57 protein-coding genes and 1 tRNA gene (1 of these 58 cut by a window edge) are annotated in these 54,340 nt (G+C 73.1%); 34 read left to right on the top strand and 24 right to left on the bottom strand.

Annotated elements, in window-relative coordinates; translation table 11 throughout:
- The 8 genes in view from ACFVGS_RS14215 to ACFVGS_RS14180 are tightly spaced (at most 13 nt apart) and all read left to right on the top strand, a layout consistent with a single transcriptional unit that may run on beyond the window.
- Positions 1–219: the 3' portion of an SCO3242 family prenyltransferase gene (locus tag ACFVGS_RS14215; RefSeq protein ID WP_385692656.1), read on the top strand. It extends 714 nt beyond the left edge of the window; only the last 219 of its 933 coding nucleotides appear in the window; its start codon lies off the left edge, out of view; it ends in the stop codon at positions 217–219.
- Positions 216–368, top strand: a complete 153-nt coding sequence (locus ACFVGS_RS14210) for a hypothetical protein (RefSeq protein ID WP_384412296.1) — start codon at positions 216–218, stop codon at positions 366–368. The genes ACFVGS_RS14215 and ACFVGS_RS14210 overlap by 4 nt, the downstream gene beginning before the upstream one ends.
- The gene (locus ACFVGS_RS14205) at positions 365–1,249 is read left to right on the top strand and encodes a sugar phosphate isomerase/epimerase family protein (protein ID WP_384412298.1); all 885 of its coding nucleotides are present in this window, start codon (positions 365–367) and stop codon (positions 1,247–1,249) included. Before ACFVGS_RS14210 ends, ACFVGS_RS14205 begins: the two co-directional genes overlap by 4 nt.
- Complete coding sequence (locus ACFVGS_RS14200; protein WP_384412301.1) at positions 1,243–1,833, top strand: EboA domain-containing protein; 591 nt, start codon at positions 1,243–1,245, stop codon at positions 1,831–1,833. Before ACFVGS_RS14205 ends, ACFVGS_RS14200 begins: the two co-directional genes overlap by 7 nt.
- Positions 1,833–2,729 carry a TatD family hydrolase gene (locus ACFVGS_RS14195; protein ID WP_384412304.1) on the top strand — a complete coding sequence of 299 codons (897 nt, stop codon included), beginning with the start codon at positions 1,833–1,835 and terminating at the stop codon, positions 2,727–2,729. Before ACFVGS_RS14200 ends, ACFVGS_RS14195 begins: the two co-directional genes overlap by 1 nt.
- Before the next feature lie 13 nt (positions 2,730–2,742).
- A complete protein-coding gene (gene eboE / locus ACFVGS_RS14190) occupies positions 2,743–3,912 on the top strand; it encodes a metabolite traffic protein EboE (protein WP_385692595.1) in 1,170 nt (389 codons plus the stop codon).
- Positions 3,909–5,477, top strand: coding sequence for an alkaline phosphatase family protein (locus ACFVGS_RS14185; RefSeq protein WP_385692594.1), 1,569 nt, complete (start codon positions 3,909–3,911; stop codon positions 5,475–5,477). Before eboE ends, ACFVGS_RS14185 begins: the two co-directional genes overlap by 4 nt.
- Positions 5,474–6,589, top strand: coding sequence for a sugar phosphate isomerase/epimerase family protein (locus ACFVGS_RS14180; RefSeq protein ID WP_385692593.1), 1,116 nt, complete (start codon positions 5,474–5,476; stop codon positions 6,587–6,589). Before ACFVGS_RS14185 ends, ACFVGS_RS14180 begins: the two co-directional genes overlap by 4 nt.
- Before the next feature lie 79 nt (positions 6,590–6,668).
- Here ACFVGS_RS14180 and ACFVGS_RS14175 read toward each other — a convergent pair whose 3' ends face one another.
- Positions 6,669–7,946, bottom strand: a complete 1,278-nt coding sequence (locus ACFVGS_RS14175; RefSeq protein WP_384412451.1) for a DUF2254 domain-containing protein — start codon at positions 7,944–7,946, stop codon at positions 6,669–6,671.
- A gap of 302 nt (positions 7,947–8,248) precedes the next feature.
- Between ACFVGS_RS14175 and ACFVGS_RS14170 the strand changes: the two genes are divergently transcribed.
- Positions 8,249–8,333 (top strand) — tRNA-Leu (locus ACFVGS_RS14170).
- A gap of 99 nt (positions 8,334–8,432) precedes the next feature.
- On the opposite strand, the gene ACFVGS_RS14165 is transcribed toward ACFVGS_RS14170, so the two are convergent.
- From ACFVGS_RS14165 to ACFVGS_RS14155, 3 genes are read right to left on the bottom strand one after another with little or no spacing between them, the layout of a single operon-like run.
- Positions 8,433–9,176: a class I SAM-dependent methyltransferase gene (locus tag ACFVGS_RS14165; RefSeq protein WP_384412316.1), complete on the bottom strand. Its 744-nt coding sequence runs from the start codon at positions 9,174–9,176 to the stop codon at positions 8,433–8,435.
- Positions 9,177–9,207: 31 nt separating this feature from the next.
- Positions 9,208–9,663, bottom strand: a complete 456-nt coding sequence (locus ACFVGS_RS14160; RefSeq protein WP_384412454.1) for a hypothetical protein — start codon at positions 9,661–9,663, stop codon at positions 9,208–9,210.
- Positions 9,664–9,668: 5 nt separating this feature from the next.
- A complete protein-coding gene (locus tag ACFVGS_RS14155; RefSeq protein WP_384412457.1) occupies positions 9,669–10,097 on the bottom strand; it encodes an ATP-binding protein in 429 nt (142 codons plus the stop codon).
- A gap of 257 nt (positions 10,098–10,354) precedes the next feature.
- Between ACFVGS_RS14155 and ACFVGS_RS14150 the strand changes: the two genes are divergently transcribed.
- From ACFVGS_RS14150 to ACFVGS_RS14140, 3 genes are all read left to right on the top strand, one after another.
- On the top strand, positions 10,355–11,230 hold the full coding sequence (locus ACFVGS_RS14150; protein ID WP_384412319.1) for a helix-turn-helix domain-containing protein: 876 nt from the start codon (positions 10,355–10,357) through the stop codon (positions 11,228–11,230).
- Positions 11,231–11,467 carry a DUF397 domain-containing protein gene (locus tag ACFVGS_RS14145; RefSeq protein WP_015037566.1) on the top strand — a complete coding sequence of 79 codons (237 nt, stop codon included), beginning with the start codon at positions 11,231–11,233 and terminating at the stop codon, positions 11,465–11,467.
- 75 nt (positions 11,468–11,542) lie between these two features.
- A complete protein-coding gene (locus ACFVGS_RS14140; RefSeq protein WP_385692592.1) occupies positions 11,543–12,367 on the top strand; it encodes an SAM-dependent methyltransferase in 825 nt (274 codons plus the stop codon).
- A 69-nt stretch (positions 12,368–12,436) separates the two neighbouring features.
- Here the strand turns inward: ACFVGS_RS14140 and ACFVGS_RS14135 are convergent, their stop codons facing one another.
- Positions 12,437–14,335 carry a M64 family metallopeptidase gene (locus ACFVGS_RS14135; RefSeq protein WP_385692591.1) on the bottom strand — a complete coding sequence of 633 codons (1,899 nt, stop codon included), beginning with the start codon at positions 14,333–14,335 and terminating at the stop codon, positions 12,437–12,439.
- A gap of 58 nt (positions 14,336–14,393) precedes the next feature.
- The gene (locus ACFVGS_RS14130; protein WP_385692590.1) at positions 14,394–15,737 is read right to left on the bottom strand and encodes a 6-phospho-beta-glucosidase; all 1,344 of its coding nucleotides are present in this window, start codon (positions 15,735–15,737) and stop codon (positions 14,394–14,396) included.
- A 17-nt stretch (positions 15,738–15,754) separates the two neighbouring features.
- On the opposite strand from ACFVGS_RS14130, the gene ACFVGS_RS14125 reads away from it, so the two are divergent.
- From ACFVGS_RS14125 to ACFVGS_RS14115, 3 genes are all read left to right on the top strand, one after another.
- Entirely contained in the window at positions 15,755–16,141 is a 387-nt protein-coding gene (locus tag ACFVGS_RS14125) for a VOC family protein (RefSeq protein ID WP_385692589.1), read from the top strand.
- A gap of 87 nt (positions 16,142–16,228) precedes the next feature.
- Complete coding sequence (locus ACFVGS_RS14120) at positions 16,229–16,822, top strand: GNAT family N-acetyltransferase (protein ID WP_385692588.1); 594 nt, start codon at positions 16,229–16,231, stop codon at positions 16,820–16,822.
- A 128-nt stretch (positions 16,823–16,950) separates the two neighbouring features.
- The gene (locus tag ACFVGS_RS14115) at positions 16,951–17,475 is read left to right on the top strand and encodes a YchJ family protein (protein ID WP_384412337.1); all 525 of its coding nucleotides are present in this window, start codon (positions 16,951–16,953) and stop codon (positions 17,473–17,475) included.
- 82 nt (positions 17,476–17,557) lie between these two features.
- On the opposite strand, the gene ACFVGS_RS14110 is transcribed toward ACFVGS_RS14115, so the two are convergent.
- The 3 genes from ACFVGS_RS14110 to ACFVGS_RS14100 form a co-directional block, all read right to left on the bottom strand.
- Complete coding sequence (locus ACFVGS_RS14110; protein WP_384412340.1) at positions 17,558–19,651, bottom strand: MDR family MFS transporter; 2,094 nt, start codon at positions 19,649–19,651, stop codon at positions 17,558–17,560.
- 158 nt (positions 19,652–19,809) lie between these two features.
- Positions 19,810–20,064 (bottom strand): hypothetical protein, encoded by a 255-nt coding sequence (locus ACFVGS_RS14105; RefSeq protein ID WP_384412459.1) that lies wholly within the window; start codon positions 20,062–20,064, stop codon positions 19,810–19,812.
- A 342-nt stretch (positions 20,065–20,406) separates the two neighbouring features.
- The gene (locus ACFVGS_RS14100; protein WP_385692587.1) at positions 20,407–21,465 is read right to left on the bottom strand and encodes an ATP-dependent DNA ligase; all 1,059 of its coding nucleotides are present in this window, start codon (positions 21,463–21,465) and stop codon (positions 20,407–20,409) included.
- A gap of 74 nt (positions 21,466–21,539) precedes the next feature.
- Here ACFVGS_RS14100 and ligD point away from each other — a divergent pair, with 74 nt between their 5' ends.
- Both ligD and ACFVGS_RS14090 read left to right on the top strand, forming a co-directional pair.
- The gene (ligD, locus tag ACFVGS_RS14095; protein WP_385692586.1) at positions 21,540–22,556 is read left to right on the top strand and encodes a non-homologous end-joining DNA ligase; all 1,017 of its coding nucleotides are present in this window, start codon (positions 21,540–21,542) and stop codon (positions 22,554–22,556) included.
- Between the two features lie 151 nt (positions 22,557–22,707).
- Positions 22,708–23,580 carry an alpha/beta hydrolase gene (locus tag ACFVGS_RS14090; RefSeq protein ID WP_385692585.1) on the top strand — a complete coding sequence of 291 codons (873 nt, stop codon included), beginning with the start codon at positions 22,708–22,710 and terminating at the stop codon, positions 23,578–23,580.
- Positions 23,581–23,627: 47 nt separating this feature from the next.
- Here ACFVGS_RS14090 and ACFVGS_RS14085 read toward each other — a convergent pair whose 3' ends face one another.
- Complete coding sequence (locus ACFVGS_RS14085; protein ID WP_384412350.1) at positions 23,628–24,302, bottom strand: TetR/AcrR family transcriptional regulator; 675 nt, start codon at positions 24,300–24,302, stop codon at positions 23,628–23,630.
- 62 nt (positions 24,303–24,364) lie between these two features.
- Complete coding sequence (locus tag ACFVGS_RS14080) at positions 24,365–25,132, bottom strand: IclR family transcriptional regulator (protein WP_385692584.1); 768 nt, start codon at positions 25,130–25,132, stop codon at positions 24,365–24,367.
- 271 nt (positions 25,133–25,403) lie between these two features.
- On the opposite strand from ACFVGS_RS14080, the gene ACFVGS_RS14075 reads away from it, so the two are divergent.
- The gene (locus tag ACFVGS_RS14075; RefSeq protein ID WP_384412355.1) at positions 25,404–25,670 is read left to right on the top strand and encodes a WhiB family transcriptional regulator; all 267 of its coding nucleotides are present in this window, start codon (positions 25,404–25,406) and stop codon (positions 25,668–25,670) included.
- Positions 25,671–25,805: 135 nt separating this feature from the next.
- On the opposite strand, the gene ACFVGS_RS14070 is transcribed toward ACFVGS_RS14075, so the two are convergent.
- From ACFVGS_RS14070 to ACFVGS_RS14060, 3 genes are all read right to left on the bottom strand, one after another.
- A complete protein-coding gene (locus ACFVGS_RS14070; protein WP_384412358.1) occupies positions 25,806–26,780 on the bottom strand; it encodes an acyl-ACP desaturase in 975 nt (324 codons plus the stop codon).
- 229 nt (positions 26,781–27,009) lie between these two features.
- Entirely contained in the window at positions 27,010–27,228 is a 219-nt protein-coding gene (locus tag ACFVGS_RS14065; RefSeq protein WP_384412361.1) for a hypothetical protein, read from the bottom strand.
- An 11-nt stretch (positions 27,229–27,239) separates the two neighbouring features.
- Positions 27,240–28,091 carry a helix-turn-helix domain-containing protein gene (locus ACFVGS_RS14060; protein WP_384412364.1) on the bottom strand — a complete coding sequence of 284 codons (852 nt, stop codon included), beginning with the start codon at positions 28,089–28,091 and terminating at the stop codon, positions 27,240–27,242.
- 191 nt (positions 28,092–28,282) lie between these two features.
- On the opposite strand from ACFVGS_RS14060, the gene ACFVGS_RS14055 reads away from it, so the two are divergent.
- Complete coding sequence (locus tag ACFVGS_RS14055; protein WP_384412367.1) at positions 28,283–28,747, top strand: ATP-binding protein; 465 nt, start codon at positions 28,283–28,285, stop codon at positions 28,745–28,747.
- Here ACFVGS_RS14055 and ACFVGS_RS14050 read toward each other — a convergent pair.
- The 3 genes from ACFVGS_RS14050 to ACFVGS_RS14040 form a co-directional block, all read right to left on the bottom strand.
- A complete protein-coding gene (locus ACFVGS_RS14050; protein WP_385692583.1) occupies positions 28,744–30,471 on the bottom strand; it encodes an ABC-F family ATP-binding cassette domain-containing protein in 1,728 nt (575 codons plus the stop codon). The genes ACFVGS_RS14055 and ACFVGS_RS14050 overlap by 4 nt on opposite strands.
- Before the next feature lie 278 nt (positions 30,472–30,749).
- Positions 30,750–31,166: an SsgA family sporulation/cell division regulator gene (locus ACFVGS_RS14045; RefSeq protein ID WP_384412373.1), complete on the bottom strand. Its 417-nt coding sequence runs from the start codon at positions 31,164–31,166 to the stop codon at positions 30,750–30,752.
- Between the two features lie 138 nt (positions 31,167–31,304).
- The gene (locus tag ACFVGS_RS14040) at positions 31,305–31,769 is read right to left on the bottom strand and encodes a (4Fe-4S)-binding protein (RefSeq protein WP_384412376.1); all 465 of its coding nucleotides are present in this window, start codon (positions 31,767–31,769) and stop codon (positions 31,305–31,307) included.
- 83 nt (positions 31,770–31,852) lie between these two features.
- On the opposite strand from ACFVGS_RS14040, the gene ACFVGS_RS14035 reads away from it, so the two are divergent.
- Positions 31,853–33,019, top strand: coding sequence for a WD40/YVTN/BNR-like repeat-containing protein (locus ACFVGS_RS14035; RefSeq protein ID WP_384412379.1), 1,167 nt, complete (start codon positions 31,853–31,855; stop codon positions 33,017–33,019).
- Positions 33,020–33,070: 51 nt separating this feature from the next.
- On the opposite strand, the gene ACFVGS_RS14030 is transcribed toward ACFVGS_RS14035, so the two are convergent.
- Positions 33,071–33,370, bottom strand: coding sequence for a YciI family protein (locus ACFVGS_RS14030; RefSeq protein WP_385692582.1), 300 nt, complete (start codon positions 33,368–33,370; stop codon positions 33,071–33,073).
- Positions 33,371–33,423: 53 nt separating this feature from the next.
- Here ACFVGS_RS14030 and ACFVGS_RS14025 point away from each other — a divergent pair, with 53 nt between their 5' ends.
- Entirely contained in the window at positions 33,424–34,125 is a 702-nt protein-coding gene (locus tag ACFVGS_RS14025) for an endonuclease V (protein WP_385692581.1), read from the top strand.
- Between the two features lie 65 nt (positions 34,126–34,190).
- Positions 34,191–34,604 carry a VOC family protein gene (locus tag ACFVGS_RS14020; RefSeq protein WP_384412387.1) on the top strand — a complete coding sequence of 138 codons (414 nt, stop codon included), beginning with the start codon at positions 34,191–34,193 and terminating at the stop codon, positions 34,602–34,604.
- 13 nt (positions 34,605–34,617) lie between these two features.
- Here the strand turns inward: ACFVGS_RS14020 and ACFVGS_RS14015 are convergent, their stop codons facing one another.
- On the bottom strand, positions 34,618–35,805 hold the full coding sequence (locus ACFVGS_RS14015) for a saccharopine dehydrogenase family protein (protein ID WP_384412389.1): 1,188 nt from the start codon (positions 35,803–35,805) through the stop codon (positions 34,618–34,620).
- 328 nt (positions 35,806–36,133) lie between these two features.
- Here ACFVGS_RS14015 and ACFVGS_RS14010 point away from each other — a divergent pair, with 328 nt between their 5' ends.
- The 4 genes from ACFVGS_RS14010 to ACFVGS_RS13995 all read left to right on the top strand — a co-directional run bounded on the left by ACFVGS_RS14010 (position 36,134) and on the right by ACFVGS_RS13995 (position 41,991).
- The gene (locus tag ACFVGS_RS14010) at positions 36,134–37,300 is read left to right on the top strand and encodes a CaiB/BaiF CoA transferase family protein (RefSeq protein WP_385692580.1); all 1,167 of its coding nucleotides are present in this window, start codon (positions 36,134–36,136) and stop codon (positions 37,298–37,300) included.
- A complete protein-coding gene (locus tag ACFVGS_RS14005) occupies positions 37,297–38,448 on the top strand; it encodes an acyl-CoA dehydrogenase family protein (RefSeq protein ID WP_385692579.1) in 1,152 nt (383 codons plus the stop codon). The genes ACFVGS_RS14010 and ACFVGS_RS14005 overlap by 4 nt, the downstream gene beginning before the upstream one ends.
- 106 nt (positions 38,449–38,554) lie before the next feature.
- Positions 38,555–39,778, top strand: a complete 1,224-nt coding sequence (locus ACFVGS_RS14000; protein ID WP_385692578.1) for an acetyl-CoA C-acetyltransferase — start codon at positions 38,555–38,557, stop codon at positions 39,776–39,778.
- Between the two features lie 38 nt (positions 39,779–39,816).
- Entirely contained in the window at positions 39,817–41,991 is a 2,175-nt protein-coding gene (locus ACFVGS_RS13995; protein ID WP_385692577.1) for a 3-hydroxyacyl-CoA dehydrogenase NAD-binding domain-containing protein, read from the top strand.
- A gap of 149 nt (positions 41,992–42,140) precedes the next feature.
- Here ACFVGS_RS13995 and ACFVGS_RS13990 read toward each other — a convergent pair whose 3' ends face one another.
- A complete protein-coding gene (locus tag ACFVGS_RS13990; protein WP_384412404.1) occupies positions 42,141–42,881 on the bottom strand; it encodes a MerR family transcriptional regulator in 741 nt (246 codons plus the stop codon).
- A gap of 77 nt (positions 42,882–42,958) precedes the next feature.
- Between ACFVGS_RS13990 and ACFVGS_RS13985 the strand changes: the two genes are divergently transcribed.
- Positions 42,959–43,441 carry a macro domain-containing protein gene (locus ACFVGS_RS13985; protein ID WP_384412406.1) on the top strand — a complete coding sequence of 161 codons (483 nt, stop codon included), beginning with the start codon at positions 42,959–42,961 and terminating at the stop codon, positions 43,439–43,441.
- Between the two features lie 172 nt (positions 43,442–43,613).
- A complete protein-coding gene (locus ACFVGS_RS13980; RefSeq protein ID WP_384412409.1) occupies positions 43,614–44,081 on the top strand; it encodes a hypothetical protein in 468 nt (155 codons plus the stop codon).
- Positions 44,082–44,238: 157 nt separating this feature from the next.
- Here ACFVGS_RS13980 and sph read toward each other — a convergent pair whose 3' ends face one another.
- Positions 44,239–45,216: a sphingomyelin phosphodiesterase gene (gene sph / locus ACFVGS_RS13975; RefSeq protein ID WP_385692655.1), complete on the bottom strand. Its 978-nt coding sequence runs from the start codon at positions 45,214–45,216 to the stop codon at positions 44,239–44,241.
- Positions 45,217–45,423: 207 nt separating this feature from the next.
- On the opposite strand from sph, the gene ACFVGS_RS13970 reads away from it, so the two are divergent.
- Both ACFVGS_RS13970 and ACFVGS_RS13965 read left to right on the top strand, forming a co-directional pair.
- Positions 45,424–45,912 (top strand): hypothetical protein, encoded by a 489-nt coding sequence (locus ACFVGS_RS13970; protein ID WP_384412411.1) that lies wholly within the window; start codon positions 45,424–45,426, stop codon positions 45,910–45,912.
- Between the two features lie 495 nt (positions 45,913–46,407).
- Positions 46,408–47,304 carry an oxygenase MpaB family protein gene (locus ACFVGS_RS13965; RefSeq protein ID WP_385692576.1) on the top strand — a complete coding sequence of 299 codons (897 nt, stop codon included), beginning with the start codon at positions 46,408–46,410 and terminating at the stop codon, positions 47,302–47,304.
- Here the strand turns inward: ACFVGS_RS13965 and ACFVGS_RS13960 are convergent.
- The gene (locus ACFVGS_RS13960; RefSeq protein ID WP_385692575.1) at positions 47,301–48,332 is read right to left on the bottom strand and encodes a GlxA family transcriptional regulator; all 1,032 of its coding nucleotides are present in this window, start codon (positions 48,330–48,332) and stop codon (positions 47,301–47,303) included. The genes ACFVGS_RS13965 and ACFVGS_RS13960 overlap by 4 nt on opposite strands.
- Positions 48,333–48,541: 209 nt before the next feature.
- On the opposite strand from ACFVGS_RS13960, the gene ACFVGS_RS13955 reads away from it, so the two are divergent.
- Positions 48,542–49,351, top strand: coding sequence for a dienelactone hydrolase family protein (locus ACFVGS_RS13955; protein ID WP_385692574.1), 810 nt, complete (start codon positions 48,542–48,544; stop codon positions 49,349–49,351).
- A 7-nt stretch (positions 49,352–49,358) separates the two neighbouring features.
- Here ACFVGS_RS13955 and ACFVGS_RS13950 read toward each other — a convergent pair whose 3' ends face one another.
- Positions 49,359–49,958, bottom strand: a complete 600-nt coding sequence (locus ACFVGS_RS13950) for a TetR/AcrR family transcriptional regulator (protein WP_384412422.1) — start codon at positions 49,956–49,958, stop codon at positions 49,359–49,361.
- A gap of 47 nt (positions 49,959–50,005) precedes the next feature.
- Here ACFVGS_RS13950 and ACFVGS_RS13945 point away from each other — a divergent pair, with 47 nt between their 5' ends.
- On the top strand, positions 50,006–50,557 hold the full coding sequence (locus ACFVGS_RS13945; RefSeq protein ID WP_384412425.1) for a GNAT family N-acetyltransferase: 552 nt from the start codon (positions 50,006–50,008) through the stop codon (positions 50,555–50,557).
- A 201-nt stretch (positions 50,558–50,758) separates the two neighbouring features.
- Here the strand turns inward: ACFVGS_RS13945 and ACFVGS_RS13940 are convergent, their stop codons facing one another.
- Positions 50,759–52,297 carry a M1 family metallopeptidase gene (locus tag ACFVGS_RS13940; RefSeq protein WP_385692573.1) on the bottom strand — a complete coding sequence of 513 codons (1,539 nt, stop codon included), beginning with the start codon at positions 52,295–52,297 and terminating at the stop codon, positions 50,759–50,761.
- Positions 52,298–52,500: 203 nt separating this feature from the next.
- On the opposite strand from ACFVGS_RS13940, the gene ACFVGS_RS13935 reads away from it, so the two are divergent.
- Both ACFVGS_RS13935 and ACFVGS_RS13930 read left to right on the top strand, forming a co-directional pair.
- On the top strand, positions 52,501–53,814 hold the full coding sequence (locus ACFVGS_RS13935) for a M14 family metallocarboxypeptidase (protein WP_385692572.1): 1,314 nt from the start codon (positions 52,501–52,503) through the stop codon (positions 53,812–53,814).
- Positions 53,815–53,930: 116 nt separating this feature from the next.
- Entirely contained in the window at positions 53,931–54,239 is a 309-nt protein-coding gene (locus tag ACFVGS_RS13930) for a hypothetical protein (protein ID WP_384412434.1), read from the top strand.
- The last annotated feature ends 101 nt before the right edge of the window (positions 54,240–54,340 follow it).

The following is a 54,340-nucleotide window of genomic DNA, read 5'->3' as shown; positions in this document are numbered from 1 at the left end:
GCGGCCGACTACGCCCGGACACCCGCCACGCCCCTGCTGCACGCCGCGCTCAACCCCTCGCCGCCCCTCACCCAACGCGCCGTCGGCGCGGGCATCCGCGCCCTCGTCCCCCTCCAGGCCACCCTCGCGGCCCGCTTCGGTGCCCCCGCCACCGCGCTCGCCGTCCTCACCCTCGCGCCGCTCGCCCGCACCCTCGCCCGAAAGGTGAGCCCCACATGACCCGGACCGCCCCCGGCGGCAGCCGTCCCTGCCGCGGCCTCGGCACCGGCGGCGTCGCCGGCGCCCGCGTCGACGTAGACCTCGCCCCGCTCTCCCGAGCCCTCGCCCCGCTCTGCCGAACCCTCGCCCAAAAGGTGAGCCCCACATGACCCCGGCCCCCGGCGGCAGCCGTCTGCGCCTCGGATACGGGACCAACGGCCTTGCCGACCTCCGGCTCGACGACGCCCTCGGCCTGCTCGCCGACCTCGGATACGACGGCGTCGGGCTGACCCTCGACCACATGCACCTCGACCCGCTCGCCCCCGACCTGCCCGCCCGCACCGCGCGCCTCGCCCGCAGACTGGACGCGCTCGGGCTGACCGTGACCGTCGAGACCGGCGCCCGATACGTCCTCGACCCGCGCCGCAAACACGGACCCTCCCTCCTCGACCCCGACCCCGGCGCACGCGCCACCCGCGCCGGACTGCTGCGCACCGCCCTCCGGATCGCCGAGGAACTCGGTGCCCACGCCGTCCACTGCTTCAGCGGCACCCCGCCCGCCGGCACGCCCGCCCCCGTCGCCTGGCAGCGCCTCGCCGCCGTACTCGCCCCGCTCCTCGACACGGCCGCCACCGCCCGCGTACCGCTCGCCGTCGAACCCGAACCCGGCCACCTCCTCGCCACCCTCGACGACTTCCACCACCTCCGCACCCTCCTCGGCGCACCCGACCCGGCAGTCCTCGGCCTCACCCTGGACCTCGGCCACTGCCACTGCCTCGAACCCCTGCCACCCGCCGACTGCCTGCGCGCCGCGGCACCCTGGATCCACCACGTCCAGATCGAGGACATGCGCCGCGGCGTCCACGAACACCTCCCGTTCGGCGACGGCGAGATCGACTTCCCTCCGCTGCTCGCCGCCCTCACCGAACTCACCGCCGCCGGATACCCGGGCCTCACCGTCGTCGAGCTGCCCCGCCACTCCCACGCGGGCCCCGAACTCGCCCGCACCTCCCTCTCCTTCCTGCGTTCCCGGGAGGCCGCCCCGTGCTGACCGAACCCGCCCGCGCCTGGCTCGACAACGCCCTCGCAGAGGCCACCGCACGACTCCCCGCCTGGGAGTCACGCTTCACCGCCGCAGGACGCCACTGCGGCCAGGACCACGCCGACACCGCCCGGCTACGGCTCCTCACCGCCGCCCGCGCCGACCCCGCCACCCTCACCCGCCTCTACCGGCACGGCAGTTCCGCCGAACGCCGGGCCGTCCTCCTCGCCCTCCCGTCCCTCGTCACCGGACCCGACGCCCTCCCGCTCGTCGAGGACGCCCTGCGCACCCACGACACCACCCTGCTCGCCGCCGCCCTCGGCCCCTACGCCGCCACCCACCTCCCCGCCCACCTCTGGCGGCACGCCGTCCTCAAATGCCTCTTCACCGCCGTCCCCGTCGACGCCGTCGCCGCCCTCGACCGCCGCGCCTCGGGCGACCCCGAACTCGCCCGGATGCTCCACGACTACGCCGCCGAACGCACCGCCGCGGGCCGGCCCGTCCCCGCCGACCTCCACCGGGTCCTCGCCCTCGCCCTGGGGCCCGTGCGGCCCTGGCCCGGCGGACAGTCCCCGACCGAGCAGGAGACCTGATGCGCATCCTCGACCCGCACATCCACATGACCTCCCGCACCACGGACGACTACCGCGCCATGTACGCGGCCGGAATCCGCGCCGTCGTCGAACCCTCCTTCTGGCTCGGACAGCCCCGCACCTCACCCGCCTCCTTCCTCGACTACTTCGACTCCCTCCTCGGCTGGGAGCCCTACCGCGCCGCCCAGTACGGCATCGCCCACCACTGCGCCCTCGCCCTCAACCCCAAGGAGGCCAACGACCCCCGCTGCCTCCCCGTCCTCGACGCGCTGCCCCGCTACCTCGACAAGGACCACGTCGTCGCCGTCGGCGAGATCGGCTACGACTCCATGACCCCGGCCGAGGACCACGCCCTCGCCGCCCAGCTCCAGCTCGCCGCCGACCACGGACTGCCCGCCCTGGTCCACACCCCGCACCGCGACAAGCTCGCCGGACTGCGCCGCACCCTCGACGTCGTCAAGGAGTCCGCCCTCGACCCCGGCCGGGTCCTCCTCGACCACCTCAACGAGACCACCGTCAAGGAGGCCGCCGACAGCGGAGCCTGGCTCGGCTTCTCCGTGTACCCCGACACCAAGATGGACGAGACCCGCATGGTCGCCGTCCTCAGAACCCACGGACTGCAACGGGTCCTCGTCAACTCCGCCGCCGACTGGGGCCACAGCGACCCGCTCAAGACCCGTAAGGTCGCCGACGCCATGCTCGCCGCCGGATTCACCGACGACGACGTCGACCGCGTCCTGTGGCGCAACCCCCTCGCCTTCTACGGCCTCAGCGGCCGCCTCACCCCCGAACCGCCCGCCACGGCCGGAGCCGACTTGGGTGGAGCCGACCGGGCCGGCCCCGACCCGTACGGAGCCCTCCACGAGGGCAACTCCGTCAGGCGCGGCGGCGAGTGACAGGAGGCCGGACATGCGCTTCCGCCACCCCGACGGCTCCACCGTGCACCTCGCCTACTGCACCAACGTCCACCCCGCCGAAACCCTCGACGGCGTCCTCGCCCAGCTCCGCGACCACTGCGAACCCGTCCGCCGCCGGCTCGGCCGCGACCGCCTCGGCATCGGCCTCTGGCTCGCCCGCGACGCCGCCCGCTCCCTCGTCGCCGACCCGGCCGCCCTGCGCGCCCTGCGCGCCGAACTCGACCGCCGCGGCCTCGAGGTCGTCACTCTCAACGGCTTCCCTTACGAGGGCTTCGGCGCCGACGAGGTCAAGTACCGCGTCTACCAGCCGGACTGGACCCGCCCCGAACGCCTCGCCCACACCACCGACCTCGCCCGGCTCCTGACCGCCCTCCTCCCCGATGACATCACCGAAGGCAGCGTCTCCACCCTGCCGATCGCCTGGCGCACCCCCTACGGTCCGCGCGCCGCCGACACCGCCCGCGACGCGCTCACCGCCCTCGCCGAACGCCTCGACGCCCTCGAAGAGCTCACCGGCCGCTCTGTCCGCGTCGGCCTCGAACCCGAACCCGGCTGCACCGTCGAAACCGTCGCCGACGCCCTCGCCCCGCTCGCCGCCGTCGCCAGCCCCCGCATCGGCGTCTGCCTGGACACCTGCCACCTCGCCACCTCCTTCGAAGACCCGCACACCGCCCTCGCGGCCCTCGGCACCGCCGGCATCCCCATCCCCAAGGCCCAGCTCTCCGCCGCCCTGCACGCCGAACACCCGCACCTCCCCGAAGTCCGCGAAGCGCTCGCCTCCTTCGCCGAACCCCGCTTCCTGCACCAGACCCGCACCCTGACCGCCGCCGGCCTGCGCGGCACCGACGACCTCCCCGAGGCCCTGACCGGCGACGCCCTGCCCGACTCCACACCCTGGCGCGCCCACTTCCACGTCCCGCTGCACGCCCCGCCCGAGCCCCCGCTCACCTCCACGCTCCCCGTCCTCCAGGAAAGCCTCGCCCTCCTGGTCGGCGGCCCCCACCCGCGCACCCGCCATCTGGAGGTCGAGACCTACACCTGGCAGGCCCTCCCGCCCGAACGCCGGCCACGCACCCGCGCCCGGCTCGCCGACGGCATCGCCGCCGAACTCACCCTGGCCCGCGATCTGCTGACCGACCTCGGCCTCAAGGAACTCCCATGACCCCGCCCCCGCCCCCCTCCCCACCTCCCTGCCCGCCCCCGCTCCCACCCGAGCCCTCGTCCCCGCCCCTCGCCTCTGCCTCAGCCCCGTCCCCGCCCCTCGCCTCTGCCTCAGCCCCGTGCCCGCCCTCAGCTCCAGGCCCCACCCCGCTCCTCGTCCTCGACGTCGTCGGGCTCACCCCGCGGCTGCTGCCTCACATGCCCCATCTGCGGGCCCTCGCCCGGGACGGCTCGCAGGCCGCGCTCTCGACCGTCCTGCCCGCCGTGACGTGCACCGCCCAGTCCACCTTCCTCACCGGCACCCTCCCCTCCGAGCACGGGATCGTCGGCAACGGCTGGTACTTCCGTGAACTCGGCGACGTCCTGCTGTGGCGCCAGCACAACGGCCTCGTGCACGGCGACCGGCTCTGGGACGCCGCCCGCCGAGCCCACCCCGGCTACACCGTCGCCAACATCTGCTGGTGGTACGCCATGGGCGCCGACACCGACATCACCGTCACACCCCGCCCCGTCTACTACGCCGACGGCCGCAAGGAACCCGACTGCTACACCCGGCCACCCGCCCTCCACGACGAACTCACCGACACACTCGGCACCTTCCCTCTCTTCCGCTTCTGGGGACCCGGCGCCGACCTCGTCTCCAGCCGCTGGATCATCGACGCCACCCGGCACGTCCTGCGCACCCGCCGTCCCGACCTCGCCCTCGCCTACGTCCCCCATCTCGACTACGACCTCCAGCGCCACGGCCCCGACGACCCGCGCGCCCACCGCGCCGCCGCCGAACTCGACGCCGCGCTCGCCCCGCTGCTCGCCGACGCCCGCGACGAGGGCCGTACCGTCGTCGCCCTGTCCGAGTACGGCATCACCCGCGCCGACCGCCCCGTCGACATCAACCGTGCCCTGCGCCGCGCGGGACTCCTGGAGGTCCACACCCAGGACGGCATGGAGTACCTCGACCCCATGGCCTCGCGCGCCTTCGCCGTCGCCGACCACCAGATCGCCCACGTGTACGTCCGGCGGCCCGCCGACCTCGAAGCCACCCGGGCGGCCCTCGAAGGACTCCCCGGCCTCGACCGGCTCCTCGACGACGCCGGCAAGAAGGAGCACGGACTCGACCACCCGCGCTCCGGCGAACTCGTCGCCCTCGCCGAGCCCGACGCCTGGTTCACGTACTACTACTGGCTCGACGACACACGGGCCCCCGACTTCGCCCAGCTCGTCGAGATCCACCGCAAGCCCGGCTACGACCCCGCCGAACTCCTCATGGACCCGCTCGACCCGTACGTACGGCTCAAGGCGGCCAGCGCGGTCGCCCGCAAGAAACTCGGCATGCGCTACCGCATGGCGGTCGTGCCGCTCGATCCCTCACCTATTCGCGGCAGCCACGGCCGCCTCCCCGCGAGCGAGGACGAAGGTCCGCTCATCCTGTGCTCCACCCCCCGCGCCCTTCCCGGCCGCGTCGCGGCCACCGATGTGAAAGCCCTGCTGCTCCAGCTGGCCGGTCTCTCCCGGACTGCTTTCAGTGAAGCAGGCGAATCCGACGACGAAGGAGTTATCCACAGATGAGCCGCACCTCCCGACACACCTCCCCACTCACCCCCCGACCGACATCCCCGCTCACCTCCCGCCGGGGCTCCGCCGACCCCGAGCTCACCCACCGCCTCAGCAGACGGAACATGCTCGGCGTCGCCGCCGGCGCGACCGCCGCCGCCCTCCTCGGCGCGGCCGCCGCCCCCGCCCAGGCCGCCGACACCGACAACGCCGCCGACCCCGCCGCCCAGGGCCGGGGCCACGGCCGCCCCGTGCTGCCTCCGGGCCGCCTCGGCATCCAGCTCTACTCCCTGCGCGACAAGGTCGCGACCCTCGGCTTCGCCGCCGTCTTCGCCGAGCTGGAGAAGTACGGCTACGACGAGGTCGAGTTCGCCGGATACACCCAGGGCTCCGCCGGCCCGATCAGCCTCGCCGAACTCAAGGCCCTCACCGCCGACCACGGACTGCGCGGCATCGGCAGCCACGTCGGCTACTACTCCTCCGACCCCGCCGCGTACACCTTCGCCCAGAACCTCGACCGGGTCCTCGACGACGCCGCCGCCCTCGGCCTGCCGCACATCGGCACCGCCTCGGGCCCCTGGCGCTACGGCTCCACCGTCGACGGCTGGAAGCGCTGCGCCGAGGAGTTCAACCGTTTCGGCGCCGCCGCCAAGGCGCGCGGCATGAAGTTCTACCAGCACAACCACTCCGAGGAGTTCTCCTTCGCGAGCGACCGTCCCGACGTGCGCCTCTACGACGTCCTGCTCGCCGAGACCGACCCCGACCTGGTGCACCTGGAGATGGACGTCTTCTGGGCCTACGTCGGCCAGCACCGCTACTCCCGCCGCCCCGACGGCACCCCCGCACCCTTCGACCCGCTCGACTACGTCCTCGCCCAGCCCCACCGCTACCCGCTGTTCCACGTCAAGGACGGCGAGCGCGACGACACCGCCGCCCCCTACGGCTACCGCATGACGGACGTCGGCGACGGCGACATCGACTACCGGCGCTTCATCTCCGAGGTCACCCGCGGCCACCAGGGCCGCCCCGGCCACCACTGGCAGGCCGAGCGCGACAACCCCGTCGACTCGCTCTCCTTCGCCCGCCGCTCCAGCGCCCACCTCCACTCGCTGAGGGAGAAGGGCTGACCGTCCCTCCACTCCCTCCGCTCCCTGAGGAGGAAGGGCTGACCGGCCCTCCCCTCCCTGAGGGACGAGCGCTGACCGGCTAACCGATGCCCTGGCGGTCCGCCTCCAGGGCGAAGGCCCGGTCCGCGGCCGCCGGCACCGCGCGCTCCACCAGCTCGACCAGGAGCGCGCGGTGCCGCAGCAGCGGCTCACGGCGCTCGTCGGGCACCATCGACAGGAGGTCGTCGAGCCCCGCCAGCATCCGCCGCGACACCTGGGGACTCGTCCCGGCGGCGCCCCGGATCTCGGCGAAGCCCAGATCGACCAGGTCCGTCCACTCCGGCACGTCCTGCACCAGCCGGACCGGCCCGCGGCCGTCCCGCCCCTCGCGGTACTCCACCGCGCCCAGCGGCCGGTGGGCGAGCGCCGCCAGGAACTGCACGATCCGGTCCAGGCACTGCACGGCGGTCGTCGGGTCGTTGACGGCCGGTGACAGTGCCCGCAGCCCGATGTCCGAGAGCTGTCGCAGTCCGAAGCCGAGATCCTGGTGGAAGGTCCGCTCGATTCCCACCGACACGGAGATCCCGAGCCCCTTCGGCACCGCCCCGCCGTGCACCGCGAGGACCGGGGTTCCCGGGACCACGAAGTCCCCGGTCCGCGGCAGCAGCCGCAGCACGAGACCGTGCCGCCGCGCGACCCGCACGAACCGCACCACGTTCACGTCCCGCAGCACCCCGGCCCGACCCCGGTGCACCACGTGTCCGGTCACCGGCCCGAGGTCGCCGCCCCCGCCCTCGTACCAGGGCATCTTCGCCAGCACCCGGAACGACTCCTGGGTGATCCGGTCCACCACGTGGCCCACCCGCATCAGGCGCAGCGTCGAGTTCACGTACGCCACGAAGAGCAGCAGGCTGAGCCCGACGAGCGCCAGCGTCACGATCGACTGCACCAGCGGCACGCTGGTCACGTACCGCGGGTCGGTCTCGCTCTCGTACGAGGTGAGCACGAGCAGCGACAGCACGAAGGTGGCGAGGAAGACCGAGAAGGTCGCCTTGGTGATCCGGCTGCGGATGAAGATCCGCACCACCCGGGGGCTGAACTGTCCGCTGGCCATCTGCACCGCGACCAGCGAGATGGAGAAGACGACACCGATGAAGGTCATCATCGCCGAGCTGACGGTGGTCACCACGGTCTTCGCGTCCTCGGCGATCCCGACGAGGTCGCCCAGTGCCTCGTACTCGCCCTCCTCCCGGAGCGCGTCGACGATCGCCCGGTCGGTCCCGTCGCAGAGCCACCACACCAGGACGACCAGGGCCATGGTGGCGACGGGGGCGAACCAGAAGGTGTCCCGGAGGTGCTCCCGCAGCGGGGAGAGCATCCGCGGCCGGGGATAGCGGGCGGTGCGGGGCGGAAGCGGCGGAGGCGGAGGAAGCTGGCTCACCTCGCGCAGGCTAGTCCTCCGCCGTCTCCACTCCGTGTACGCGGACGGCGACACCCTGTACGCCCGCCCGGACGACGGGACCGGGTCCCGCCCGGCATCGCGGACCGTTCGGGGGCGGGCCAGGGCGGGAGGGCGGCCGCGCCGCACTGACCACGGGAAACGCTGGTGAAAGCCACCTCGAACCCCTGGTAGAGTTATCCATGTCGCCGCGGGGAACACCCGGGGCGGCGAGACACCTGGTCCGGGTGGCGGAATGGCAGACGCGCTAGCTTGAGGTGCTAGTGCCCTTTATCGGGCGTGGGGGTTCAAGTCCCCCCTCGGACACAAGACGGAAGGACCCCGACGGATGTCGGGGTCCTTCCGCGTTTCACGCCTCGTCGTCGCGGTACGGGTCGCCTCGGCGCGATCGCGGGACGGGCCGCCTCAGCGGGTGCCGGTCACCACACCGTCGTGTTCCAGGCCTTTGCGGGCCACCACCAGCCGGCACCGCGGGCTGCCGTCGTCCCGTACGCCGAGGGACCGGACCGGCAGCAGTTCCACCGTGAAGCCGGCGCCCTCCAGACGGTCGCGGACGTCGGCGAGCCGGAACGTCCGGTAGTACATGACGAAGGGCGGTCGCCACAGAGCGTTGCGCACCCGCATCACCGCGTCGAAGCCCCACAGCATCCAGTACGGGGCGGAGCCCACGGGCGGTGGCGCCGGGAGCGGGAAGGCGAAGGTGCCGCCGGGCCGCAGGGCGGCGTGGACCTGGGCGAAGAGGGTGCGCTGCTCCGCGGGCAGGAAGTGCCCGAAGGCGCCGAAGCTGACGGCCAGGTCGAAGGCGGGGGCGAAGGGCAGGGCCAGGGCGTCGGCCCGGACGAGGGTCGCGGTGGGGTGGGCGCGGCGGGCCTCGGCGAGCATCCCGTCGCTGAAGTCGACCCCGGCGGTCCGGCCCGCGCACACCGAACGCAGCACCGAGAGCCCCGCGCCGGTGCCGCAGCAGACGTCCAGACCCGACTCGAAGGGGCCGAGCGGCTCCAGCGTGTCCGCGACCGCCGTCAGGAGGCGGTCCGGGGTGCGGAACGGTGTGGCGTCGAACTTCGCGGCGAGCAGGTCGTAGCCGTGCTCGACGGAGGACAGCGCCTGACGGGTCAGTTCGCGGAGCGTGGGGCCCTCGGGGGAGAACATGCCCCCGACCCTACGGCTCGCGCGCGCCCGCTCACAGCGCGCTGCTCACCTGCGGCGGCACGCTCCACGCCGGGGCGGTGCCGGTCAGCTGGCAGATCAGCAGGTAGAGGGGGATGGGCGGGGTGTAGGGGGAGCCGCCGTCGGGATGGTGGATCAGCCGTGGCCGGCGGTCCGGGATCACCGCGCCGGGCGCGTAGCAGGCGGGGAGCGGCCAGGTGAGGTCGAGGTCGGAGCCGGCCGGCACCAGCCACCACCACCAGTCGGCGTCGGCGTAGACGCAGCCCTTGGCGGGCAGCCGGGACAGGATGCGGAAGCCGTAGCGGGCGGGGACGCCGACGGCGTCGCAGCCCAGGGTGGCCGGGAGGTCGACGGGCACGGGGAGCCGGGTCACGCCGACGGGAGAGGAGGAGAGGGAGGAGGGGTTTCCGGAGGGTGCGGAGGCGTTCGCGCGGCTCTTGCGGGCGCGCGGGACGAGCAGCGTCGCCATCGACCTCAGCACGGCTCTCCCATGCCGTGCGCGAGTTCCGCCCAGACGATCTGCGCCGTTCCGTGGCCGGTGCGGTCCGCGCCCCAGGCGGCGCACAGGGCGTCGACCAGGATCAGTCCGCGGCCGCGCTCCTCCTCGCCGCAGTCGCGGATGTGCGGTCCCGCGGGGCCGCCCTCGTCGCGCACGGCTATCCGCAGGCGCTCCTCGCCCTCGCGCAGTTCGCAGACGACGCGTCCGCTGGCGGTGTGCACGACGGCGTTGGTGACCAGTTCGGAGACGACGAGGGCGACGGTGTCGCGTATCTCGGGGTCGCAGCCCCAGAGGATGAGGCGTTCCTCGGCGAGTCTGCGGGCCCGGGCGACGGACGCGGTGCGCGCGGGCAGTTCGAAGGCGAAGCGGCGGAACTCGGCGTGCGGCCGTGGGCGCTGGGTCATGACGCGGGCGCTCATGAGACCTGAGGAGTGCGCGTTACCAGAAGCCACGACCGGATCCTCACAACTGTGGGCAGGAGTGCCGTACGCATACCGGCGCGGCGAAGCGCACGACGGCATGCGTACTGGTTCACCGGAATACTGTGCTCCCGACGCGGACACTTGGCAAGTGGCACTCTGAAAATTGCAGAGTGCGGTGTTCTCTCTGGACGGGCCTCGTGGCACACTCGTCGAAACAGCGCGTCGGGGAGGTCTGAAGAGTGAGCGAGCCGCGGTCCGCCCCCACGGTGGGACAGGTCGTCCTCGGCAGACGTCTGCAGGATCTGCGTGAGCGGGCCGGCCTCAAGCGGGAGGAGGCCGCCAGGATCCTCCGGGTGGCTCCGGCCACGATCCGTCGCATGGAGACCGCCGAGGTCGCGCTGAAGATTCCCTACGTCCAGCTCCTGCTCAAGGCGTACGGCGTCACGGACTCCGAGGCGGAGGGCTTCGTCGCCCTCGCGGAGGAGGCCAACCTCCCCGGCTGGTGGCAGCGGTTCCACGACGTGCTGCCCAGCTGGTTCTCCATGTACGTCAGCCTGGAGGGGGCCGCGAGCCTCATCCGGGCCTACGAGCCCCAGTTCGTCCCCGGTCTGCTGCAGACCGAGGACTACGCCCGCGCCATCCTGCGCAGCGGGGCCGTCGGCGTCGGCAGCGCCAAGGACGCGGCCGAGGAGACCGAGCGCCATGTAGCCCTCCGCATGGAGCGCCAGTCCCTGCTCACCAGGGAGGACGCGCCCAAGTTCTGGGTGATCATGGACGAGACCGTCTTCCGCCGACCGGTCGGCGACGGGCCCGAAGTGATGCGCGACCAGCTCGACCGGCTGCTCGAAGCGTCGGAGCTGCCGAACGTCACCTTGCAGATCGCGGAGTACGCGTCCGGCCACCACCCCGGCACCTACGGACCGTTCGTCCTCTTCCGCTTCGCCATGCCCGAACTCCCGGACATGGTCTACAGCGAGTACCTGACCGGCGCCGTCTACCTCGACGCGCGCCCCGAGGTGGCCTCCCACCTCGAGGTCATGGACCGCATGGCGGCCCAGGCCGCGACTGCACAACGCACGAAGGAGATCCTCCGGGATCTCCGCAAGGAGCTGTGAATGGATCGCATATACAACGGCATGCCCGCCGCCGAGCTCGGTGCCGAGGGATGGCACAAGCCGTGGAGCGGCGGGAACGGGGGCAACTGCGTGGAGGCCATGAAGCTGGCCGACGGCAGGGTCGCCGTGCGACAGTCCGCAGACCCTGAGGGACCCGCGCTCATCTACACCCACGGCGAGATCGCCGCGTTCATCCAGGGGGCCAAATCCGGTCAGGCTGACTTCCTGCTCACCTGACCCTTCCGCCCCGCCCCGTCCGTCGCGTAACTCTTGCTGTAAGCGCCACCGTTCGTCCGCCGCCGAGGAGAGCCGATGACCAGCCAGGAACCCGCCGCATCCCCGCGCGGCGAGATACGCGTCGACACCAGCAAGCCGCACCCCGCGCGCATGTACGACTGGTTCCTGGGCGGCAAGGACAACTACCCGGTGGACGAGGAGATGGCCCGTCAGCTCCTCACCGTCGACGCCCGGGGCCGGGACATGGCCCGCGTCAACCGGGCCTTCATGCACCGCGCCATCCGCTGGCTCAGCGCCCACGGCGTACGTCAGTACCTGGACGTCGGCACCGGGATCCCGACCGAGCCCAACCTGCACCAGATCGCGCAGGAGGCGGCGCCGGAGTCCCGGATCGTCTACTGCGACAACGACCCGATCGTGCTCGCGCACGCCGCCGCGCTGCTGCGCTCGACCCCGGAAGGGGCCACCGAGTACATCCAGGCGGACGCCCGCGACCCCGAGGTCATCCTCGAAAGGGCCGGAAAGGTCCTTGATTTCGACCGGCCCATCGCCCTGTCGATGCTCGCCCTCCTGCACTTCGTCGGCGACGAGGACGGCGCGTACGACCTGGTCGCCAAGATCGTCGACAAGCTCGCCCCGGGCAGCTACCTCGTCCTCTCGCACGTCACCGGGGACTTCGACCCCGAGGGCGCGGCGAAGGCCTCCGCCATGTACAAGGCGCGCGGCCTGACCCTGCGCCCGCGCTCGCGCGAGGAGCTGGCGGCCTTCTTCGACGGCCTCGAGCTCGTCGAGCCGGGTGTGTCCCTGACCGCCGAGTGGCACCCGGAGCTGGGCGAGCCCGTGCCGGTCCAGGGCGACGACCCGATCCCCGGCTGGGCGGCGGTCGGCCGCAAGCGCTGACCCCGTCACCCGTACGACGAGGGAGGCCCCCGCCGGCGCACCGGCGGGGGCCTCTCGTCGTGCCCTGCCCTACGGTCGGACCAGCGTCACCAGGAAGCTCTGCGCCCGGCCGACGTTCCCGGCCGCGTCGACCGTGCGGTACTCGACCGTGTGGGTGCCGTAGTCCGGTGTGGCGTCGTCCCACGGCACCGCGCGGCTCCGGCCCAGCTTGCCGTACACGAGGTCGTCGATCACCGTGCCCGAGGGCGAGAAGAGGAACGGCGCGCCGGCGTCCGTCGGCCAGCCGTAGTACGTGTACCAGCCGTCGCCGTCCACCCGGAACTGGCTCACCACGGCGCCGTCCTGGTCGTCCCGGGCGGCCAGCCGCATGGTGAACGGGCCGTCGTAGACGTACTCCACGGGCTGGCCCGGCCGCCGGACCGTGCGCAGCGGCGGCGACAGCTCGTACGAGGCGGAGGCGGCCAGCGCGTCGACCGTCCACCTCAACTCCCGGTCCGTGCCCGCTATTCGGGCGGTCAGGGAGTGCGTGCCGGGGGTCAGCCGCAGTGCACGCAGGTCCAGGTCGCGGTCGTTGCCCGGGTTGGACACCGGCCGGCCGTCCAGCGACCAGGACACGGCCGGGACGCGGCGGACGGGATGGGTCGTGTCGGCGTGGACCACCGAACGCGCGCCCACGGGCGCCGTGGTCGCCGTGTGACCGGTGAACGCCGCGGGCGTGGTGTCCTCGGGCGTGCCGAGCGCCGGGTTCACCGTCCAGCTCACCGTACGGGTCAGGGCCGCCGAGCCACGCACCGCCGGGTCGCGGACGAACGGCGTGGGGTCGGTGACCGTCGCCGTCAGCGCGTACGTACGCCCGGGGGAGAGGCCCAGGGTGCGCAGGTCGACCGTACGGGCGCCGCCGGTCGTCAGCGGACGGCCGTCGAGCCGCCATTCCACGGCCAGTTCACCGCCCACCGGGTGCAGCGTGTCCACCCACACCGTCCGGTCCGCCCCGAGCGGCCGCTCGGTGGGCGTGTGGTCCTGCACCAGGTTCACCTTCGCGGAGATCGCCCGCACCATCACCTCGCGCTCGACCTGGTCGAAGGCGTAGCCGAGGGTCTTCATGATCGAGTGCCGGCTCGGCCGCCACACGCCCTTCGTGCTGTACAGGCCGCCCTCGTGGCGGCCGATGACCCCACCGGACTCGCTCTCCTCGCCCAGCCAGCGCCACCACTTGGCCCGCTGGTCACGCATCTGCTGCTCCGTCAGGAGCGTGTGGTGGACGGAGGACGGTTCGCCGCCGGCGTAGGCGCCGCCCGGCACCCCGCGCGCGTAGTAGTCGTACTCGTCCTGCAGGTTGCCCAGCGAATGGCCTATCTCGTGCGGGGTGATGAGCGCCGACAGCGCGTTGCCTCCGGACGCCGTCGCGTAACTCCCGCCCGCGCCACCGTAGGTGGAGCTGTTCGCGAGGGCCACGACCTGCCGGTTGGCGCTGCTCGTGCCCGGCACCAGGTCGGCGGCAGCGGCGGCCTTGCGGCCGTCGACCGTGAGGAGACGCTGCACGCTGTCCGGATTGCAGCCACCCCAGAAGCCCATGTCGAGGGCGGTGTCACGGGCCGGAGCGTCCAGCGAGGGATCGCAGTCCACGCCGGACTCGTTCGACGGCAGCTCCACCGCCCACACGTTGATGTACGAGCGGTACGAGGCGAACGGCTCGATGCTCCACAGCATGCTCAGATGCCGCTCCACGTCCGCCCGGAACCGGGGCAGCTCCGCGGCCGTGTAGCCGTCGCCCATGAGCACCAGGTTGAACCGCTTGTCCGCCGGCCCGGTCGTCTGGACCGGAACGACAGCCGCCCCGGTCACCTCGCCGGCCGCCGTACTGCCGACGGCCGAGGATCCCGTGCTCACCAGACCCGCGGCCAGCAGACAGGCCGCGGCGAGCCGGGCAACTCCTCTTCGCACACCCCTGCGTCGCAGTGAAGTCATGGGGCGCGAGCCTAGGCCGCGCCCCCGACCCCGTAAAGATGTTCGTCAGCCGTCCATGTCAGCGACGCAGATACGCAAGCCCCGCGTGCTCGGCCGTGTATCCGTCGACCAGCCGGCGGGCCACCGTCACCGAGTCGACCAGCGGGTGCAGCGCGAAGGCCTTCACCGCCGTCTCCCGCGAACCGCTCTCCGCGGCGGCCAGCACCTCGCGCTCCACCGCCTTCACCGCCGTGACCAGACCCACCGCGTGGTACGGCAGCGGATCCACCGACACCGGATGGGCGCCGGCCGCGTCGACGAAGCACGGCACCTCGATCACCGCGTCCGCGTCGAGCACCGAAAGGGTGTGCCGGTTACGGACGTTGAGGATCAGCGTGGCCCGCTCGTTGCGCGCGATGGCCCGCATCAGGGCCAGCGCCACCTTCTCGTAGCCGCCCGACTCCAGGTCCGCCTCGTCGCGCTCGCCGACCCCGGCCGCCTCCCGGTTGTGCGCCATGTAGGTCGCCTCGCGGTCGGCGAGGACCCGGTGCCAGGTGTCCAGGGGCGGAGTGTCCGTCTTGCCCATCTCCTCGTAGAAACCTGCCTGCTGGTCGAGCAGATAGGCCCCGCGGGTGCGCTCCGCCTCGCGGTAGGCGCGCACCGCCTCGCGGTTGAAGTAGTAGTAGTGCAGATACTCGTTGGGGACCGCGCCGAGCGAGCGCAGCCACTCCGTCCCGAAGAGCCTGCCCTCCTCGAACGAGCCGAGCAGCGCGTCGTCCTCGAAGAGCCGCGGCAGTATGTCATGTCCGCCGACCTTCAACCCGCGCAGCCAGCCCAGGTGGTTGAGGCCCACGTAGTCGATCCACGCCTCGTCCGGCGCCGCGCCGAGCGCCCGCGCCACCCGGCGGCCCAGACCCACCGGCGAGTCGCAGATGCCGACCACCCGGTCGCCGAGGATCCGCGACATCGCCTCGGTGACCATCCCCGCCGGGTTGGTGAAGTTGATGACCCAGGCGTCCGGGGCGAGTTCGGCGATCCGCCGCGCGATGTGCGTCACCACGGGCAGCGTCCGCAGCCCGTACGCGATGCCGCCCGCGCCCACCGTCTCCTGGCCGAGCACGCCCTCCGCCAGCGCGATCCGCTCGTCGGCGGCCCGGCCCGCGAGCCCGCCCACCCGGATGGCCGAGAACACGAAGTCCGCCCCGCGCAGCGCCTCGTCGAGATCGGTCGTCGCGGTCACCGCCGGCGCGTCCGCCACGCCCTCACCCTGCTCGGCGAGCACCCGCGCGATCGCCGACAGGCGCTCCGGGTCCGGATCGAACAGCGTGACATGGGTGACCCGCCCCTCGGCGTGATCGCCGAGCAGGGCGCCGTACACCAGCGGCACCCGGAATCCGCCGCCTCCGAGAATCGTCAGTCTCATGCCCGTACGCTACTCGGATGCAGGTACTGAGCAGCAGGATTCTGCTCCGCCCGACCGATCCCGAGCGCTCCCGGCGCTTCTACGGCGAGACCCTCGGCCTGGCCGTCTACCGCGAGTTCGGCACCGGTCCCGACCGCGGCACCGTCTACTTCCTCGGCGGCGGCTTCCTCGAACTCTCCGGCCGCGCCGCCGCCCCGCCGCCGGAGCCCGGGATCCGGCTCTGGCTCCAGGTCGCCGACGTCCACGCGGCCCACGAGGAACTGCGCGACAAGGACGTGACGGTGCTGCGCGAGCCGGTCACCGAACCCTGGGGCCTCGTCGAGATGTGGCTCGCCGACCCGGACGGCGTACGGATCGCCGTGGTGGAGGTCCCGGCGGACCACCCGCTGCGGTACCGGCCGTAGCAGGTGCCTTTGGCCCCGGGGGACGCCCGTTTCGCCCCGGGTACCCCCGCTGACCGTTTCAAGATCGCTTGAGGTCAGAATGTCCGCATGGCGAACACGAGCATGCCCAAGAAGGCAGTGATCGAGGACGCCGGGGACATCAGCCGCACGCTGGCCCTGGCCTTCGACGACGACCCGATGATGCGCTGGTTCTTCCCCGAGGCCGCTTCCCGCGAGGCCACCCTCGGCCGCTACTTCTCGACCCTCTTCACCCGGCAGTACCTGCTCAACGGCGTGTGCGAGCGCACCGACGCCGCGGCCGCCTTCTGGGTGCCCACGGAGGCGCAGGAGAAGGCGGTGCCCGACGCGGACACCATCCAGGAACTCATCGGCATCCTGGGCGACCGGGCCGGACTGTTCAAGGAGGCCGTCGAGACGGCCGCCGAGCACACGCCGCGGGAGCCGCACTGGTCGCTCGCGCTGATCGGCGCCGCGCCCGCCGCCCAGGGCAAGGGGCAGGGCGCCGCGCTGCTCCGCTCCGGCCTGGCCCAGGCCGACGCGGCGGGGCAGGCGGTCTACCTGGAGTCCTCCAAGGCCGCCAACCTCCCGGTGTACGAGCACTTCGGCTTCACCGTGCGCGAGGAGTTCGCGCTGCCGGGCGGCGGCCCGGTGCTGTGGGGGATGTGGCGCGACCCGCGCTGATCCCGCGGCGTCTCAGGGCCTACGCGCCGGCCACGGCCACGACCACGGCCACGGCGGCCGGTCCGGCGGATCACGGCCGGACCGGCCCTCGGTGGGGCGGGCGGCGGCGGTCACGCGACAATGGGCGCATGTCCCGACGCAAGGCCCGCCCCGCCCGCCCCACCGGCTCCGCACGCACCGCCCGTACGACCGATTCCGCCTCATCCGGTCGTACGACCGGTTCCGCCTCCTCCGGCCGGCCGCGGACCGCCGCCGCGCCGGCCGTCACCGCCGACTCGCCGTGCCCGTGCGGACTGCCGGCGGCGTACGGCGCGTGCTGCGGCCGCTTCCACGCCGGGCCGGGGACCGCGCCCACCGCCGAACTGCTCATGCGCTCCCGCTACAGCGCGTTCGTCGTCCGCGACGAGCCCTATCTGCTGCGCACGTGGGCACCGGAGACCCGGCCCGCCGACGTCGACTTCGACCCGGAACTGCGGTGGACGGGGCTGGAGATCGAGGAGACCGGCGACGGCACGGCCTTCCACCAGCGCGGCACCGTCACCTTCCGGGCCCGCTTCACGCACGACGGCGCGCCGGGCGAGCTCCACGAACGCAGCCGGTTCACCCGGCACGAGGGTGCCTGGGTGTACGTGGACGGCGACTTCCTCGACTGATCCGCGGCTGCGGCAGGGCCGCGGGACCCGCCGGACCCGCCGAGCCGGCGGGGCTCACCGGCTCCGCCTCCCGGAGCGCCGCTCACCGGGCCACCGCTCCCACCGGCTCCCGCTCGCTGCGCGGCAGGCCCTGCGCCAGGTCCTCCGCGATCAGCTTCTTCGCGATGGCGTCCGTCGCCGCCCGCAGCTCGGGGCCGCTGGGCCGGCCGCGCTCCTGCTCGATGCGGTCGCTGAGCCAGTCGCCCCACGCCCTGGTGATGACGTCGGCCTCCCGCTTGCCGGCGGGGGTGTGCGACAGCAGGTTGCCGTGCCGGGTGAGGAAGCCCTCGTCGACCATCCGGTCGAAGACCGGCAGCAGCACCTCCGGCGGGACCCGCCGCCCCGCCGAGATCAGCCCCAGGCTGGCGTGGCCGACCAGCCGGGTGAACAGCTCCACCTGCATCACCGCCCACGCGCCCGCGATGTCGAGCCGGGTGTCGGAGGCGTCGACGATCCGCCGGGCGGTGTCCAGGTCGGTCCTGCGGATGATCCGGCCGACGGAGAGTTCGAGCAGCTTGGCGGAGTCGCCGGTGGCGGTGGGCGAGGCGAAGCCCTCGCCCATGTCGGGCGCGGAGGCGCGGGCCGTGTCGCGGAGCGTCACCTGCTTGAGGAACAGCGCCACGACGAAGCCCACGGCCGCCACCGGCACGGTCCACAGGAAGACGGTGTGCAGCGTGTCCGCGTAGGCCTGCACGATCGGCTCCGCCACCCGGTCGGGCAGCCCGTGGACCCCGGCCGGGCTCTGCGCGGCGCCGGGCAGGGCCGCCGGGTCCAGCCCGAGGCCCGCCGCGACCGCCGAGGCCTCGCCGACGCCCTCCGCGAGGTTGGGCTTGAGGGAGTTGGCGTAGATGGTGCCGAAGACGGCGGTGCCGAAGGAGCTGCCGAGCGTACGGAAGAAGGTGACGCCCGAGGTGGCGGTGCCGAGGTCCGCGTAGTCGACGGTGTTCTGCACGGCGATGGTGAGCACCTGCATGCACAGGCCGATGCCGACGCCGAGCACGAACATGTACAGCGACTCCAGCCACGTGCTGGTGTCCGGGCCCATCAGGGAGAGCAGGTAGAGACCGAGGCCCATCACCAGGCAGCCGAGGATCGGGAAGATCCGGTACCGGCCGGTCTTGCTGACGACGTTGCCGCTGAAGATCGACGCGATGAGCAGGCCCACGACCATCGGCAGCGTGCGGATGCCGGAGATCGTCGCCGAGTCCCCGTCCACGTACTGCAGGTACGTCGGCAGGAAGGTCATCGCCCCGAGCATCGCGAAGCCCACGACGAAGCTGAGCACCGAGCACACGGTGAAGACCGGGTTGCGGAACAGCCGCATGGGCAGCATGGGTTCGGCCGCCCGGGTCTCCACCCAGCAGAAGGCCGCGAGGGCGAGCAGCCCGCCGGCGAAGAGGCCGATGATGACGCCGGAGCCCCACGCGTACTCGTTGCCGCCCCAACTCGTCGCCAGGATCAGCGCGCTGGAGCCGACGGCGACCAGGGCGATGCCCATGTAGTCGATGACCGGCCGGCTCGCGGAACGCACGGAGGGGATCGTGCGGGCGGCCGCGATCACGACCAGGATCGCGATCGGCACGTTCACGTAGAACGCCCAGCGCCAGCTCAGATGGTCGGTGAACAGGCCGCCGAGCAGGGGTCCGATGACGGTCGAGACGCCGAACACGGCGCCGATCGCGCCCTGGTACTTGCCGCGTTCGCGCAGCGGGATCACGTCGGCGATCAGCGCCATCGAGGTGACCATCAGACCGCCGGCGCCGATGCCCTGCAGACCGCGCCACACGATGAGCAGCGTCATGTTGGTCGCGAGACCGCACAGGAACGAGCCGGTGATGAAGACGACCGCCGAGATCTGGAAGACGACCTTGCGGCCGAACAGGTCGCCGAACTTGCCGACGAGGACGGTCGCGACGGTCTCCGCCAGCAGGTACGAGGTGACCACCCAGGACATGTGGGCGGCGCCACCGAGGTCCGACACGATCGTCGGCAGGGCGGTGCCCACGATCGTCTGGTCGAGCGCGGCGAGGAGGACGCCGAGCATGATCGTGCCGAAGACGATGTTGCGACGGCGGCTGTCGAGCACCGGCGGCTCGGCGGCGGGGGGCGCGGGCGCTGCTTCGCTGGTGGTGGTCACTCTCGCAGGGTCACACCGGTGGCCGTGTCCCGCATGTGGGGTACGCCCGAACCGGTGCGGTGCGGCCGGCGGCTGTGGGACGCGGCCGGCGGGCGTGCGGTGCCGCGCCGTGCTGCGTGCTGCGCGGCCCTGCGGTCGCGTGCCCGGCGGTCGCCGCGTCAGCAGTCCGGGCGTACCGGCAGCTTCGGGTGGTGCTTGGCCAGGATCTTGTTGGCGCGGGCGAGCGCGGCCAGCGCGTGCTCCCGGTCCGCCCGGTCCTCCGCGCACAGCGGTCCCCGGAAGCGGTAGACCTCGCGCGCCGCGCAGTCGGCGTCGACCTCGGCCTGGAGCACGTGCAGCGGCAGGCAGGATCCGATCAGCGCGGCGACGCGGTCGGGGATCGGCACGGGGACGAGGGTCGAGGGCGAGGCGATCACGGTCGGTCCTTGTGGGGCTCGTGGGGCGGCGAGAGGGTTTCTCTCGTCCGTACGTACTTCCATACGTACCGGATGGGGGTGCCGGTTCGATGCAGGCCCCGTCACCGCCCGGCAACACCCGCGGCCGGCCCTCGGCGAGGCGTGCGGAAGGCCCCGCCGGTCCACCGGACGTTCCCGCAGGTGCGACCGGGTCTCCCGACCCGATCGAGCATCAGTCCGTCGAACGGCAGGACGGGAAATGACCGTTGCCGCCAAACCCGGTGTGGGGCATCTCACGTCGGCCCCGAGGCGGAACGATCTCCGTGCGGCCCGGAGGAGGACGCGGAACCACGAGCGGAGCTACGAGAGGATCTCGCCGAGCTCGTACGAGACCGGCTCCTCCAGCTGCCCGTAACCGCAGGACTCCGGCGTCCGGTCCGGGCGCCAGCGCTTGAACTGGGCCGTGTGCCGGAAGCGGTCGCCCTCCATGTGGTCGTAACCCACCTCGCAGACCCGCTCGGGCCGCAGCGCCACCCAGGACAGGTCCTTCTTCCCCGACCAGCGGCTGGGCGCGCCCGGCAGCCGCGAGGCCTCGTGCGCCGCCGCGTCCGCCCAGGCCGCCCACGGATGTCCCGTGGGCGGGTCCATGACCAGCGGGGCCAGCTCCTCGATCAGCTCGGCGCGGCGCCTGGCGGTGAAGGCCGCGCACACGCCGACGTGCTGGAGGGCGCCGCGGTCGTCGTAGAGGCCGAGCAGCAGGGAGCCGACCACGGGCCCGCTCTTGTGGAATCGGTATCCGGCCACGACGACGTCGGCCGTGCGCTCGTGCTTGATCTTGTACATGAGGCGTTCGTCCGGGCGGTACGGCAGGTCGAGGGGCTTGGCGATCACGCCGTCGAGGCCGGCGCCCTCGTACTGCTCGAACCAGCTCGCGGCCAGCTCCGCGTCCGTCGTGGCGGGTGCGACGTGGACCGGGGGAGTGACACCGGCGAGCGCCCTCTCCAGGCGCGTGCGCCGCTCGGCTAGCGGGGTGTCCAGGAAGGCCTCGTCGCCGAGGGCGAGCAGGTCGAAGGCCACGAACCGGGCGGGCGTCGTCTCCGCCAGCATCCGCACCCGCGAGTCGGCCGGGTGGATCCGCTCGGTGAGCCGGTCGAAGTCGAGCCGTCCGTCGTGCTCGATGACGATCTCGCCGTCGACGACACAGCGTTCCGGAAGGCGGCCGAGGAACGCGTCGACGAGCTCGGGGAAGTAGCGGGTCAGCGGCTTGCCCGTGCGGCTGCCGATGAAGACCTCCGCGCCGTCACGGTGCACCAGGGCGCGGAAGCCGTCCCACTTGGCCTCGTACTGCATGCCGGGCGGGATCTTCTTGACGGCCTTCGCCAGCATCGGTTTCACGGGCGGCATCACCGGCAGGTCCATGGCGCGAGTCTAGGAGTCCCGTGGTGATTCGTCCCGATATGCGCGTCATGTGAGGCCGACCTAGGCTGACCGGCATGGCAGGCAAGGCGGCAGCGGTGGAACTCGAGGTCGGCGACCGGACCGTGAAGGTGTCCAATCCGGACAAGGTGTACTTCCCCGAGACCGGTTACACCAAGCTCGACATGGTCTCCTACTACCTGGCGGTCGGCGACGGCATCACCCGCGCCCTCCGCGACCGGCCGACGACCCTGGAGCGCTATCCCGACGGCGTGACCGGCGAGTCCTTCTTCCAGAAGCGCGCGCCCAAGTACCTGCCGGACTGGATCCCCACGGCGCACATCACCTTCCCCAGCGGCCGCTCGGCCGACGAGATGTGCCCCACCGAACCGGCCGCCGTGCTGTGGGCGGCCAATCTCGGCGCCGTCACCTTCCACCCCTGGCCGGTACGCCGCGAGGACACCGACCACCCCGACGAACTGCGCCTCGACCTCGACCCCCAGCCCGGCACCGACTACGCCGACGCCGTCCGCGCCGCCCACGAACTGCGCGCCGTCCTGGACGAGCACGGGCTGCGCGGCTGGCCCAAGACCTCCGGCGGGCGGGGCCTCCACGTCTTCGTGCCGATCCTGCCCGAGTGGACCTTCACCCAGGTGAGACGGGCCGCCATCGCCTGCGGCCGGGAGCTGGAACGGCGGATGCCGGAGCGGGTCACCATCAAGTGGTGGAAGGAGGAGCGCGGCGAGCGGATCTTCCTCGACTACAACCAGACCGCCCGCGACCGCACCATCGCCTCCGCCTACTCCGTCCGTCCCCGGCCGCACGCGCCCGTCTCGGCGCCACTGCGCTGGGAGGAGGTCGACGACGCCGTGCCGCAGGACTTCGACATCCGCACGATGCCGGGCCGGTACGCCGAACTCGGGGACGTGCACGCGGACATGGACGACCAGCGCTACAGCCTGGAGTCGCTGCTCGAACTCGCCCGCCGCGACGAGGCCGACCACGGGCTCGGCGATCTGCCCTATCCGCCGGAGTACCCGAAGATGCCGGGCGAACCCAAGCGGGTGCAGCCGAGTCGGGCGAAGAAGGAGTAGCAGGCGGGGCGCCGGATGGCCGGGGGTCGCCGACCGGGCGGTGGAGGTGCGGGCGCTGCGGCGTCCGCACGGCGGCGTGGTCGCGACCAAAAACAACACGAACGGTCGTGCTAACATTTTCTCGTATCGAGGACGACCGAGGAGATCCGGCATGTTTCCGAAGGCCCTGCTGGTCCGCACGACGCTGAACACCGCCGCGTACATCGCTCCCGCCCTCGCCGGGCGGGCCGTCTTCCACCTCTTCGTCCGACCCGCCGGCCGCGCCCGCGTCAAAACCGCCGAGGAGCCGCTCATGGCCGCCGCCCGGGTCGGCCGGATACGCGTCGGCGAGAAGGAGGCGGTCACCTACGCGTGGGGAGACGGGCGACGGCCGGTGCTGCTGGTCCACGGCTGGTCCTCGCGCGCCTCGCGCCTCGCCGCCTTCGCCGAGGCACTGCTCGACCGGGGCTACAGCCCCGTCGCCTTCGACGCGCCCGGCCACGGTGACGCGCCGGGCCGGGCCGGCAACATCGTCGAGTACCGCGCGATCATCCGCCAACTGCATGCCCTGCACGGCGACTTCGACGCCGTCGTCGCCCATTCCTTCGGTGTCAGCGCGGCCCTCTTCGCGCTGCGCGACGGGGTGCGCGCCGGGCGCTTCGTCGGGATCTCGGGCGTGGGCTCGTTCGCGATGCTCACCGCCTGGTTCCAGGGCGCCTTCGGGATGGGCGACCGCGCGATGGGGGCGATGCGTCGCCATGTCGAGCGCCGGCTCGCCCCGGACGAGCCGGGCGTCTGGGAGCACCTGGAGGCCGCCTGGCGCCCCGAGGACCTCGACGCGCCCGTACTGCTCTTCCACGACGAGGCCGACGACATGGTGCCGCTCCCGCACGCGCACGTCCTCGCCGAAGCACACGCCGGGCGTGCTCGCCTGGTCGTCACCCGAGGCCTCGGTCACCGACGGATTCTGAGCGACCCTCAGATCGTCGCGCAGGCGGTCGAGTTCGTGACGGCCGAGCGACAGAAGGCGGTCGCCGCCCGCTGAAGCGCGCGGCGGACATCCTTCCCGGCCTTTCTGTCGTTCCCGTCCTGTCAGTCCTTGGGTGCCCTCAGGTCCGCCGGGGCGTCGATCTCGGCCCGTGCCCCGTCGGTCGCCTCGGCGCGCAGCCGCCGGGCGATCCCCCGCTCGGCCCGCGCGTAGGCGGAGGGGTCGCCGAGGAGCACGGACTGGGCGTTGGCCGACTCCATGAGGGCGATGATCTCGAACGCGAGCTGCGGCGCGTCGACGTCCTCGACGAAGCCGCCCGCGGCGCGGCCCTCCTCGACGGCCCGCTCCACGTACGCGACCCAGTCGCGGCGGGCCTGCGCGACGGCGTCGTGCACCGGGCCCGTCCGCGCGTCGTACTCCGCGGAGACCGCGTAGAAGAAGCAGCCGCCCTGGAACACCCGCTCGGAGGAGTACGCCAGCCAGTTCCGGCACAGCGCCCACACCAGGCCGGGGCCCGGCGGCAGGTCCGCCAGCGGCGTGACGACCTGGCGTGCGAAGACGGCGGTGGCCGCCCGGACCGTCGCGAGCTGGAGCTCCTCCTTGGAGCCGAACAGGGCGAAGACCCCGCTCTTGCTCAGCTTCAGCTCGGTGGCGATCCGTCCGAGCGACAGTCCCTCCAGGCCCTCGACGGACGCGATGTCCATCGTGCGGCCCAGGACGAGCCGCCGGGTCTGGTTGCCGCGCTCGACGCGCCCGTCCGTCTTCGTGCTGCCTGTCATGCGCCCATCGTACTGTCCGCACGATCGTGCGGACAGTTCTCGGGCCCGGTACGCGCCGGGTCCTACGCCTCCGGGACCCGCCGCTCACCGGGCGTGAGCAGCAGCACCTCCAAGGCCCTGGCACAGGCCCGTACCTGGGGAAGCAGACGGTCGAGCCGGGTGCCGGAGAGCGCCGGAGGAGCGGCCCGTACCGCCAGCGCGAAGCGCGCGCGGTCCGAGCGGTCGAGCACGGGCACCGCGAGCGTGCGCTCGCCCCGGCCCGGATCGTCGTCCAGGGCGTGGCCATGCTCCCGTACGAGCGCCGACTCGCCGTCCGGCGGGGCGGGTTCACCGTCCCCGGGCCAGGCGAGCAGGACCCTGCCGGGCGCCGTCAAGCGCAGCGGGCGCCGCAGGCCCGCCTTCGGCGTGACCGTGCCCCCCGCCACGATCACCGCGTGGGCCCCGCTGCGCAGGGCCAGGGCCGCGGTGGTGCCGGTGCGTTCGGCGAGGTCGCGCAGCTCGGGGGCGGCCAGGTGCAGTCCGCGCTGGTGGTACGACAGCCGGCCGAGCTCCGTGACGGCCGGGCCGAGCCGGTAGCGCGCGGTGCGCGCGTCCTGCTCCAGGAAACCGGCGGCGAGCAGGGTCCTGGCCAGCCGGTGCGCGGTGGACGTGGACAGACCGAGCCGGCGCGCGAGGTCGGAGGCGGTCGGGTCGGGGCCGTTGTCGTGGAAACAGTGCAGGACGTCCAGGGCCCGGCGGACGGCCTGCGCCCCCGCGGGCGAGCCGGTGGGGGCCGGCGCCGGCACGGAGGCGGACAGGGACGCGGGGGCGGGCTGGGCCTGGGTGGTCATGACCTCACGCTGCCACATGACGGGAGGGCGTCCGGCCGGGATCCGGCGCCGGAAACACACCGTTCACGAGCCCTCCCACGCCGTGGGAGGCGGTGGGGCGTCGGTGGCCCGGTCGGGCGAGGCAGGTGAGGGGGGCGAGGCCGAGGGGCGGGAGGGGAAATGGCCGAAAACGGCGGCCTGCGCGCCCCGGCGCGCCGTGTTGACGGCTTTCGCGAAGCACGTTGATCGGACGTTGATGGCGCGTTTAGGACGCCGGACCAGCCTGGTTCCCATGCAGACCGACACCATGCCCTCCGCCCCGCAGACCCTCCTGGCCGACGACCTCTCCTGGCAGCAGGACGCGCTGTGCGCCCAGGCCGGGCCGGAGTTCTTCTTCCCGGCGCCCGGCTCCTCGACCCGCGAGGCCAAGCTGCTGTGCGGGGCCTGCGAGGGGCGCGTCGCCTGCCTGGAGTACGCGCTGGCGCACGACGAGCGCTTCGGCGTGTGGGGCGGGCTCTCGGAGAAGGAGCGGATCCGGCTCAAGCGCCGCCGGGGCTGACCGCTCCGGCAGAGCCGGCCTCCCGCGCCCCGCTCAGGTGCTCCGGCAGGGCCGGAGTCCGCGCCCCGCTCGGTGCCCCGGCTCGCCCCTGGCCTCGCCCGCCGCCGCTGCCGTCGCCGCCGGCGCCCGGCCGGTTCAGCCCGCGGCCCGGGCCGCCATCCGCGCCTTGCGCGCCGCCAGCCGCTCGTCGAACTTGCGCGCCTCGCTGTCCAGGCCGTCCATGTACAGGCCCAGCTCCTCCTGGGCGCGCAGCCCGTCCGGGCCGAGGCCCTCGATCTGGAGCACCTTGAGGAAGCGGAGGACCGGCTGGAGCACGTCGTCGTGGTGGATGCGCAGGTTGTAGATCTCGCCGATCGCCATCTGGGCCGCCGCGCGCTCGAAGCCGGGCATGCCGTGGCCGGGCATCCGGAAGCCGACGACCACGTCCCGCACCGCCTGCATGGTGAGGTCCGGGGCGATCTCGAAGGCCGCTCCCAGCAGGTTGCGGTAGAAGATCATGTGCAGGTTCTCGTCCAGCGCGATGCGGGCGAGCATCCGGTCGCACACCGGGTCGCCGGACTGGTGGCCGGTGTTGCGGTGGGAGATGCGGGTGGCGAGCTCCTGGAAGGCCACGTACGCGACCGAGTGCAGCATCGAGTGCCGGTTGTCGGACTCGAATCCCTCGCTCATGTGTGCCATGCGGAAACGTTCCAGCTCGTCCGGGTCCACCGCGCGTGAGGCCAGCAGGTAGTCGCGCATGACGATGCCGTGGCGTCCCTCCTCCGCGGTCCAGCGGTGCACCCAGGTGCCCCAGGCGCCGTCCCGGCCGAAGAGGGTGGCGATCTCGTGGTGGTAGCTCGGGAGGTTGTCCTCGGTGAGCAGGTTCACCACGAGCGCGATCCGGCCGACGTCGGTGACCTTCGACTGCGAGCGGTCCCAGGCCTCGCCGTCCTCGAACAAGCCGGGGAAGTTCCGGCCGTCGGACCAGGGCACGTACTCGTGCGGCATCCAGTCCTTGGTGACCTTCAGGTGCCGCTCGAGCTCCTTCTCCACGACCTCTTCCAGGGCGTACAGGAGCCGCGCGTCGGTCCACCCTGCCGAGCTGCCGAGGTGGGGAGAAGTGAGCGTCACGGGGAACTCCTGGGGGCGGAGAAGGGCATACGGAACTACCTACGGATTCGTAGGTTACGAGACCGTAGGTTAAAGGCCCCATAAGGCGGTGGCCAAGCCCGTCTCGGCGATGTCCGGTTACGTTCGGTTATGTGACCGGGTCACGCGGCGCGTGCGAGGGGCGCGGGAGACCCAGGTCACGCGCCGGTGCGCCCCCTGCTCGGTCGCGCCGGGGTGCCCGGGCGGCTACTCAGAGCAGATGGTCGGCGGCCCCCGCCTTCACGGCGGAGATCAGGGCCCGCAGCGCCTCGACGGAGTCGGTGACGTACGCGTCGGGGGTCAGCGTCGAGCCGATGTAGGCGCGGCCCGTGCCGTCGACGCCGAAGCGGAAGCAGTTGGCGCCCTCGCTGCAGAACGCCTCGTTCCAGGTGATGTCCCGGGGTGCGGCGGAGTCGTGGGTGGCGTTCATGTGGAGGTCCCTCACAGGTCCTGGGCGATGGTGCGGATGAAGTCGCGGGAGGCGGACGGCGGCAGCGAGAGTCCGCGCAGCCGCTCCAACAGGCCGCGGTAGCGGCGCAGTTGCATGTCCGTGTCGAGCAGTATGGAGCCGTGGGAGGAGTCGAGCTGCACGGTGTCGAGCTGCGGGACGGGCGCGGACACATAGGTGAACGACTGGCCGGCCCCGGGGAAACCGCCCGCGGTGAACGGGATGACCCGCACGGTGATCGTCTCCCGCTCCGAGCGCTCCAGGATGTGCTCCAGCTGGTCCCGCGCGACCTTCGGGCCGCCGAACCGCATGCGCAGCGCGGCCTCGTGGATCACCGCCTCGTACCGCGTCGGCCGGTCGCGGTCGAGTACGTCCTGGCGGCGCAGCCGCAGTGCCAGCCGGGCTTCCAGGTCCCGCTCCGGCAGCGAGGGCACGGCGGTGTCGAACACCGCCCGCGCGTGCTCCTCGGTCTGCAGCAGCCCGGGGATGTGCGTGGTCACCGAGGTGACCAACTCGTGCGCGTGGAACTCGAGTTCGGCGATGTCGAGCAGGGCGGGCGGCAGCAGTCCGCGGTGCTGCTCCCACCAGCCGCGGTCCCGCTCCTGGGCCATGGCGGCGAGGAGGTCGACCAGGCCGGTGTCGGGGCAGCCGTAGTTGAAGGCCAGGGTGCGGACCCGCTCGGGGGTGATGCCGAAGCGGCCGGACTCGATGTGCGGGATGCGGGTGCGGTCGACGCCCAGGAGGGCCGCGGCCTGCTGGACGGACATGCCGGACTGCTCGCGCAGCTTGCGCAGTTCCTGCCCGAGGCGCTGCTGGCGCGCGGTCGGGGTGCTCCTGGGTGGCACGCTCGATCTCCCCCTTCGGTTCCGGGTGAATCCCGGAGAAACGGCCGGAACCGCATAAGTGCCAGCGAGTACTGGCAAGTAGTAGCACTGTGCTCCGGTTCTACGCTACGGTCGGTAGCGCCAGTCTCACACGGGGCTATCGCTTTCGGCTGTGAGCACCCCCACACCACAGGAAATGTGAGCAGAACCTGATGAAGGGCGCATTGCGTTGCCTTCCGGCCGCTCGAGCCGCGGCCGGACCCGTACCTCCCGCCACCGAGAACCTCAGCTATTCGATCCTCTTACCCGGGGGCGCCTACTGCGCCGGACTCGCCCGCGAGAACGTCCGGACCCTGCTGACCCGCCACGGCCTCGCCGAACTCGTCGACACCGCCGTGCTCGCCGCCTCGGAGCTGGTCTCCGCCGCGTACCGCTTCACCCCCGACCACGAGATGATCCTGCGGGTGCGCTGGCAGTACGAGGCGCTGCGCATCGTGCTGTACGACCAGCACCCGGCACACGACACACCCGCCACCGCCGAGGAATGCCGCGACCGCCGCAGCCGCAGCATGTGGCTGCTGGCCGCGGCGGTCGAGGAGCACGGCGGCGACTGGGGCCTCGCCCCCGTCCTCACGCCGGGCGGCGGCACCAAGTCCTGGGCCTTGCTCCACCGCTAGCGGTGTGACCCCACGCGGGTGTTCACCGCCTGCGGCATCGCCGGACGAGGATCCACGTCCCCCGAGTCCTCCTCCCGAGGGACGTACGCCGACGGATCCTCCACCCGCACGGCCTCGGCCGTCGTCGGCCGCAGCTCACCGTCGAGCCGCAGCCAGCGGGTGATCCCCAGCGACTCCAGGAACGGCACGTCGTGGCTCACCACGACCAGCGCCCCCTCGTAGGCGTCGAGCGCGGAGGTCAGACTGCGCACCGACGCCAGGTCCAGGTTGTTCGTCGGCTCGTCGAGCAGCAGCAGCTGCGGAGCGGGTTCGGCGAGGAGCAGCGCGGCCAGCGTCGCGCGGAACCGCTCGCCGCCCGACAGCGTCCCCGCCGGCCGATCGGCCCGGGCGCCGCGGAACAGGAACCGGGCGAGCCGCGCCCGGATCTCGTTGACCGTGGCCCCCGGCGCGAACCGGGCGACGTTCTCCACCACGCTCCGCTCGTCGTCCAGCACGTCGAGCCGCTGCGGCAGGAAGCGCATCGGAACCCGCACCGCGGCCTCGCCCGCGACCGGCGCGAGCTCACCCGCGATCGTGCGCAGCAAGGTCGTCTTCCCGGCCCCGTTCCGGCCGAGGAGCGCCACCCGCTCCGGCCCCCGCAGCTCGAACTCCCCGCCGACCCGCGCCCCGTACGGCATCTCCAGGTCGCGCAGCAGCAGGACCTCCCGACCCGGGTGCACCGTGGTGCGCGGCAGCTCGATGCGGATCTCGTCGTCGTCCCGTACCGCCTCCACGGCCGCGTCGAGGCGCGAGCGCGCCTCGGCCAGCCGGTCGGCGTGCAGGGCGCGGTGCTTGCCCGACGACACCTCGGCCGCCGCCCGGCGGTTGTTGGCGACGATCTTCGGAACGACCTTGTTCTCGTAGCTCTTCTGCGCGTACCGCCTGCGCCGGGCCAACTTGGCGTGAGCCTCCTGGAGTTCACGCTTCTGGCGCTGGACGTCCGCCTCGGCGACCCGCACCATCCGCTCGGCGGCGTCCTGTTCGGCCGCGAGCGCGGCCCGGTAGTCCGACCAGGCACCGCCGTACCAGGTGACCTCGCCTTCCCGGAGGTCCGCGATCTGGTCGACCCGCGCCAGGAGTTCACGGTCGTGGCTGACCACGACCAGGACTCCCGACCAGGCGTCCACCGCCTCGTAGAGCCTGCGCCGCGCGTGCAGGTCCAGGTTGTTGGTCGGCTCGTCGAGCAGCAGCACGTCGGGCCGGGCGAGCAGCAGTGCGGCGAGTCGCAGCAGCACGGACTCGCCGCCCGAGATCTCGCCGATCGTGCGGTCGAGGCCGATGTGCCCGAGACCGAGCTGGTCGAGCACGGCCAGCGCCCGCTCCTCCACGTCCCAGTCGTCGCCGACCGCCGCGAAGTGCTCCTCGGCGGTGTCGCCCGACTCGATGGCGTGAAGGGCGGCCCGGGTCGTGTCGATGCCGAGGGCCTCGTCGACCCGCAGTCCGGTGTTCAGGACCAGGTTCTGCGGGAGGTACCCCACCTCGCCGGCGATGCGGACGGTGCCGGCCGAGGGCGTGAGCTCGCCGGCGATCAGCTTGAGCAGGGTCGACTTGCCGGAGCCGTTGAGACCGACCAGGCCGGTCCGGCCGGGGCCGACCGCCAGCCGGAAGTCGTCGAGGACGGCGGTCCCGTCGGGCCAGGAGAAGGACAGGGACGTACAGGTGATGAAGGTGGGGCGGGTCGCCATGGAAGCCTCCCGGGTTGCGATGCGTGGTCAGGGGCAACGCGTGAGACACCGGGACGCGGGCGGAAGCCGGATCGGTCGGAAGGGGCCGGCAAGGACGGCCGGGGAGGACCGGTACGGGGCAGCGCTCGTACGCCGAGGTCGAGGACGGCACACGCGGCGGCAAGGCGGCACGCGCGGCACGGTGTCTCGGACCTCACACGAGCAACGGCCTTCTCCGATCTGGCGACAACAGGACCGTCGACGACGTTACGACCGGGGGACGGGCGACGGCAACCGAATTACGGGTGCTCCTCCAGGAGCTGCGCCAGATCCTGGTCCCAGTCCAGGTACTGGTGCTCGCGCCCGCTCGGCACCAGGTGCTGCGAGCGCTCCAGGAAGCTCCGCAGCTCCGACGTGCGGATGTGCACCATGGCCACGCCCTCGGGAGCGTGGAACTCGACCACCGTGCGGTCGTATCCGTACGGGCGCACGCGCACGTCCCCGACGCCCGCCGGTCCGTCCACGCCCTGCGCGAGCAGCTCGCGCGCGAAGGCCCACGACACCTCGACGCCCTCCAGGGTCGCGGGCGGCGGGAAGGCCATGCTCACCGCGTACGGGTCCTCGCGGTCGTACCGCAGCGTGGCGGCGACGGACTCGGCCCGGGGCGCGGACGCGACCAGACGGGCCTGCACGGCCTGCTCGATGACGGTGGACATGGGGCCAGCCTCCTGTCGCGCGGCTACGGGCCACGTTCTCCTGCGTCTCCCCGACACCAGGAGAGACGAACGAGGAGGCGCCGACGTGCACTGCGGGGGTACGTGAGCTGCGTCACCGCATCGCGTCGTCGCTCCGCGTCACCGCTCCTCCGCGCGGTCGAAGTCGCCGCCCGCGCAGGGTCCCGAGTGGTCGCAGTACGGCTGGTTGCCGGAGGCCCCGCAGCCGCACAGCACCGCCCGGGTCTCGTGCCGTTCGCCCCGGCCGGAGCGGACCAGCAGGTCGCCGCGCATCACCAGACGCCCGTCCGGCATGCGGCGGACGGTGGTGGGGGAGTCCGGCGGCTCGGCGGCGTCGTCCGCCAGGTGGTAGCGCAGCGCACCCGAGGGGCAGCGGCGGACCACCTCGGCGACCAGGTCCGGGGCCGCCTCGTCGGGCTGCACCCACGGGCGCTTCGACACGTCGAACACGCTCGGCAGACCGTGGACGCACTCGGCCGCGTGCAGACAGCGACGCGGCTCGAAGGTGACGGTGATCCCCTCGCCGTCGTACTCCTTGAGCTTCGGCGCCTCGTCCGGGACGGGGTCGGTGGTGCGGTCCGTCATGCGACCCAGCCTAGGAAGGCGGCGGGCGGTGCGCACTCCGGCACTCTGGACGGGATCTTCGGGGTGGGCTAGCTTCCGGCGGCATGACGTCCATGGGGAAGACGAGCGAGACGCGAGAGACGAGCAGGACGCGACAGGCGCGACAGGCGCGACAGGCGGGGACGCGGAGGCCGGGCCGGCTGTGGGCGGCGGGACTCGCCGCGGGACTCGCCGGGGCGGCGCTGGCGACGGCCCTGACGGCGGCGCCGGCCGCGGCGGGGGAGCGCGTGCCCGGCGAGTGGCGGCTCACCGAGACCGGCACCGACGCCCGGTTCCGCGGGCTGGCGGCGGTCAGCCGGTCGGTGGCCTGGGCCGCCGGGTCGAAGGGGACGGTGCTGCGCACCACCGACGGCGGGAAGAGCTGGCGAAACGTCTCGCCGGCCGGCGCCGGGGAGCTGGAGTTCCGGGACGTGGAGGCCTTCGACGCCCGGCGCGCGGTGGTCCTCGCGATCGGCGAGGGCGAGGCCTCACGGGTCTACCGCACCGAGGACGGCGGCGAGACCTGGACGGAGTCCTTCCGCAACACCGACCCGCGCGCCTTCTACGACTGCATGACCTTCTTCGACCGGCGGCACGGGCTCGCGATGAGCGACCCGGTGGACGGCAGGTACCGCATCCTGTCGACCCGCGACGGCGGCCGGACCTGGGAGGTCCTGCCGGACGACGGCATGCCGGACGCGCTGCCCGGCGAGGCCGGCTTCGCGGCGAGCGGGCAGTGCCTGGTGTCGTCAGGGCCGAAGGACGTGTGGCTCGCCACCGGCGGCGGGGCCACCGGGCGGGTGCTGCACTCGGCGGACCGGGGGCTGACCTGGACCGCCACCGAGACCACCATCCCGGCGGGCGAGGGGGCCAAGGGCGTGTTCGGGCTCGCCTTCCGCGACCGCCGGCACGGCATCGCGGTCGGCGGCGACTACCGCAGGGACCAGCCCTCGCCGCGGGCGGCCGCCGTCACGGGCGACGCGGGCCGCGCGTGGACCGCGTCCGCCACTCCGCCGCCCGCCTACCGCTCGGGCGTCGCCTGGCTCCCGCACGCCAAGTCGGCCGCGCTCGCGGTCGGCCCCACCGGCACGGACCTCACCACCGACGGCGGCCGCACCTGGCGCACCGTCGACACCGGCTCGTACGACACGGTCGACTGCACCGCGGACGGCGCGTGCTGGGCCTCGGGCGAGAAGGGCCGCATCGCACGTGCCCTCCTCCACCGGCCCTGATCCGGAAGAAGCGGCCCAGGGCCTGCCCGGCGGACGAGGGCCGGGCAGGCCCTAGACGGGCAACTCGTCCCGGAACGGGGCGAGTCCGTCCACGGTCTTCGTGGCGTGGAACTCGACGATCCGGTACGCGCACACGCCCTCGACGCTGAACGGGTCGGTCGCCACGATCTCCTCGATCTCCGCGCGACCGACCCCACCGGCCAGAATCACCCCACCGTCCCGCGGCTCCTTCCGCCCGGACGCCAGAAACACCCCTTCGGCGTACCGCGCGTCCAGCCACGCGACATGAGCACCGAGCAACGCGTCGACCCGCTCCATCGGAGCGGTGTAACTCAACTCGAGTACGAACATGCCCGCCAGGCTACCGAGAGGCCGCCGCCGGGTTCGTCGTAGGGTGCCCCACCATGACGATCATCGAGGTTCCCGAGGGCTGGCCCGGCGACGAGGTGGCGGCGTTGGCCGTGCAGGAGGAGTTGCGGGGGCGGCTCGTGGTGGGGGAGGAGGGGCCCGCGGTCGGGGAGGGGAACGTGACCGGGGTCGACGTCGCCTATGACGACGAGCGGGATCTCGTCGCGGCGGCGGCCGTCGTGCTCGACGGGCGGAGTCTGGAGGTGGTGGAGGAGGCGACCGCCGTGGGGCGGGTGTCGTTTCCCTACGTGCCGGGGCTGCTGGCGTTCCGCGAGGTGCCGACCGTGCTTGCCGCGCTCGGGCGGCTCACCGCCGGGCCCGGGCTCCTCGTCTGCGACGGCTACGGGCTCGCGCACCCCCGCCGGTTCGGGCTCGCGAGTCATCTCGGGGTGCTCACGGGACTTCCGTCCATCGGCGTCGCCAAGAACCCGTTCACCTTCTCCTACGACCAACCAGGCCCCGACCGCGGCGAGTTCGGCGACCTCCTCGCCGACGGCGAGACCGTCGGCCGCGCGCTGCGCACCCGCGCCGGCGTCAAGCCGGTCTTCGTCTCGGTCGGGCACCGCGTCTCACTGGACCGGGCCTGCGCGCACACGCTGCACCTGAGCCCGCGCTACCGGCTTCCCGAGACCACCCGCCATGCCGACTCCCTGTGCCGCCGAGCCCTCCGGGAGGCGCTGAGCACGAGGCCCGAGTGATGCCTGGGACGAGTGAGTACCCGTACGGATATCGCCCCGTGACACTCGGGCGGCAGAGTGTGGGCATGACATCCCCCCGTTCCGCTCGCCCCACCCCCGCCGCCCCCATCGGCACCCTGCAGTGCGTGGTCCTCGACTGCCCCGACGTCATGGAACTCGCGAAGTTCTACCAGCGGTTGCTCGGCGGCGAGATCAACCGCCCCGACCCGCAGTGGGCGGTCGGCGACGCCTGGGCCACGCTGCACGGCGCCGGCGGCGCTCCCGTGCTCGCCTTCCAGGGAGTGGCCGACCACCGCCCGCCGGTATGGGGCTCGCCCGAGCAGCAGTTCCACATCGACGTGCGGGTCGCGGACCTCGACGAGGCCCACGAGGCGGTCGTCGCGCTCGGCGCCTGGCGCCTCGACACCGAGGGCGGCGACCGGGCCTGGCGGATCTACGCCGACCCGGCCGGCCACCCCTTCTGTCTCGTACGGCACTGAGCACCGCGGCCGCTCAGCCCGAGTGCGCCACCCGGAAGCGCAGCCCGGCCGCCACCAGCCGCTCCACCAGCGCGCCGCCCATCGCGACCGCCGTGGTGACCTGCCCGGAGGTCTTCGGCAGGTCGTCGAACGCGAGGCACAGCGCCGACTCGGCGAGCATCTTCGCCGTCTCGTCGTAGCCGGGATCACCGCCCGACACCTCGGTGAAGACGCGCCGTCCGCCGCCCTCCCCCACGAAGCGGACCGAGAACCAGCTGCGCGCCCGCCGCTCCGCGCTCGGCCCCTGCCCCGGTTCGTAACGGCCCATCAGCCACTTCCGCACCCAGGGCAGTTGGGCCGCGAGCGCGCCCGCGCCCACCACCGCGGAACCGCCGAGCGCCATCGGCAGGGTCTTCACCGAGGCGTAGTGGCGGTAGCGGAAGTCCGGTCCGTAACGCTCGAGGGCCCGCGCCGAGCGCGCCACCACCTGCGGGTCGAGAGTCGGCAGCGGCAGCGCCCAGGTGCCGGTCTCGCGGCTGAACCGCGGCCCGCCGAGCGGCGCCCGGGCCCGCCGGGTCACCAGCCGCGGCTCGTGCAGCCGCCGTTCGTGCGCGGCCCGCAGGATCTCCCGGCCGCGCCCGAACGCGGTGAGCGCCGAGGCGAAGGTGCCGCCGGAGAAGATCGCACCGGCCCGCACGAAGCCGTCGATCCGCAGCGGGACCCCTTCCGGAAGCTGCTGCACCGTGTAGTACACGCCCAGGTCGTGCGGGACCGAGTCGAAGCCGCAGGCGTGCACGAGCCGGGCGCCGGTCTCCCGGGCGCGGGCGTCGTACCGCACGTACATCCTGTCGACGAACTCCGCCTCGCCGGTCAGGTCCAGATAGTCGGTTCCGGCCTCCGCGCACGCGGCGACCAGCTCCTCCCCGTACCAGACGTAAGGGCCGACGGTGCTGGCCACCACCCGGGCGGCGCCGGCGAGTTCGCGCAGCGACTCCGGGTCGGTCGAGTCGGCGACGAGCAGCGGAAGTCCGGCGCACCGCGGCCACCGCGCGGCGAGCCGGTCACGCAGGGCGCCGAGCTTGCCGAGGCTGCGGCCGGCGAGGGCCCAGCGGCAGTCCTCCGGGGCGTGCTCGGCCAGGTACTCGGCGGTGAGTTCGCCCACGAATCCGGTCGCTCCGAAGAGGACCACGTCGTACGGCCGCACGGCCGCCCCAGTCTCCATCCAGCCCAGCCCCTCCGGTGTCGCCGCGCCACCCCCGGCGCGCATGTCGTCGGCGGACTCTAGCGGACGACAGCGCGGGCCCCGCCGCCGGGAGCTTTCCGGCGCTCGCCCGGTCCCGGTCGCCGTCCCCGCCGGTCACGCCGGTCACGCCGGGCTCGCGCGCCCGGCACTGCCTCGGCCGGACCGATCGACGAGACACCCCCTGGGGGCTTGTGCGGAGTGGAACACGTTCCTAGCATCTCCGGTGTTACATCATCACTGTCACACTCGTGGTGCTCCCACCGTCCGGTACTCCGCTGTCACCCACTCCGCTCACCCTGGGGACTCGATGACGACTCCGCGCCCGTCCCAAGGCGGCCCGCTCTCCGGTGTCCGCGTGGTCGAACTCGCCGGCATCGGCCCCGGCCCCTTCGCCGCGATGCTGCTCGCCGACCTCGGCGCCGACGTCGTGCGCGTCGACCGGCCCGGCGGCCCGGGCCTCGGTGTCGACCCCGCGTACGACCTCACCAACCGCAACAAGCGCTCCGTCCTCGTCGACCTCAAGGCCGACGGCGGCCCGGACACCGTGCTCGACCTGGTCGAACGCGCCGACATCCTCGTCGAGGGCTACCGCCCCGGCGTCGCCGAACGCCTCGGCGTCGGCCCCGAGGCCTGCCTCGCCCGCAACCCGCGGCTCGTCTACGGCCGGATGACCGGCTGGGGCCAGGACGGACCGCTCGCCCCCACCGCCGGACACGACATCGCCTACCTCGCCCTCACCGGCACCCTCGGCATGATCGGCCCCGACCCGGACGGCCCGCCCACCGTCCCCGCCAACCTCGTCGGCGACTACGCGGGCGGCTCCCTCTACCTCGTCATCGGCGTCCTCGCTGCCCTCCAGCACGCCCGCGCGCACGGCGAGGGCCAGGTCGTCGACGCCGCCATCGTCGACGGCGCCGCCCACCTCGCCACCATGATCCACGGCATGCTCGCCGCCGGCGGCTGGCAGGACCGGCGCGGAGTCAACCTGCTCGACGGCGGCTGCCCCTTCTACGGGACCTACGAGACCTCCGACGGCGGCTACATGGCCGTCGGCGCGCTGGAACAGCAGTTCTACGACGAGTTCGTCCGGCTCCTCGGCATCGAGGAGAGCGCCCCGGCCCGCCGCGACCTCGCCCGCTGGCCCGCGCTGCGCGAGGCCGTCGCCGAGCGCTTCCGCACCCGTACGAGACAGGAATGGACCGAGGTCTTCGCGGGCACCGACGCCTGCGTGGCCCCCGTCCTGTCGCTGCGCGAAGCCCCCGGCCACCCGCACCTCGCCGCCCGCGGCACCTTCGTCGAGCACGAAGGGCTCGTCCAGCCCGCGCCCGCCCCGCGGTTCTCCGCCACACCCGGCGCGGTCCGCACCGGGCCCGCGCTGCCGGGCGGCGACACCGCCGAGGTTGCTCGAGACTGGGCCGTACCGGCACTCGTAACCCCCGTATCCGACCCAGCCGCCAAGGAGCAGCAGGCATGAAGCGCCGGCTCTACACCGCCGATCACGAGGCCTTCCGCGAGACCGTCCGCACCTTCCTCGCCAAGGAGGTGCTGCCCCACTACGCGCAGTGGGAGAAGGACGGCATCGTCTCCCGCGAGGTCTGGCGGGCCGCAGGCCGGCAGGGCCTGCTGGGCCTCGCCGTCGACGAGGAGTACGGCGGCGGCGGAAACCCCGACTTCCGCTACAGCGCCGTCCTCGCCGAGGAATTCACCCGGGCCGGCGCGCCCGGCCTGGCCATCGGCCTGCACAACGACATCATCGGCCCCTACCTCACCTCGCTCGCCACCGAGGAACAGAAGCGCCGCTGGCTGCCCGGCTTCTGCAGCGGCGAGATCGTCACCGCCATCGCGATGACCGAGCCCGGCGCCGGCTCCGACCTCCAGGCCATCCGCACCACCGCCGAGGACCACGGCGACCACTGGATCCTCAACGGCTCCAAGACCTTCATCTCCAACGGGATCCTCGCCGACCTGGTGATCGTCGTCGCCCGGACCACCCCGGAGGGCGGCGCCCACGGGCTCTCCCTGCTCGTCGTCGAACGCGGCATGGCCGGCTTCGAGCGCGGCCGCAACCTCGACAAGATCGGCCAGAAGTCGCAGGACACCGCCGAGCTCTTCTTCCACGACGTCCGCGTCCCCAAGGAGAACCTGCTCGGCGATCTCAACGGGGCCTTCGTCCACCTGATGACCAACCTCGCCCAGGAACGGCTCGCCATCGCGGTCGCCGCCATCGCGGGCGCCGAGCACCTCCTGGAGCTCACCACCGCCTACGTCAAGGAGCGCGAGGCCTTCGGCCGCCCGCTGGCCAGGCTCCAGCACGTCCGCTTCGAGATCGCCGAGATGGCCACCGAATGCGCCGTCACCCGTACCTTCCTCGACCGCTGCGTCGAGGAGCACACGGACCCCGACGGCGGCGGGCTCGACGCCGTGCACGCCTCCATGGCCAAGTGGTGGTCCACCGAGCTGCAGAAGCGGGTCGCCGACCGCTGCCTGCAACTGCACGGCGGATACGGCTACATGAGCGAATTCCCGGTCGCCAGGGCCTTCACCGACGGCCGCATCCAGACCATCTACGGCGGGACGACCGAGATCATGAAGGAGATCATCGGCCGTTCCCTGCTCGCCTGACCCGCAGTTCCTCGCCCGACCCGCAGTCCCCGGCCCGACCCGCAGTCCCTCGCCCCACCCGCAGTCCCCAGCCCGACCCTCCGAGACTCGCCCGAAAGGCACCACCGTGACCACCGAAGCGTACGTCTACGACGCGATCCGCACCCCGCGCGGCCGCGGCAAGGCCAACGGCGCCCTGCACGGCACCAAGCCGATCGACCTCGTCGTCGGCCTCATCCACGAGATCCGCGCCCGCTTCCCCGGACTCGACCCGGCCGCCATCGACGACATCGTCCTCGGCGTCGTCGGCCCCGTCGGCGACCAGGGCTCCGACATCGCCCGTATCGCCGCCATCGCCGCCGGCCTGCCCGACACCGTCGCCGGCGTCCAGGAGAACCGCTTCTGTGCCTCCGGCCTCGAAGCCGTCAACCTGGCCGCCGCCAAGGTCCGCTCCGGCTGGGAGGACCTGGTCCTCGCCGGCGGCGTCGAGTCCATGTCCCGGGTGCCGATGGCCTCCGACGGCGGCGCCTGGTTCGCCGACCCGATGACCAACATCGCCACCAACTTCGCCCCCCAGGGCATCGGCGCCGACCTCATCGCCACCATCGAGGGCTTCTCGCGCCGCGACGTCGACGAGTACGCCGCCCTCTCCCAGGAGCGCGCCGCCGCGGCCTGGAAGGACGGCCGCTTCGACCGCTCCGTCGTCCCCGTCAGGGACCGCGCCGGACTCACCGTCCTCGACCACGACGAGCACATGCGCCCCGGCACCACCGCCGACTCGCTCGCCCGGCTCAAGCCCTCCTTCGCCGACATCGGCGAACTCGGCGGCTTCGACGCGGTCGCGCTGCAGAAGTACCACTGGATCGAGGAGATCGACCACGTCCACCACGCCGGCAACTCCTCCGGCATCGTCGACGGCGCCTCCCTCGTCGCCATCGGCTCCCGGGAGGTCGGCGAGCGCCACGGCCTGACGCCCCGCGCCCGGATCGTCGCCGCCGCCGTCTCCGGCTCCGAGCCCACCATCATGCTCACCGGACCGGCCCCCGCGACCCGCAAGGCGCTCGCCAAGGCCGGACTCACCATCGACGACATCGACCTGATCGAGATCAACGAGGCCTTCGCCGCCGTGGTCCTGCGCTTCGTCAAGGACATGGGCGTCTCCCTCGACAAGGTCAACGTCAACGGCGGCGCCATCGCGCTCGGCCACCCGCTCGGCGCCACCGGCGCGATGATCCTCGGCACCCTCGTCGATGAGCTGGAGCGCCAGGACAAGCGCTACGGCCTCGCGACCCTCTGTGTCGGCGGCGGCATGGGCATCGCCACGATCGTCGAGCGCGTCGAGCGCTTCTGACCGCCCGGTCCGAACCCTTCTTACGGAGAAGCATCAGCATGAGCGAGAGCACCACCATCCGCTGGGAGCAGGACGAGACCGGCGTCGTCACCCTCGTCCTGGACGACCCGAACCAGTCCGCCAACACCATGAACCAGGCCTTCCGGGCCTCGATCGTCGCGATCGCCGACCGCGCGGAGGCCGAGAAGGACTCCATCCGCGGCATCATCTACACCTCGGCGAAGAAGACCTTCTTCGCCGGCGGCGACCTCAAGGACATGATCCAGGCGGGCCCCGAGCACGCCCAGGACATCTTCGACGGCGCCATGGAGATGAAGAAGGCGCTGCGCCGCATCGAGACCCTCGGCAAGCCCGTCGTCGCCGCGATCAACGGCGCCGCGCTCGGCGGCGGTTACGAGATCGCCCTCGCCTCCCACCACCGCATCGCCCTCGACGCGCCCGGCTCCAAGATCGGCCTGCCCGAGGTCACCCTGGGCCTGCTCCCCGGCGGTGGCGGCGTCACCCGCACCGTACGCCTCATGGGCATCACCGACGCCCTGCTCAAGGTGCTGCTCCAGGGCACCCAGTACAACCCGCGGCGCGCCCTGGACAACGGCCTCGTGCACGAGCTGGCCGCGACGCGGGAGGAGATGCTCGCCAAGGCCCGCGCCTTCATCGACGCCCACCCCGAGTCCCGCCAGCCCTGGGACGTGCCCGGCCACAAGATCCCCGGCGGCACCCCGTCGAACCCCAAGTTCGCCGCCAACCTGCCGGCCTTCCCCGCCAACCTGCGCAAGCAGCTGAACGGCGCGCCCTACCCGGCCCCGCGCAACATCATGGCCGCGGCCGTCGAGGGCTCCCAGGTCGACTTCGAGACCGCGCTCACCATCGAGAGCCGCTACTTCACCGAGCTGGTCGTCGGCCAGACCGCGAAGAACATGATCCAGGCGTTCTTCTTCGACCTCCAGGCCGTCAACTCCGGCGCCAACCGCCCCCAGGGCGTCGAGCCCCGCAAGGTCCGCAGGGTCGCCGTGCTCGGCGCGGGCATGATGGGCGCCGGCATCGCGTACTCCTGCGCCCGCGCCGGCATCGAGGTGGTCCTCAAGGACGTCTCCGCCGAGGCGGCGGCCAAGGGCAAGGCGTACTCGGAGAAGCTGTGCGCCAAGGCGGTGTCGCGCGGCCGCACCACGCAGGAGAAGGCGGACGCCCTGCTCGCCCTGATCACGCCGACCGCCGACGTGGCGGACCTGGCGGGCTGCGACGCGGTCATCGAGGCGGTCTTCGAGGACACGTCGCTCAAGCACAAGGTCTTCCAGGAGATCCAGCACGTCGTCGAGCCCGACGCGCTGCTCTGCTCCAACACCTCCACCCTGCCCATCACCGTCCTCGCCGAGGGCGTGGAGCGGCAGGCCGACTTCATCGGCCTGCACTTCTTCTCGCCCGTCGACAAGATGCCGCTCGTCGAGATCATCAAGGGCGAGCGCACCGGCGACGAGGCCCTGGCCCGCGCCTTCGACCTGGTCCGCCAGATCGACAAGACGCCGATCGTCGTCAACGACTCGCGCGGCTTCTTCACCTCCCGGGTGATCGGCCACTTCATCAACGAGGGCGTCGCCATGGTCGGCGAGGGCGCCGAGCCCGCCTCCGTCGAGCAGGCCGCCGCCCAGGCCGGCTACCCGGCGAAGGTCCTCTCCCTCATGGACGAGCTGACCCTCACCCTGCCCCGCAAGATTCGCAACGAGACGCGGAAGGCCGTCGAGGAGGCCGGCGGCACCTGGATCGCGCACCCCGGCGAGATCGTCATCGACCGCATGGTCGACGAGTTCGGCCGCCCCGGCCGCAGCGGCGGCGCCGGCTTCTACGAGTACGGCGAGGACGGGAAGCGCGGCAGGCTGTGGCCGGGCCTGCGCGAGCACTTCACCAAGCCCGAGGTCGAGATCCCGTTCCGCGACATGCAGGAGCGGATGCTGTTCGCGGAGGCGCTCGACACCGTCCGCCTCCTGGAGGAGGGCGTCCTGACCTCGGTCGCGGACGCCAACATCGGCTCCATCCTGGGCATCGGCTTCCCTGCGTGGACGGGCGGCGTGCTCCAGTACATCAACGGTTACGAGGGCGGCGTCGCCGGCTTCGTGGAGCGGGCGCGCGAACTGGCGGCGACGTACGGCGAGCGGTTCAACCCGCCGGCCCTCCTGGTGGAGAAGGCGGAGCGGGGCGAGGTCTTCACGGACGCCTGAGCGGGCGGCTGGGCTGACGGCCTGGGGCGCGCCCCAGGCCGGCGCCCTGGGCCGCCGGCTTGGGTCGGAGCCCTGGGCCGGCGCCCTGGGCCGACGGGTCCGCGGACCGGACGCCTCGGCCGTCAGCGACCGGCGTCAGCGGCCGGCCGTCAGCGACTCCTGAAGGCGGTCCTCAGCTCCTCGCTGAGCGACCGCTGGAAGGCCGTGACGAGGGCCTGGACCACCATCGGCTGCATGTGCGCGGAGAGCGACTTCATTGCTGTCAGGTGGTCCGGGTCCGCGCCGCTCTCCCGGTACGGGTTCCACACCTGCTCCTGGAACAGCCGGGCCAGCTCCTGCGCCGCACTGCGGGCGTGCTCCAGGAGCACGGTCCGGGAGGCGAGGATCGTCTCGTGCTCGATGGGCACGTCGAGCAGCTCGACACCGAGCCGCAGCAGGGAGCCGTCGAGCCGGAACACGTCCGGGTCCGGCCCCTTGTCCAGCACGCCCATCGCCGCCAGCCGGTCCACGTCCCGGTCCGCGAGCGGACGCCCGGCCCGGCGCTCCAGCTCCGGCCGGGTGATCACCTCGGCGGACTCCGGCGCCCACGAGGCCACCAGGGCCCGGTGGATCGCCAGGTCCTGGGCGCTCAGATCGGCCGGCAGCTGCTCCAGATAGCGCTCGATCGCGGCGAGCGTCATGCCCTGCCGCTGCAGCTCCTCGATCAGCGCGAGCCGAGACAGATGCGCCGGCCCGTAGTGCCCGACCCGGCGCGGCCCGATGACGGGCGGCGGCAGCAGCCCCCGCGTCCCGTAGAACCGCACCGTCCGCACGGTCACCCCGGCCCGGGCGGCCAGCTCGTCCACCGTGTAGGTCGGTGTGGCCGCCTGCTCGTCGCTCGCGTGCTCCATGGTTCAACAGTATTGCTGTCTCACCAGCTCTGTAAAAGGCGTGGAGCGTTGTCAGTGGCGGCTCGTACGGTGGCGCCATGACCGGGATCGAGTACGTGCAGGGGGACGCCACCGCGCCGCGGGGGAAAGGCGTCAAGATCATCGCCCATGTCTGCAACGACCTGGGCGGCTGGGGCAAGGGCTTCGTGCTTGCCGTCTCGCGACGCTGGCCCGAGCCCGAGGCGGCCTTCCGCCGCTGGCACCGCGAGCGCGCGCGGAACGACTTCGGCCTCGGCGCGGCCCAGTTCGTCCAGGTCGAGCCGTACGTGTGGGTGGCCAACCTGGTGGGGCAGCGGGGGATCCGGACGGGGCGCAGCAGCGGAGTGCCCGTGCGGTACGAGGCGATCGACGCGGCCCTCGGGCTGCTCGCCGACCGGGCGGCGGAGCTCGGGGCCTCCGTGCACATGCCCCGGATCGGCTGCGGGCTCGCGGGCGGGAAGTGGTCGCGGGTCGAGCCGCTGATAGCCGGGCGGCTGACGGCGCGGGGGATACCGGTCACGGTGTACGACTTCGGGGGCTAGGGACGCCCGGCCTCCGGGCCTGGGGGTGCCTGGCGAACCCGGCCCCTGTTCCGCCGGACGGGCCCGCGTGCGTGTCCGGCGGGACAGGGGCCGACCCCGGGAGAAAGGGGCGCGTGGCGGACGCTAGAGTCATGCGCCTGTTCGATCAGCGGCGTAAGGCAGGGGGAGGCGCATGCAGGCGCAACTCAGGGAGACGGCCACCGAGTTGGCCCGACTCCTGTGGCGGGAGCACACCGTGTACCGCGAGCGCGACGGCGGTGTGGTGATCCGGGGCGAGCACGTGCGGCGCTGGATCAGCCTGTCGCCGACCGGGGGCAAGGACCAGGCGCGTGTCCGGGCCGGCCGGATCCTCGACGGCGGGACGACCGCTCCCGCCCGGCTCGAGGCCGTGGTGGACCTGACGTCCGGCACCGCAGAGCTGGCCGCGGTCTGCCGCCGGCTCCTCGCGGAGACCGCGGCCGACGCCGCGCCGTCGGCGGCCGGGGCGTCCCGTCCGGCGAGGAAGCCGAAGCCGGCGAAGGGCGGGCCGGCCCGTCCGCGCAAGGGGCGCCACACCGGCGTCGGCTCGTGGGTGATCCTGCTGTGCGTCGGAGGCGTCGTCGCCCTCTGGGCGTACAGCGTCTTCGGCGGCGCGTACTAGCGGCCGGTCCGGCTGTCCAGGGGTCGACGGCCCCTGGGCGCCGCCCACGTGTCCGCGCGTGCCTGGGCGCGCCCCGCCCGGCCGTGCGTGGCGGCGCCGTGGACTTCGCACGAGCCCGCGGCGCCGTCCGCTGTACGCCGTCCGGCGTCCGGCGGGGTCAGCCCGCGGAGTAGCCCGTCACGGGGTAGTGGTCGCTCAGGTTCGTGTACGTGTACGTCGTGCCCCAGCTGGACACGGTCCACGGCGCGGTCTGCTCCGGGATCACGTTGTTCGTCCAGCCCGTCGGGCGCGCGTTCCCGGCGCGGAACAGGACGTAGTCGAGGTCCTCGCGCGGGTCGTTCGGGTAGCGGTCGTGCGCGATCGAGTTGAGCGCCGTGTCGAAGGAGTACGGGTGACCGGTGCGGGCGTCCGCGCCGGCCAGGCCGGCGTCGGCCAGCATGGTGGCGTACTCCGGCGTCCGCGAGTCCACGTTCATGTCGCCCGCGACGATCACCTGCTCGTTCGCCGGGATGTTCTTGGCGTCGAGGAAGGCGTCGATGTTCTTGAACTGCCGGCTGCGCATCTGCGCCGCCTCGCCCGCCGAGCAGCCCGGGTCGGTGGACTGGGCGTGGGTGCCGACCACGTGCACCTTGGTGCCGTTGACGTCGAGGACCGTGTAGACGAAGCCCTTGTTCGAGTACCAGTCGGCGCCGCAGGCGTCCTTGTAGACGTACTGCTCCTTGCGGACGATCGGCCACTTGCTGAGGACCGTCACGCCGCCGTCCTCCGGCGTCGTGGCGGAGTAGGCGCCGCCGGTGGCGTCCCAGCCCGTCTTGGAGCGGCCCAGGACCGGGGTCTGGTACGGGTACTGGGCGGCCGCCCTGGCCTTGAGGGCATCGGAGGAGGAGTTGTCGAAGGCCTCCTGGAGCACGACCACGTCGTTGCCCTGGAAGAAGGAGGTCGTGGGGATCGTGGCGGCCCGGTGGTCCTGGCCCCAGTTCGGGTACAGCGTCTTGGAGAAGAGGAAGACGTTGTACGTCAGCACCTTCAGGTTCGGCGTCGCGGCGGTGGCCGTGGTGTCGGCGGCCGAGGCGGAGGGGGCGGCGAGCGCCAGGGTGGTGGCGGCGAGCGCGGCCGAGAGTGCGGCGCCGGACATGCGGCGGAGCGCGGTGGAACGCACGATGAACTCCCAAATGAGGGTGGGGGGTTGGACCGGGCGCCGCACATCAAATCAGTCGTGGTTACCTTCCGGTAGCCTTTGGGTGCCGTGAATCTTGCGGGGCTCGCACGAACACACCAACTCTCCGGCGCATCCCCGATATCTGCCGGAATTGAGAGTTTTGCGACCAGGTAGGATGCGCGCATGACCCTCGCGCAGAACTCGCAGATCTTCCCCACCGACCTGGGACCGCTCAACCCCGTCTGGGCCGAGCTCATCCTCGGCGCCGTCCTCTTCGGCCTGACCTTCCTGATCCTGGCCAAGGGGATCCTGCCGAAGATCAAGCGCACGCTCACCGAGCGTGAGGACGCCATCGAAGGCGGCACCGAGCGCGCCGACGACCTGCGTGCCGAGGCCAGCGCCATCCGCGAGCAGTACGAGGCCGAGCTCGCCGAGGCCCGTCACGACGCCGCGCGCATCCGCGCCCAGGCCACCGAGGAGGGCTCCCAGGCGATCGCCGCGGCCCGCGCCGAGGGCATCGCCGAGCGCGAGCGCATCCTCGCCTCCGGTCACGAGCAGATCGCCGTCGAGCGCGAGGCCGCCGAGCGCGAGCTCGCCGGTGACGTCGACGCCTGGGCCCGCTCCCTGGCCGGCCGCATCGTCGGTGAGCCGGTCGGCGCCGAGCGCGCCTGACGCACCTCGCACCACCACGCACCACCGCAGGGGCCGCGCCCCGGGCCGTCCCAGACGCCCGGGCCGCGGCCCCGCGTCGTATCCACACCGGGCGCGCCGCGGACCGGACGCCGTGCCGGCCGGGCGCCTTGCCCGGCGCGCGGGACCGGGGCAGCCTGGGAGAACGAGAGGGACACCGCGTTGACGGACCACGACGACCACGCACCGCACGCAGCACACGGACCCGCGGCACCGCACCCACCCGCCGGACCGGCGATGCCGCACGGGCCGGCGGCGTCGCACGCGCCCGCCGGACCGGAGTCCCACCGCTCACTGGCGGAACGCCGCACACCGGCGCCACACCGCTCACCGGCGCCACACCGCTCACCGGCGGCTCCGCCCGTTCCGTGCCCCGAGCCGGCCCACGGCGGGGAATCCGTGTCCGCCGCCTCCGCGGCCTCCGCCGGGCTTGCGTCCGCCGCGAGTGTCGCGGCACCCGGGCGTGCCGGAGCCTCCGTGCGCCCGGAAAGCCCGGCGCGTTCGCGGGCCGCCCGCCCCGAGCCCGTGCCGCCGCCCGTCGGCGGCGTGCTGTGGACCGTCGCCGGGGACGTCCGCGCCCTCCTCATTCTGCCCGCGGCCCTCACCATGCAGGTCGCCCACCCCGCCGTCGGCGCCGGCGTCGACGACCACTCCGTCTTCCGTACGGACCCGTGGGGCCGCGGCGAGCGCTCGCTGCGCTCTCTCCAGCTGTGGATCTACGGCGGGGAGCGGGCCGCCGAGGAGGGGCGCAGGCTGCGCGCGCTGCACAAGGAGATCCAGGGCACCGACGCCCGCGGCCGCCGCTACCACGCCCTCGACCCCTCCTACTACGCCTGGGTGCACGCCACCGGCTACCCCGTGTACCGCCACGGCCTGAGCTACCTCGCCCGCCCTCTCACCGAGGCGCAGGAACGGCAGCTCTACGCGGAGTGGCTCCAGGTCGGCCGCGTGCTCGGCATCCACGACCGCGACATGCCGCAGTCGATCGAGGAGTTCTGGCCGTACTACCGCCGGGTCCTCGACGAGGAACTGGAGGCCACCGCCGTCGTCCGCGAACTGATCGCCACCGACGCACCCGTACCCGCCCCCGACCGCGGCCCGCTGCCCGTACGGCTCGCCCTCGCCGCCCTGTGGCCGCTGCTCCGCGGCCCCTTCCTGCGCACACGGGCCTTCCTCACCGTCGGGCTCATGCCCCCGGAGGCCCGCGCGGCCATCGGCCTGGAATGGTCCCCGGACCAGGAACGCCGGCTGCGCCGCCTCGCCCGCGTCGTACGGACCGTCGTGCCCGTGCTCCCGGAACGCCTGCGCTACCTCCCGCTGGCCCGCGAGGCCCGAGCGAACGCCCGCCGCGGGGAACCGCAGCGGCGGGCCTAAGGCCGGTCCGTACGGCGGAAGGCCGCCCGGTACGCGCTCGGGCGGTGGCCCGTGTGACGGGCGAAGAGGGCGGCGAAGGTGCCCGGGTCGCGGTAGCCGACGGACGCGGCGACGGAGGCGACGGTGCGGTCGGTGGTCTCCAGGAGGTGACGGGCGCGGCGGACCCGGGAGTCCTGCAGATGCGCCAGCGGGCTGCGCCCGGTCTCCTCGGCGAAGCGGCGCAGCAGCGTGCGGGTGCTGACCCGGAAGGCGTCCGCCAGCGCGGCGAGGTCGTACCGCTCGGCGAGGTTCTGGTCGAGCCGCCGCATGACCCGCTGGGAGAAGTCGCCGCCCGGCTGGGGGAGCAGCCGCGGGTCGACGTACGGGGTCTGGGAGCTCCGGGCGTCGTCGACGAGCGCCACCCGTGCGGTGGACCTGGCCACCCGGGCGCCGCTGTGCCGGCGGATCAGGTCCAGTGCGAAGTCGTACATGGCGGTGAAGGCGGCGGTGGTCGTCACCCCGGTGTCGGTGACCACCAGATGCTCGGGCCGGACGTCGGCGCCCGGGCAGCGCCTGGCCAGCTCGTCGGCGTACAGCCAGGACGTGGTGGCCCGGCGCCGGTCGAGCAGTCCCGCCTCGGCGAGCAGGAACGCGCCGACGCAGAGGGACACGACGGCGGTGCCGGCGGCGGCCCGCGCGCGGATCTCCGCGGTCTCCGGGCGGAGCCGGGCGAGGCGCGCGTCGAGGTCCGTGCCCGGAGCCAGTTCGAAACCGGGCACGACGAGGACGTCGACCTCGCGCGGCGGACGCACGTCCAGGCTCGTGCCGCCCGAGGCGGTGACCCGGCGGCGGGGCGAGACGACCGAGACCCGATAGCCGGGCGCGTCCGGACCGGCGACGTGCGCGGCCATGGTCAACAGGTCGGGGACCCCGAAGACCTCGGAGGCGAAGCAGCCCGGGTAGGCGAGGACGCCGACCCGCAGCGCACCCGGCCCGGAGCCACGCCCCTCGCCTTCGTCCGGCTCGGCCCGCCGCAGCCCCTCCACCACGTGCCCGCACCTCCGCACCTGTGTCGCCCACCGCGTACCCGCGTACCTGCGGCACCGGCCCGTACGCCGTACCCGCCCGCGTACCTGCATACCCCGCGTACCGCGGCCCCGGCCCGTACGGCCCGTCCCGTCGTCGCGTGGCGAGATTACCCCCGGGCTCGGCGATCCAGCCCCTCACCCGACCGCCGCTCCGCGGGCACGCTGTCCCCATGACCGACGATCCGATCAGCGACTTCACCCGCCGGAGCATGACCGTGGACGGGGTGGAGAAGACGGTGTACGTGGCCGGGGCCGGGCCCGCGGTCGTGCTGCTGCCCGAGATGCCCGGCATCAGCCCCGACGTCCTGCGGCTCGCGCGCTGGGTGCGGGACGCGGGCTTCACCGTCCACGTGCCGTCCCTGTTCGGGACGGACGGCGCCTTCCCCACGGTCGAGGGCGGCCGGGAGGTCGTCCGCCGCGCCTGTGTCAGCGCCGAGTTCCGCGCCTTCGCCGGAGGCGGCACCAGTCCCGTGACGGTGTGGCTGCGCGGCCTGGCGCGTCAGGCCCACGCAGCGTGCGGCGGACCCGGAGTGGGGGCGATCGGCCTGTGCTTCACCGGCAACTTCGCCCTCACCATGGCCCTGGAGCCGGCGGTGATCGCCCCGGTGGTCAACCACCCGTCGCTGCCGCTCGACGACCCGGGCGGGCTCGAACTCGACGCCGCCGACGCGCGCGCCGTACGCGACCGGCTCGCCCGTGACGGGCTCACCGTGCTCGCCTACCGCTTCGAGGGCGACCGCTGGTGCACGGGGCAGCGGTTCGCGGCCTACCGCGCGCTGCTCGGCGACTCCTTCGACGGGCGCGTCCTCCCGGACGCCGCCGCCAATCCGGCCCCGCCGCCCTTCTTCGCCGGCCTGGTCGGCACGCCGCACAGCGTCGTCACCGCCCATCTCGTCGACGAGGCGGGCCACCCCACGGTCCGGGCCCGCGACGAGATCCTCGCCTTCCTCGCCGAACGCCTGCGCCCGCAAACCGCCTGACGGGGCATCAGGCCCCGGCGCGCAGGGCCGTCAGCGCGGCCAGGTAGTCGTCGACGAGCTCGGTCTGACGCTCGGGTGGGAAGTCCGGTGGGCTGAGCAGCGCCTGGACCACCAGTCCGAGGGCGAAGGACTGCGCGCCGGCCGCCAGGCGGCCGGGATCGCCCGGAGGGAGTTCGCCCCGCTCCTGCGCCGTCGCGATCAGCTCGGCGAGCCGGGCCCGGCCGCGGGCGTACCGGGCGGCGTGGTCCTCGCTCAGCCGCGGGTCCGCGAGCGCGGTGTCCCAGGACGAGACCCAGATCCGGTTGCTCGCGGTGGCCTCGGGCGTCAGCGGCAGGATGTCCAGGAGCGCGGCCCGTACGGCGGCGAGACCCGGCCCTCCGGCGCGGCGGGGGCGGGAGGTGGTGCGCTCGTCGAGCAGGTCGAGGGCGTGCCGGACCAGGTCGCGTTTGGCCGGAAAGTAGTGGGTCAGCAGACCGGTGGTGGCACCCAGCTCGGCGGCGACGGCGCGCAGCGTGAGCCCGCCGAAGCCCTGGGCGGCGAGCACCCGCCAGACGGCCTCGGAGACCTCGCGGCGCCGGGCCTCGTGGTCGCCCTTGGTTCGTGCCATGCTGCTACGGTAATGGTCATAACGCTTGTTGTGTGAATGGGGTCCTCATGTTCGCCCTCCCTTTGCGGGACAACGCCGAGCTCCGCCCGCTGGAGGCCTGGCACGCCGAGGAGTTCGCCGACCACCTGGACCGGGCGCGCGAGCACATCAGGCCGTGGGTCGGGCAGGCCTTCGTCACCGACGACGTCGAAGGCGCCCGGGGCACCCTCGTCCGGTACGGCGAGCGCCGGGCGGCCGACGGCGGCCGTCTCTACGGGATCTGGCTCGACGGCACCCTGATCGGCGGCGTGATGTTCACGGCCTTCGACGCCGCCGGCGGCAGCTGCGAGCTGGGCTGCTGGCTCGAACCCGCGGGCGAGGGCCACGGTCTGGTCACCCAGGCCTGCGCCGTCCTGCTCGACTGGGCCCTCGTCGAGCGCGGCCTGCACCGCGCCGAGTGGCACTGCCGGGCCGACAACGCCCGCAGCTCCGCGGTGGCCGAGCGCCTCGGCATGACGCTGGAGGGCACCCGGCGCGAGTCCTGGCCCTACGGCGGCGCCCGCCACGACAAGCAGCTGTGGGGCATCCTCGCCCGGGAGTGGCGAGCCCGCCGCACCTGAGGGGCGAGCCGGCCGCACCTGAGCGGCGAGCCCGCCGCACCTGAGCGACGAGGCCGCGGCGCGGCCACCCGAACCGCCCCGCCTCTCTTCCGACGGGAGGCGCCTCCGCCCCGCACGCAGCATGACGGAAGGCGCCTCCGTCCCGCCCGACCGCGGGACGAAGGCGCCGGTCCGTGCGCGCCACCGCGCGCCGGGCACGCGTCAGTGCGCGTCGTGCTCGTGGATCGTGTTCGTCTCCGCGATCTTCTTCCACGACTTCGGCTGCACCGGCTTCACGGCCTTCGCGCCCGGCGCCTTACGGGTGGAGGGCGCCGCCGGAGCCGCCGCGAGGCCGGCCTCCGCCGCCGTCGGCGCCGAGGGCTTCACCGGCTGGTAGAGCCAGGTGTCGAAGAGCCCGGCGAGCGGCTTGCCCGAGACCCGCTCCGCGTACTTCACGAAGTCGGACACGTGGGCGTTGCCGTACGCGTGCTCCTGCGGCCAGCCCTTGAGGATCGCGAAGAAGTCCTCGTCACCGATCTCGTTGCGCAGCGCCTGCAGCGCCAGCGCGCCCCGGTCGTACACGGCGATGTGGAACTGGTCGTCGGCGCCCGGGTCGCCCGGCTTCACCGTCCAGAACGGGTCGTCCGCCGCCCGCGTCTGGTACACGTAGTCGGCGAGCTCCTGGGCCGTGCCATCGCCCTCCTTCTCCGACCACAGCCACTGGCTGTAGCGGGCGAAGCCCTCGTTGACCCAGATGTCCTTCCAGTCGGCGACCGACACGCTGTCGCCGTACCACTGGTGGGCCAGCTCGTGCACCACGACCGAGACGTTCGCGCCGTTGGCGAACTGCCGCGGGCTGTAGAACGGCCGGGTCTGCGTCTCCAGGGCGTAGCCGCTGGTCACGTTCGGGACGTAGCCGCCGAGGGAGTTGAAGGGGTACGGGCCGAAGACCGACTCCAGCCACTCCGCGACCTCGGTGGTCCGCTCGATCGAGGCGCGCGCCGAGCCCGCGTTGTCCCCGAGGTCCTTGCTGTAGGCGTTGAGGACCGGCAGGCCGTTCGCGGTCTTGTCCGTGGTGATGTCGAACTTGCCCACCGCGAGCGTGGCGAGATACGTCGCCTGCGGCTTGTTGGAGCGCCAGTTGTAGCGCGTCCAGCCCAGCCGGGAGGACTGCGACTGCAGGACGCCGTTGCTGATCGCCTGCGTGCCGTCCGGCACCGAGACGGACACGTCGAAGGTGGCCTTGTCCAGCGGGTGGTCGTTGGAGGGGAACCACCAGACGGCCGAATCCGGCTCCTGCGCCGCCACGCCGCCGTCGGGAGTGCGGTGCCAGGCGGTCCAGCCGCCGATCTTCAGCTCCGACGGCTTGCCCGCGTAACGCACGACGACCGTGACCGGCTTGTTCTTCTCGAGCGGGACGGCCGGGGTGACCTCAAGCTCGTGGTCGCCGGACGCGGCGAACCTCGCGACGCGGCCGTTCACCCGTACCTCGCTGACCTTGAGACCCAGGTCGAGGTTGAAGCGGGAGAGGTTCTGCCTGGTGGTGGCGAGGATCGTCGCCGTGCCCTCCAGGAGGTCCGTCGCGGGCTGGTACTTCAGCCGCAGGTCGTAGTGGGAGACGTCGTAACCGCCGTTGCCGCTGGCGGGGTAGTAGGAGTCGCCGATGCCCGGCGCCCCCACCTGGAAGTCAGCCGCCGATGCCGGGATCGCCAGCAGCAGGGAGGCCGCGAGGGCGCTCGGGACGATGATTCTGCGGTGCACAGGTGCTCCCCAAGTCATAAGAAACGTAAGACGCACGGGTGGTCGTCGGTCCTTAGTTCGACACTATTCAGGCCCCCGACGGCCCGTCACGTCCAGAGCACCGCCTGTCACATGATCGCCATTCGGCCGACATGAACCGCCCGTACCGCTTGTCCGGGACGGCACTCTTTTGCACGGGAGTCGACCGGGGTACGTTCCGCCCCATGCCGATGACGACCCGCACCCTCCGCACCCCCCGGCGCGCGCTCCTGGTCACGGCGGGCGTCGCCGCCCTCGGTCTGCCGCTGCTCGCCGCGCCCACCGAGGCGGCCGGCAGCGCTCTCCCGCCGCCCGCGCCGCGCACCGGCTTCGAGGAGAGCGGCGGCGCCCGGTGGACCGGCGAGGACGAGGAGGCGGCCTTCCTCGCCGCCGTCGACCGGGCGAGCGCCCGCCTGTCCGTCCGCACCATCGGCAGCACCGCGCAGGGCCGGCCGCTGCGGCTCGCCACCCTCGGCACCGGCCCGACGACCGTGCTCCTCATCTGCACCCAGCACGGCGACGAACCCTCGGGCCGGGAGGCCTGCCTGAGCACCCTGCGCGACCTCGCGTACGACCGCGGCCAGGAGACCCGGCGCCTCCTCGCCCGCACCACCCTGCTCGTGGTGCCCACGGCCAACCCCGACGGCCGCGCGGCGAACACCCGGGGCAACAGCGACGGGGTCGACATCAACCGCGACCACCTCGCCCTGCGCACCGCCGAGGCGCGGGCGCTCGCCGCCGTGATCCGCGACCGGCGCCCCGAACTCGTCTACGACCTCCACGAGTACGGCGCCACCCCGCCCTACTACGACAAGGAGCTGCTCGCCCTCTGGCCGCGCAACCTCAACACCGACCCGGCGGTCCACGAGGAGTCCCACACCCTCTCCGAGGCGTACGTGCGCCCGGCCGCGGCACTCGCGGGCTTCAGCACCGGCATCTACGGCATCTGGACCGACCCCTTCACCGGCAAGCCGGTCAAGCAGGTCGCCGGGGACGGCCAGGAGCGCATCCTGCGCAACACCGCGGGCGTCAAGCACGCCGTCGGCCTCCTCGTGGAGACCCGCGAGGACGCCCTCGGCCGGGCCGAGGAGGACGACCCCGCCCTCAGCCACCGCCGCCGCGTCGCCACCCAACGGGCCGCCCTCAAAGGCGCGTTCGCCTACCTCGACGAACACCGGGGCCGGCTGACGGCCGCCACCGCGCACGCCCGCGTGACCGGCTTCGCCGACCGCGGTCCTGTCCTCCTCGGCGGCGCCGACAACGACCCGGCCGAACCCGCCGAGATCCTCCAGGACCCGCCGTGCGCCTACCGTCTGACGGAGGCTCAGTACGCTCAGATGGGCGACGAGCTGGACCTGCACGGGGTCGTCGTACGTGCCGCGGACGGCGGTGGCGCCCTCGTCCCGCTGCGACAGTCGCAGCGCGCCCTGGTGCCGCTGCTGCTCGACCCGCGCGCCGCGTACGGACTCACTCGCGGAGAGCCTGTGGAGAGGTGTTGAGGAGCTGGTGAGCGCCGTCGGTGACGGCCAAGGTGATGATCATTCCGGGTTAGGGTTACCAACCGGTATTGACCATACCTGAACGGGCCCATCCGGCCCGGAAGTTGGAGTGAACCATGACGAACGCGACGCCGCTGCGCCGCACCCTGTCGGCCCTGGCCGCCACGACGCTGCTGGCCGGGGGCCTGCTGCTCGGCCAGACCGCGACCGCGCCGGCCGCCCAGGCAGCCGGCCGGACGGTCACCTGCAAGCCCGCCGAGCTGCGCCAGGACGCCGCCGACCTGCGCGCCAAGGCCGCGAAGCTCGACCGCCTCGGCGAGAAGGCCGCCGCCCGCAAGGCCCGCGCCCAGGCCGCGGCCCTGGAGCAGAAGGCCAAGGCCTGCGAGGACGCGGACGACACCGCGCCCAAGCCGTTCCCGCGCTAGACGGGAAAGAGACGCGTCGGCCGTGAGCCGACGCGGCCGCACCTCGTGTGAACGCGACGCCCGCCCCGGAGCCGTACGGCCCCGGGGTGATGTTGCGGGTG

Source organism: Streptomyces sp. NPDC127114 (assembly GCF_042677525.1).
Classification (GTDB): Bacteria; Actinomycetota; Actinomycetes; order Streptomycetales; family Streptomycetaceae; genus Streptomyces.
Note: the sequence above shows the minus strand (reverse complement) of the source record. Positions and strands in the feature narration are given on the sequence as shown.

Coding starts and splice junctions, on each gene's coding strand:
- ACFVGS_RS14135 (WP_385692591.1), bottom strand. CDS start 14,335: ATGACTTCACTGCGACGCAGGGGTGTGCGAAGAGGAGTTGCCCGGCTC.
- ACFVGS_RS14125 (WP_385692589.1), top strand. CDS start 15,755: ATGCAGGTACTGAGCAGCAGGATTCTGCTCCGCCCGACCGATCCCGAG.
- sph (WP_385692655.1), bottom strand. CDS start 45,216: ATGTCCGGCGCCGCACTCTCGGCCGCGCTCGCCGCCACCACCCTGGCG.
- ACFVGS_RS14020 (WP_384412387.1), top strand. CDS start 34,191: ATGACATCCCCCCGTTCCGCTCGCCCCACCCCCGCCGCCCCCATCGGC.
- ACFVGS_RS13970 (WP_384412411.1), top strand. CDS start 45,424: ATGACCCTCGCGCAGAACTCGCAGATCTTCCCCACCGACCTGGGACCG.
- ACFVGS_RS14205 (WP_384412298.1), top strand. CDS start 365: ATGACCCCGGCCCCCGGCGGCAGCCGTCTGCGCCTCGGATACGGGACC.
- ACFVGS_RS14180 (WP_385692593.1), top strand. CDS start 5,474: ATGAGCCGCACCTCCCGACACACCTCCCCACTCACCCCCCGACCGACA.
- ACFVGS_RS14145 (WP_015037566.1), top strand. CDS start 11,231: ATGGATCGCATATACAACGGCATGCCCGCCGCCGAGCTCGGTGCCGAG.
- ACFVGS_RS13930 (WP_384412434.1), top strand. CDS start 53,931: ATGACGAACGCGACGCCGCTGCGCCGCACCCTGTCGGCCCTGGCCGCC.
- ACFVGS_RS14065 (WP_384412361.1), bottom strand. CDS start 27,228: ATGAACGCCACCCACGACTCCGCCGCACCCCGGGACATCACCTGGAAC.
- ACFVGS_RS13985 (WP_384412406.1), top strand. CDS start 42,959: ATGACCGGGATCGAGTACGTGCAGGGGGACGCCACCGCGCCGCGGGGG.
- ACFVGS_RS13945 (WP_384412425.1), top strand. CDS start 50,006: ATGTTCGCCCTCCCTTTGCGGGACAACGCCGAGCTCCGCCCGCTGGAG.
- ACFVGS_RS14025 (WP_385692581.1), top strand. CDS start 33,424: ATGACGATCATCGAGGTTCCCGAGGGCTGGCCCGGCGACGAGGTGGCG.
- ACFVGS_RS14120 (WP_385692588.1), top strand. CDS start 16,229: ATGGCGAACACGAGCATGCCCAAGAAGGCAGTGATCGAGGACGCCGGG.
- eboE (WP_385692595.1), top strand. CDS start 2,743: ATGCGCTTCCGCCACCCCGACGGCTCCACCGTGCACCTCGCCTACTGC.
- ACFVGS_RS14085 (WP_384412350.1), bottom strand. CDS start 24,302: ATGACAGGCAGCACGAAGACGGACGGGCGCGTCGAGCGCGGCAACCAG.
- ACFVGS_RS14165 (WP_384412316.1), bottom strand. CDS start 9,176: ATGTTCTCCCCCGAGGGCCCCACGCTCCGCGAACTGACCCGTCAGGCG.
- ACFVGS_RS14130 (WP_385692590.1), bottom strand. CDS start 15,737: ATGAGACTGACGATTCTCGGAGGCGGCGGATTCCGGGTGCCGCTGGTG.
- ACFVGS_RS14210 (WP_384412296.1), top strand. CDS start 216: ATGACCCGGACCGCCCCCGGCGGCAGCCGTCCCTGCCGCGGCCTCGGC.
- ACFVGS_RS14195 (WP_384412304.1), top strand. CDS start 1,833: ATGCGCATCCTCGACCCGCACATCCACATGACCTCCCGCACCACGGAC.
- ACFVGS_RS13990 (WP_384412404.1), bottom strand. CDS start 42,881: ATGGAGCACGCGAGCGACGAGCAGGCGGCCACACCGACCTACACGGTG.
- ACFVGS_RS14155 (WP_384412457.1), bottom strand. CDS start 10,097: ATGACCCAGCGCCCACGGCCGCACGCCGAGTTCCGCCGCTTCGCCTTC.
- ACFVGS_RS13950 (WP_384412422.1), bottom strand. CDS start 49,958: ATGGCACGAACCAAGGGCGACCACGAGGCCCGGCGCCGCGAGGTCTCC.
- ACFVGS_RS14140 (WP_385692592.1), top strand. CDS start 11,543: ATGACCAGCCAGGAACCCGCCGCATCCCCGCGCGGCGAGATACGCGTC.
- ACFVGS_RS14175 (WP_384412451.1), bottom strand. CDS start 7,946: ATGCTCTCCCCGCTGCGGGAGCACCTCCGGGACACCTTCTGGTTCGCC.
- ACFVGS_RS14010 (WP_385692580.1), top strand. CDS start 36,134: ATGACGACTCCGCGCCCGTCCCAAGGCGGCCCGCTCTCCGGTGTCCGC.
- ACFVGS_RS13980 (WP_384412409.1), top strand. CDS start 43,614: ATGCAGGCGCAACTCAGGGAGACGGCCACCGAGTTGGCCCGACTCCTG.
- ACFVGS_RS13955 (WP_385692574.1), top strand. CDS start 48,542: ATGACCGACGATCCGATCAGCGACTTCACCCGCCGGAGCATGACCGTG.
- ACFVGS_RS14040 (WP_384412376.1), bottom strand. CDS start 31,769: ATGACGGACCGCACCACCGACCCCGTCCCGGACGAGGCGCCGAAGCTC.
- ACFVGS_RS14015 (WP_384412389.1), bottom strand. CDS start 35,805: ATGGAGACTGGGGCGGCCGTGCGGCCGTACGACGTGGTCCTCTTCGGA.
- ACFVGS_RS14185 (WP_385692594.1), top strand. CDS start 3,909: ATGACCCCGCCCCCGCCCCCCTCCCCACCTCCCTGCCCGCCCCCGCTC.
- ACFVGS_RS14100 (WP_385692587.1), bottom strand. CDS start 21,465: ATGGACCTGCCGGTGATGCCGCCCGTGAAACCGATGCTGGCGAAGGCC.
- ACFVGS_RS14075 (WP_384412355.1), top strand. CDS start 25,404: ATGCAGACCGACACCATGCCCTCCGCCCCGCAGACCCTCCTGGCCGAC.
- ACFVGS_RS14055 (WP_384412367.1), top strand. CDS start 28,283: ATGAAGGGCGCATTGCGTTGCCTTCCGGCCGCTCGAGCCGCGGCCGGA.
- ACFVGS_RS13935 (WP_385692572.1), top strand. CDS start 52,501: ATGCCGATGACGACCCGCACCCTCCGCACCCCCCGGCGCGCGCTCCTG.
- ACFVGS_RS14035 (WP_384412379.1), top strand. CDS start 31,853: ATGACGTCCATGGGGAAGACGAGCGAGACGCGAGAGACGAGCAGGACG.
- ligD (WP_385692586.1), top strand. CDS start 21,540: ATGGCAGGCAAGGCGGCAGCGGTGGAACTCGAGGTCGGCGACCGGACC.
- ACFVGS_RS14160 (WP_384412454.1), bottom strand. CDS start 9,663: ATGGCGACGCTGCTCGTCCCGCGCGCCCGCAAGAGCCGCGCGAACGCC.
- ACFVGS_RS14050 (WP_385692583.1), bottom strand. CDS start 30,471: ATGGCGACCCGCCCCACCTTCATCACCTGTACGTCCCTGTCCTTCTCC.
- ACFVGS_RS14115 (WP_384412337.1), top strand. CDS start 16,951: ATGTCCCGACGCAAGGCCCGCCCCGCCCGCCCCACCGGCTCCGCACGC.
- ACFVGS_RS13995 (WP_385692577.1), top strand. CDS start 39,817: ATGAGCGAGAGCACCACCATCCGCTGGGAGCAGGACGAGACCGGCGTC.
- ACFVGS_RS14030 (WP_385692582.1), bottom strand. CDS start 33,370: ATGTTCGTACTCGAGTTGAGTTACACCGCTCCGATGGAGCGGGTCGAC.
- ACFVGS_RS14005 (WP_385692579.1), top strand. CDS start 37,297: ATGAAGCGCCGGCTCTACACCGCCGATCACGAGGCCTTCCGCGAGACC.
- ACFVGS_RS14045 (WP_384412373.1), bottom strand. CDS start 31,166: ATGTCCACCGTCATCGAGCAGGCCGTGCAGGCCCGTCTGGTCGCGTCC.
- ACFVGS_RS14080 (WP_385692584.1), bottom strand. CDS start 25,132: ATGACCACCCAGGCCCAGCCCGCCCCCGCGTCCCTGTCCGCCTCCGTG.
- ACFVGS_RS14090 (WP_385692585.1), top strand. CDS start 22,708: ATGTTTCCGAAGGCCCTGCTGGTCCGCACGACGCTGAACACCGCCGCG.